The sequence below is a fragment of the Variovorax sp. V35 genome, assembly GCF_041154465.1.
Classification (GTDB): Bacteria; Pseudomonadota; Gammaproteobacteria; order Burkholderiales; family Burkholderiaceae_C; genus Variovorax; species Variovorax boronicumulans.
Window position 1 is genome coordinate 249,057 of record NZ_AP028666.1, and the last position, 57,671, is coordinate 306,727.

The window sequence follows — 57,671 nt, forward strand, 5'->3', positions numbered from 1 at the left end:
CTGCTCATGGACGAGCCCACCGCCGGCATGGCGCCCCAGGAGCGCAACTCGCTCATGGCGCTCACCAAGGACCTCGTCATCCAGCGCGGCATGGCCGTGCTCTTCACCGAGCACAGCATGGACGTGGTGTTCGCGTACGCCGATCGCATGATCGTGCTCGCGCGCGGGCGCCTCATCGCGCAGGGCAAGCCGCTGGAGATCCGCGACCACCCGAAGGTGCAGGAGGTGTACTTCGGCAGCGGCAAGACCTTCGAGAAGATTGCAGAGAAAGCCGCAGCGCTGGGAGTCACCGCATGAGCACGCACGAACCTCTTCTGGAAGCCAAGGCCTTGTGCGCCTGGTATGGCGCCGCGCAGATCCTCTACGACGTCGACCTCGAAGTGCGGCGCGGCGAAGTCGTCGCGCTCATGGGCCGCAACGGCGCGGGCAAGTCGACCACGCTCAAGACGCTGATCGGCATGCTCACCAAGCGCCGCGGCGCCGTGCGCTTCCTGGGCCACGACATTTCGAAGAGCGAGCCGCACCACGCGGCGCGCCTGGGCCTGGGCTTCGTGCCCGAAGACCGACGCGTGTTCACCGACCTCACGGTGATGGAGAACCTCGAGGTCGGCAAGCAACCCGCGCGCCAGTGGGCCGACGGCACGGCCGCGCCGCTGTGGACGCCCGAGCGCCTGTTCCAGCTGTTCCCCAACCTCGGCGAAATGCCCAACCGCCCCGGTGGCCGCATGAGCGGCGGCGAGCAGCAGATGCTCACCGTGGCGCGCACGCTGATGGGCAACCCGTATCTCGTGCTGCTCGACGAGCCCTCCGAGGGCGTGGCCCCCGTCATCGTCGAGCAGATGGCCAACATGATCCTCGAGCTCAAGGCGCAGGGCGTGAGCATCCTGCTGTCGGAGCAGAACATGCACTTCGCCGAGCTGGTCTCCGATCGCGCCTACGTGCTCGAGAAGGGGCAGATCCGCTATCACGCCACGATGGCCGAGTTGGCCGCGAACGAAGAAGTGCGCAGGGCTTACCTCAGCGTCTGACCGTTTCCTTTCCTCAACCACCGGAGTCCACACCATGCATCGCAGAACCGTCTTGAAGTCCGCCGCTGCCCTGGGGCTCGCCGGCAGCCTCGGCAGTTTCGGCCTCTCCGCTTTCGCGGCCGGCAAGATCAAGCCCGGTGGCAAGGCCGCGCTGATCGTGGTCGACGTGCAGAACTGTTTTCTCGACGGCGGCACGCTCGCGGTGAAGGGCGGCAACGAGGTGATCCCGGTCATCAACGCGCTGGCGCCCGCGTTCCAGAACATCGTCGTCACGCAGGACTGGCACACGGCGGGCCATGCCTCGTTCGCCAGCACCTACAGCGGCAAGAAGCCCTTCGAGACGACCAAGCTCAACTACGGCACGCAGGTGCTGTGGCCCGACCACTGCGTGCAGGGCACCGACGACGCGGCGCTCGGCAAGGAGCTGAAGGTGCCGACCGCGCAGCTCATCATCCGCAAGGGCTTCCACAAGGACATGGACAGCTACTCCGCCTTCGAAGAGGCCGACCACAAGACGGCCACCGGCCTGGCCGGCTACCTCAAGGCGCGCGGCATCAAGACCGTGTTCGTCACCGGCCTGGCCACCGACTTCTGCGTGGCCTGGACCGCGATGGACGCACGCAAGGCCGGCTTCGAGGCCTACGTGATCGAAGACGCCACGCGCGGCATCGATCTCAACGGCTCGCTGGCCGCCGCCTGGAAGCAGATGACGGCCAAGGGCGTCAAGCGCATCCAGTCCGGCGACATCCAGGCCGGCTGACGACCCCGAAGTCCGCGGCGCCGCCGCGGCAACACCCCTCCGACGACAACAACAAAGAGACAGACGACGCATGAAGCTTTCGATTTCAAGGCGCACCCTGGTGGCGGGCGGCGCGGCCCTGGCGCTCGGCCCCGGCCTGCTGCGGCCGGCGCGCGCGGACAACGGCGTGACCGACAGCACCATCCGCATCGGCCAGTCGGCCGTGTTCAGCGGCCCGGCGAAAGACTTCGGCGTCGACTACCGCGCGGGCATCCAGCTGTACTTCGACCGCGTCAACAAGTCGGGCGGCATCCACGGCCGCAAGATCGAACTCGTCACCTACGACGACGCCTACGAGCCCGCGAAGACGGCCGTCAACACCGCCAAGCTGATCGACGAGGACAAGGTCTTCGCGCTCACCGGCTACGTCGCCACGGGCAACCTCGCGGCCGCGATGCCGCTGGCCGAGAAGGCCGGCGTGCCGATGTTCGCGCCGCTGGTGGGCACCACGTCGTTCCGCACCAAGACCAACCGCTACCTGTTCCACGTGCGCGCGGGCTACGACCTGGAGCTGCGCAAGATCATCAGCCACCTCTCGACGCTGGGCATCCAGTCGATCGCCGTGGTCTACCAGGACAGCGCCTTCGGCAAGTCGAACCTCGCCACCTGCGAGCAGCTGGCCGCCGAATACAAGGTGAAGGTGGTGCAGACGCTGCCCATGGCCATCGCCGCCGAAGACGCCAAGCAGGTGATCGGCGGGCTCGCCGAGGGCCGCCCCGGCGCCGTCGTGATGATCATGGCCGGGCGCATGACCGAGGTCTTCATCCGCGACTACCGCGCGAGCGGCGCGGCGGCGCCGCTGTACACGCTGTCGGTCGGCATCACCGACGCGGCGGGTTCGGCCAAGCGGCTGGACGGCAAGCTCGCCGGGCTGGTCACGGCCAGCATCGTGCCGCCGCCCGGCGCGCAGCGCGTGCCCATCGTGGCCGACTACCAGCGCGACCGCGCCGAGTTCGGCCAGAAGATCGACAGCTACACCGCGCTGGAGGGCTACATCGTCGCGCGCGTGATGGCCGAGGGCCTGCGCCGCGCGGGCAAGGCGCTCACGCGCGACAGCTTCATCGCCGGGCTCGAGAGCATCGGCAGCACGCGCTTCGGCGACTTCCCCGTCGACTACAGCGCGAAGAACCACAACGGCTCGACCTTCGTGGACCTGGAGATGTACACCCGTGACGGCCAGTTGCGGCGCTGAGCCGCTGCACCTGCAGGTCAACGGCCGGGCGCACACGCTCGCCGGCGTGCCGCGCGAAGCCACGCTGCTGCACCTGCTGCGCAACGACCTCGGGCTCAACGGGCCCAAATACGGCTGCGGGCTCGGGCAGTGCGGCGCCTGCACGGTGCATGTCGACGGCGTGGCCGCGCGGTCCTGCGTGATTCCCGCGCATGGCGTGGCGGGGCGCAGCATCACCACGCTCGAAGGCCTGGGCATGCGCGGGCGCTGGCACCCGGTGCAGGCTGCCTTCGAAGACGCGCAGGCCGCGCAATGCGGCTACTGCCTCAACGGCATGGTGATGCAGGCCGCGGCGCTGCTCGCGCGTGATCCGCACGCGAGCGAGGCGCGCATCCGCAGCGAGCTCTCGGGCAACCTGTGCCGCTGCGGCACGCACATCGAGATCCTCGACGCCGTGCAGCGCGCCGCCGTGCGCCTGCGTGCAGCCCCGCCGGACGCCCCCGCCGCATGACGCGCCGCGCCGACCTGCCGCAGACCCGCGCGGAGTTCCTTGCCGCCGACGGCGTGCTGCTGGTGGTGCGCGAAGCGCCGCCCCCGCCGCCGCCCGCCAAGGGCCAGCCCGCCTTCATCGCCAGCCACCCCAGTGAAGGCGACGAGGTGCTGCTCGCGCTGTGGGACGACGGCAGCGTCTCGGCGCTCAACGGCCACGTCGACCTGGGCACCGGCATCCAGACCGCGCTGGCGCAGATCGTGGCCGAGGAGCTCGACCTCGGCATGCCCTGCGTGCGCATGATGCTCGGCGACACCGCGCGCGCGCCCAACCAGGGCGCGACCATCGCGAGCGCGTCGATCCAGATCCACGCGCAGCCGCTGCGGCTGGCCGCCGCGCAGGCACGCGCGTGGCTGCTCGCGCGTGCGGCCGAACGGCTGGGCGTGGCCGTCGATGCGCTGCAGGTGCGCAACGGCGTTGTGCGCGTGGCCGAGGCGCCGGAGCGCCACCTCAACTACGCGGACCTCGTGGCGCACCAGCGCACGGTGCTGCGGCTGGACCTCGACGCCACCCCCAAGAACCCGGCCGACTACCGCCTCGTCGGCACGCGCCAGGCGCGCGTCGACATCCCGGCCAAGCTCGCGGGCGACCTCGTGTTCGTGCACGACATGCGCGTGCCCGGCATGCTGCACGGCCGCGTGGTGCGCCCGCCGTATGCGGGCGCGGACCACGGCGAGTTCATCGGCAACACGCTCGAAGCGGTCGACGAGTCGTCGATCGCGCACATCCCCGGCATCCGCGCCGTGGTCGTGGTGCGCGACTTCGTCGGCATCGTCGCCGAGCGCGAAGAGCACGCCGAGCAGGCGATGCGCGAGCTGCGCGTGACCTGGAAGCCCTGGCCCGGCATGCCCGACCTGCGCGACGTGGCACAGGCCCTGCGCGACAACCCCTCGACGCAGCGCCTGCTGGTCGATGAGGGCGATGTCGACGGCGCCATGGCCGCCGCCGCGCAGCCGATGCAGCGCACCTACGTGTGGCCCTACCAGATGCATGCGTCCATCGGCCCGTCGTGCGCGCTGGCCGAGTGGCAACCGGCCGACGGCAGCGGCATGCAGCTGCGCTGCTGGGCCGGCTCGCAGAACCCGCACGTGCTGCGCGCCGATCTCGCCAAGCTCATGGGCGTGGACGACGTGCAGGTCGACGTGGTGCGCATGGAGGCCGCGGGCTGCTACGGCCGCAACGGCGCCGACGACGTGGCGGCCGATGCCGCGCTGCTCGCGCGCGCCGTGGGCGCGCCGGTGCGCGTGCAGCTCTCGCGCGAGCAGGAGCATGCGTGGGAGCCCAAGGGCGCCGCGCAGCTCATGGAGATCGACGGCGGGCTCATGGCCGACGGCCGCGTCGCCGCCTACGACTTCGAGACCTCGTACCCCTCGAACGGTGCGCCCACGCTGGCGCTGCTGCTCACGCGCACGGTCGAGCCCGTGGCGCAGGCCTACGAGATGGGCGACCGCACCGCGCGACCGCCCTACAGCTACGACAACCTGCGCGTGAAGGTCAACGACATGGCGCCGATCGTGCGCGCCTCGTGGCTGCGCGGCGTGTCGGCGCTGCCGAGTTCGTTCGCGCACGAGTCGTACATCGACGAGCTGGCGACCGCCGCCGGCGTCGACCCCGTGCAGTTCCGCCTGCGGCATCTGGACGATCCGCGCGCGGTCGAGCTCGTGCAGGCCACCGCGCAGAAGGCCGGCTGGCGCATGCGCACCGGGCCGCAGGAGAACGCCGACGGCGGGCTGGGCGAAGGCGGCGACATCCTCTTCGGCCAGGGCTTCGCGTACGCGCGCTACATCCACAGCAAGTGGCCGGGCTTCGGCGCGGCATGGGCCGCGTGGGTGGCCGATGTCGAGGTCAACCAGAAGACCGGCGAGGTGCATGTGCGCCGCGTGGTGGTGGGGCACGACGCGGGGCTGCTGGTCAACCCGGCGGGGGTCGAGCACCAGGTGCACGGCAACGTGATCCAGACCACCAGCCGTGCGCTCAAGGAGCAGGTGCAGTTCGCGCCGCAGCAGGGCGCCGCAACGGGCGGCGCGCAATTGCCGGGCGTGTTGCCTTCGGGCGTGGTCACGAGCCGCGAGTGGGGCAGCTACCCGATCCTCAATTTCCGCGACGTGCCGGTGATCGAGGTGATGCACATGCCGCGTCCCGGCGAGCCCTCGCTGGGCGCGGGCGAGTCGTCGTCGGTGCCGGGCACGGCGGCGATCGCGAATGCGATCTTCGATGCGACGGGCGTGCGCTTCCGCTCGCCGCCGTTCACGCCGGAGACGGTGCTGGCGGAATTGAACCGGGGGTCGCTGCCACCGCCGCCGGGGCAGGGCGATGCCACCGGACCCTCTTCGTCACCGGCCCCAAGCGCAGGCGTGAACAACGCCCTGTGGCCGCGCCGCAAGGGCCTGTGGGCCACCGGCGCCGCGCTCTTCATCGGCGGCCTCGGCGTCGTCGCCGGCCTGCTCGGCTGGCGCTCGGCCATCGCGCCGGTGTCGCTCAGCGCGCCGGTCTACAGCGAGTCCACCATCGAGCGCGGCCGCGTGCTCGCCGCACTCGGCGATTGCGCCGTGTGCCACACCGCGCCGGGCGGCGCACCCAATGCCGGTGGCCGCGCGATGGACACGCCCTTCGGCACGCTCTACACCACCAACCTCACGCCCGATGCCGAGACGGGCCTGGGCCGCTGGTCCTTCAGCGCTTTCCAGCGCGCGATGCGCGAAGGCGTCTCGCGCGACGGCCACCACCTGTACCCCGCGTTCCCCTACACCGCCTTCGCGAAGACCAGCGACGACGACCTGCAGGCGCTCTATGCGTACTTCATGGCGATGCCGGCGGTGCGCGCGCCAACGCCCAAGTCCGAACTCAAGTTCCCGTTCAACCTGCGCCCGCTCATGGCCGGCTGGAACGCGCTGTTCCACGACCCCGCGCCGCTTCCGCCCGTGCCCACGCAGAGCGCCGAATGGAACCGCGGTGCCTACCTCGTCAACGGCCTGGGCCATTGCGGCGCCTGCCACACGCCGCGCAACGCGCTCGGCGCGGAGCAGGGCGGCAGCGCGTTCCTCTCGGGCGCGATGGTCGATGGCTGGGAAGCGCCCGCGCTCACGCAGCTGTCGAAGGCCGCCGTGCCGTGGGACACCGACGCGCTGTACCGCTACCTGCGCAACGGCCACTCGCCACGCCACGGCATCGCGGGTGGCCCGATGGCCGAGGTGGTGCGCGAACTCGCGCAGGTGCCCGATGCCGACGTGCGCGCGATGGCCGTCTACCTCGGCGCGTTCAACCCCGCGCCGGTTGCGCAGCCGCAAGCGCTCGCGCAACAGGCCATCGACAACGCCGCGCGCACGCAAGGCCAGCTGCTCGGCCCCGCGCAGCGCATGTTCGACAGCGCCTGCGCCTCGTGCCACCACGACGGCGACGGCCCCACGCTGCTGGGCGTGAACACGCCGCTCGCACTCAACAGCAGCCTCACGAGCACGCGGCCCGACAACCTGCTGCGCACCATCCTCGACGGCGTGCGCGCGCCCGCGCACCGCGACATCGGCTTCATGCCCGCGTTCCGCGAAGCGCTCGACGACCGCCAGATCGCCGACCTCGCCGGCTACATGCGCGCACGCTTCGCGCCGCAGGAAGCGCCGTGGGCGAACCTGCCCGCCGAGGTGGTGCGCGTGCGGGCCACGCCGGGCCACTGACACACGGTGGTTCCCGAGGCGCGGCTACGATGGCGCGCAGACCTTATTCACGGAGACACCCCACCATGCCTTTGGACCTTTCGACCGCTTCCAGCCTGCCCCGCGACGCCGAGCGCGCCACCCTTGTCGGCCGTCTCTGGCAACCCGGCGTGGGCCCGGTGCTGGTGGCCGTGCAAGGCGATGGCCTGCACGATCTGTCGACGCTCGCGCCCACGATGAGCGACCTGCTCGAACGTCAGGGCTCGCCGGCCGAAGCCGTGCGCGCTGCATTGCAAAGTGGCACCGCGCCACGCATCGCCGCGCTCGATGCCGTGCTCGCCAACAGCGACGAAAGCACGCGCGACAACAACCAGGCCTGGCTGCTCGCCCCTTGCGACCTGCAGGTCGTGAAGGCCAGCGGCGTGACCTTCGTCGCGAGCCTGCTCGAACGCGTGATCGAAGAGCAGGCACGCGGCGATGCCTCGCGCGCCGAGGCCACGCGCGCGGCCATCGGCGATGTGCTGGGCGACAACCTCGCCGACATCGTGCCGGGCTCGCCCGAAGCCATGAAGGTGAAGGACGTGCTCATCGCGCAAGGCATGTGGTCGCAGTACCTCGAAGTGGGCATCGGCCCCGACGCCGAGGTCTTCACCAAGGCGCCGGTGCTCGCGGCCGTGGGCACCGGCGCCGACGTGGGCATCCACGCGGACTCGGCCTGGAACAACCCCGAGCCCGAGGTCGTGCTCGCGGTGAACAGCCGCGGCGAGACGCTCGGCGCCGCGCTCGGCAACGACGTCAACCTGCGCGACTTCGAAGGCCGCAGCGCACTGCTGCTGGGCAAGGCCAAGGACAACAACGCCTCGTGCGCCATCGGCCCGTTCATCCGTCTGTTCGATGCGCACTTCGGCATCGCCGATGTGCGTCGCATCACGGTCGCGTTGAACGTGACGGGCCCTGAAGGCTTCACGCTCGAAGGGTCGAGCTCGCTCGCGAAGATCAGCCGCGATCCGCTCGACCTCGTGGCGCAGACACTCAACCGCCACCACGCCTACCCAGACGGTTTCATGTTGTTTCTGGGCACGATGTTCGCGCCGACACAAGACCGTCACGGACCGGGGCAAGGATTCACGCATGTCGTGGGCGACCATGTGCGCATCGCCGCGCCTGAATTGGGTGCGTTGAACAACCGCGTCGTGCATGCAGACCAGGCGCCGCGGTGGTCTTTCGGCCTCGGTGCGTTGATGCGCAACCTCGCGTCGCGTCGGCTGCTGTAGCCCGTACTTCTGCACTTTAAAAGCAGATGTACTCCTTTGGAATTCAGAGGCTGCACTTTGCATTCTGTTGCGGTTGACCATGCCTCTTCTTACCCTCAAGATGACTACCATCGCGAGTGGATAAATCAAGGGAGTCGTGGTTGCTGCCGAATGAGATCGATCTGTTGCAGACGCCCGTCGAGGGCCCGCTTCCCTGTGGTGAAGATCTGGAATACGACGCCGATTTCATGGCGCTCCAACAGGCGGCCACGGGCAAGCGCGAGCAGCAGTTCGGCGACACGATCATTCCCGCCGAGCCGCCCGACTGGGCGCGTGTAGACCGCATCGCACGACAGCTGTGCGTGCGCACGCGCGACCTGCGCGTGCTGGTGCCGCTCACGCTCGCATGGACCGAAAGCCGCGGCCTGCCCGGCTATGTCGACGGGCTGCGCCAGGTCGATGCGGTGCTGCAGACTTTCTGGAACGACGTGCATCCGCGCGTCGTCGATGGCACGAACGAAGACCCGCTGCCGCGCATGAATGCGCTGGCCGCACTGGCCGAAGCCGAAGGGCTCGGACGCAGCGTGCGCGATGCGCGGCTGCTCGAAGACGGTGGCACGGCGATGAGCCTGCGGCAGGTCGAGGCGCTGCTCGATTCGAGCAAGAGCGACCAGGTGGACTACCCCGGCGGCGTGGGGCGCCTGCGCGAGGCCGCACGCCGTGCACACGACAAGGCGGCGGCGCCGGTCGTGGCCCTGCGTGAGGCTCTGGCACTGCTGCAGCGCATCCGCGAGACCTGCGAGCGCGCGCTGGGCCAGAGTTGGGCGCCCGATTTTTCACGGCTCGAACGGTCGCTGCGCACCGTGGGCCAGTTGCTGCCGGAGCAGCCGCACAGCGAAGTGCCGCAGGCGTCGGCAGTGGGCGGTGCAGAAGACACAAGCGGTGCGGCGCACGTGCACGCACCCGCAGCGCACGTTGCAGCGGCCACGCAGGCTGCAGTGCGCCCGCTGCGTATTCAAGAGATTGAAATATCGGCTCGTGAAGATGTGCAAGTGTTGTTGGAAAAAGCATGCGAGTTCCTGGAACGAACGGAACCGAGCCATCCGGCACCCATGCTGATCCGCAGGGCCCAGCGGCTGATGGACCTCAACTTCTTCCAGATCATCGAAGAGCTCGTGCCCGAGGGATTGCAAAAGATAGAAAGCCTTGCCGGCCGCCCGTTGAACGGCGACGCCGCATTGCCCTAGCGGCCGTTGCTGCCGGCGAGCAGGAACAACGCGCCGGCACCGGTCGACCGGTACGACCCATGCATTCAGTTTCAAGAGGACGCTTATGGCAGACAACCGTGTCAGGAACAGTGGTCAGAAGTTCATCGCGCGCAACCGGGCGCCGCGCGTGCAGATCGAATACGACGTCGAGATCTACGGCAGCGAACGCAAGATCCAGCTGCCCTTCGTGATGGGCGTCATCGCCGACCTCGCGGGCAAGCAGACCGACCCCATGCCCGATCTCGCGGAGCGCGAGTTCATGGCGGTGGACATCGACAACTTCGACGAGCGCATGAAGTCCATCAAGCCGCGCGTCGCGTTCCAGGTGCCCAACACGCTCACCGGCGAAGGCCAGATGAACGTGGACATCACCTTCGACAGCATGGACGACTTCTCGCCCGCGCGCATCGCGCGCCAGGTCGACGCGCTGCAGCAGCTGCTCGAGGCGCGCACCGAGCTGTCGAACCTGCTCTCGTACATGGACGGCAAGAACGGCGCCGAGCAACTCATCGCGCAGGCGCTGCAGAACCCGGCGCTGCTCAAGTCGCTGGCGTCCGCGCCCAACCCCGCGGTCGCGCAGGCGGCCGCCGATGCCGCAGCAGCCAAGCAAGCCGACGACAGGACCGCACCATGAGCACCGCATCCCAGCAAGGCGCACGCGCCCGCACCGCCACCGTCGAAGCGCTCGAGCCCAACGAGTTCTCCGACCTCCTGCAGCGCGAGTTCAAGCCCAAGACCGAGCAGGCGCGCGAGGCGGTGGAGAACGCCGTCAAGACGCTGGCCGTGCAGGCGCTCGAGAACACCGTCACCATCTCGAACGACGCCTACCGCAGCGTGCAGGCCATCATCACGGAGATCGACCGCAAGCTGTCGGAGCAGATCAACCAGATCCTGCACCACGAAGACTTCCAGCAGCTCGAAGGTGCGTGGCGCGGCCTGCACTACCTCGTCAACAACACCGAGACCGACGAGCAGCTGAAGATCCGCGTCATGTGCGCATCGAAGCGCGAAGTGGCGCGCTCGCTCAAGCGCCACAAGGGCATCGGCTGGGACCAGAGCCCGATGTTCAAGAAGATCTACGAAGCGGAGTACGGCCAGTTCGGCGGCGAGCCCTTCGGTGCGCTGATCGGCGACTTCCACTTCGACCACAGCCCGCCCGACGTCGAGATGCTCGGTGAGATGGCCAAGATCGCCGCCGCCGCGCACTGCCCCTTCATCGCCGGCGCCTCGCCCACCGTGATGCAGATGGACTCGTGGCAGGAGCTGTCGAACCCGCGCGACCTGACCAAGATCTTCCAGAACACCGAGCACACCGCGTGGCGGTCGCTGCGCGATTCGGAAGACGCGCGCTACATCGGCCTGGCCATGCCGCGCTTCCTGGCGCGCCTGCCCTACGGTGCGCGCACCAACCCGGTCGACGAGTTCGAGTTCGAGGAAGAAACCGATTCGGCGCTGCACACGCGCTACACCTGGGCCAACTCGGCCTATGCGATGGGCGTGAACATCAACCGCTCGTTCAAGCAGTTCGGCTGGTGCACCTCGATCCGCGGCGTGGAGTCGGGCGGCGCGGTCGAGAACCTGCCCACCCACACCTTCCCCACCGACGACGGCGGCGTGGACATGAAGTGCCCGACCGAGATCGCCATCAGCGACCGGCGCGAGGCCGAGCTCGCCAAGAACGGCTTCATGCCGCTGGTGCACCGCAAGAACTCCGACTTCGCGGCCTTCATCGGCGCGCAGTCGCTGCAGCAGCCGGCCGAGTACTACGACGCCGACGCCACGGCCAACGCCAACCTGGCGGCGCGCCTGCCGTACCTGTTCGCGTGCTGCCGCTTCGCGCACTACCTGAAGTGCATCGTGCGCGACAAGATCGGTTCGTTCCGCGAGCGCGAGGACATGGAGCGCTGGCTCAACGACTGGATCATGAACTACGTCGACGGCAGCCCGGGCACCTCGTCGCAGGACACGAAGGCGATGAAGCCGCTGGCGGCGGCCGAGGTCCAGGTGGAAGCCATCGAGGACAACCCCGGCTACTACGCCGCCAAGTTTTTTCTCCGGCCGCACTACCAGCTCGAGGGGCTGACGGTGTCGTTGCGGCTGGTTTCGAAGTTGCCGTCCAACAAGAAGGACAGCAGCTAATTCCACTGTCCCGCTACCGGGCAATTCATCGATAACTTTTGGGGGTCAATCATGGCAGTAGACATGTTCATGCGCGTCGAGGGTGCAAACGGCGAGTCCAAGGACTCCAACCACAAGGACTGGACCGACATCAAGTCGTTTGCATGGGGAGCGACGCAGCCTGGCAACATGGTCAGCGGCGGTGGCGGTGGCGTGGGCAAGGCCAGCTTCAACGACCTGCAGGTGCTCGCGCGCATCGACAAGGCGGCGCCTTCCGTGCTGAAGAACTGCGCGAGCGGCAAGCACCTGAGCAAGGTCGAGGTGGCCGTGTGCAAGGCCGGCGGCTCGCAGATCGAGTACACGCGCGTCACGCTCGAAGAAGTGCTCGTCACCTCGGTGCAATACACGGCCGAGCAGGGCGGCGATGCGGTGCTCGTGCAGTACGCCTTCCAGGCCGCGAAGGTGAAGCAGCAGTACTGGGAACAGACCGACAAGGGCGGCAAGGGCGCCGAGACGGTGCTGGGCTGGAACATCAAGGAAAACAAGGAAGCCTGATTTCCTTGTTGCGCGGCGGGGCCGTGGCCTTCGGGGCCATGCAGCCCCCGCCGGCGGTCCACAGCCGTTTGTCTGTCTCCTGCGGCGGCCCTTCGCGGCGCGCCGCCTTTCACCTTTCAGCCAGTCAACGGGGAAGTTTCATGGGCGATGGGTTTGCAGTGCTGGGCGAGCGCTCCGTGGCCGAGCACACCGAATGGGTACAGCGGCAGATCCGCGCCAGTCCCCAGAATGCCGGCCTGCGCCTTGCCCTGTGCCACTTCCTCGCGCTGCGCGGCGAATGGCAGCGGGCCGAAGACCAGCTCAAGCTCGCCACCAAGCTCGACCCCACGTTCACGCCGGCCAGCGTCACCTGCGCGATGGCACTGCGGGGCGAGCGCGAGCGCTCCGACTTCTGGGCCGGCGGCGGACGCACGCCGGCCATCGTCTCGGGCAATGCCGACTGGGTCGAGCAGCTGCTCGGCGCCGCCGTGTTGCCCGCTGAACGTGCCGACGAGGCTGCGGCACTGCGCGAGGCCGCGCGTGACGCGGCGCCCGCGCTGCAGGGCACGCTGACCACCGTCGACCGCTCCGATGCGCGAGCCGTGCAGGCGCTCGATGGCGAGCCCGCGGCGCACAGCGACTTCGCCTGGCTGTGCGACGGCGACGCGCGCATCGGCGCCGTGCTCGAACTGTTCACGCCCTCGGGCTACGCGTGGCTGCCGCTGCCGGCGGTGCGCCGCATCAAGTTCTCGCGCCCGCAGCACCTGGTCGACCTGCTGTGGGCACCGGCCGAGATCGAGCTGCACGACGGGCGCGGCCTCAACGGCCTCGTGCCCGTGCGCTACCCGGGCGCGCTCGACAGCCTGGACGACGAGACCGCGCTGGGCCGTCGCACCGACTGGCAACCGCTCGCGGGCGACGACCAGTTCGCGGGCATCGGCCAGCGCACGCTGATCAGCGAGGCCGGCGACCACTCGCTGCTCGACCTGCGGCGCATCGAGTTCGAAGCCGCAGCGACGGAAGGCGCGGCCCCATGACCCCCGCCGTCACCACCGACATCGACGGCGACGCCCAGGAAAGCGTCGCGCGCGACCGCCTGCAGCCCGTGCTGCTCGACCGCCTCACCGACAAGGCGCCGCAGAACGGCCAGGAGCGCGCGGGCGCCTTCCTCATGAGCGGCAAGCTGCTGCGCGACTCGGTGCTGCGCGACCTGCAGTGGCTGCTCAACACCACCAACTTCGGCGCCGAGCACCGCATCAACGGCATGCCGCGCGCACGCGGCTCGGTGGTGAACTACGGCGTGCGCGGCTGGGCCGGTGGGCGCATGTCGGAGGTCGACTTCGCCGACGTCGAAGCGGCCATCCGCGCGGCCATCATCGACTTCGAGCCGCGCATCATGAAGGACAGCATCGACGTGCGCTGCGTGACCGATGCGACCGACCTGGAGCACCACAACCTGCTCGCGCTGGAGATCCGCGGCACGCTGTGGTCGGTGCCGTATCCCATCGAGTTCATCCTGCGCTCCGAGCTCGACCTCGAGAGCGGGCACATGGTGCTGCGGCCGACAGGAGGGCTGTGATGGACGCCAAGCTCCTCGACTACTACAACCGCGAACTCACCTACATGCACGAGCTCGGGGCCGAGTTCGCGCAGCGCTACCCCAAGATCGCGGGCCGCCTGGGCATGCGCGGCATCGAGGTCAGCGACCCGTACGTGGAGCGCCTGCTCGAAGGCTTCAGCTTTCTCACGGCGCGCATCCAGCTCAAGATGGACGCGGAGTTTCCGCGCTTCTCGCAGCGCCTGCTCGAGGTGGTGTACCCCAACTTCCTCGCGCCGCTGCCCGCGATGGCCGTGGTGCAGATCGACGGCAACCTCAACGAGGGCTCGCTGAAGGCGGGCTACGAGCTGCCGCGCCACACGCTGTTGCGCGGCCGCATGATCAAGGGCGAGCAGACGGCCTGCGAGTTCCGCACGGGCCATGCCGTCACGCTGTGGCCGATCAAGATTTCCGAGGCCAGCCTCGGCCCGGTGCCGGCCGAGATCGCGCATGCGCTGCCGATGGCGGCGCGCCAGGCCAAGAGCGCGATCACCATCAAGCTCGAGGCCGTGGGCGGCGCGCGCTTTTCGGAGATGCCGCTCGATCGGCTCGAGTTCTTTCTCTCGGGCGCGGAGCTGCACGCGCTGCGCGTGCTCGAACTGGTCGCTCACCACAGCGTGGCCACCGTGTGCCGCGCCGGCCCCGGCAGCACGGCGCGCATCGTGCCGCTGGGCGACGAGGCGATCCGCCACGAGGGCTTCGACCCCGAGCAGTCGCTGCTGCCCTACGACGCGCGCTCGTTCCAGGGCTACCGCCTGCTGCACGAGTACTTCGCCTTTCCCGAGCGCTACCTGTTCTTCAGCGTGAAGCACCTGCGCGCGGCAGCCTCGGCCATCGGCGGCACCACGATGGAGATCGTGATCCTGCTCGACCGCGCCGACGCCGATCTGGAGCGGCTGGTCGACGCCAGGCACTTCTCGCTGTTCTGCACGCCCATCATCAACCTCGTGCCGCGCCGCAGCGACCGCATCCCGGTCGGGCCCGGCCAGCACGAGCACCATGCGGTGATCGACCGCACGCGCCCGCGCGACTTCGAGATCTTCACCGTCGAGCGCGTCACGGGCCACATGGCCAACGGCTCCGAAGAGCGCGAGTTCCGGCCCTTCCTCGGTTCGTTCGCGTCCGACGACGGCGACTTCGGCGCCTACTTCTCGCTGCGCCGCGAGCCGCGCCTGGTGTCCGACCGCGCACGCGCGCAGGGCACGCGCACCAGCTACACCGGCAGCGAGGTGTACGTGTCGCTGGTCGACCAGCACGACGCACCGTTTCCGCACAGCCTGCGCCACATCACCATCGACGCGCTGTGCACCAACCGCGACCTGCCGCTGCTGCTGCCCACCGGACTCGAATCGGACTTCACGTTGCGCGTGTCGGCGCCGGTGCGCGGCGTGCGCATCCTGCGCGGCCCGTCGCGGCCGTATCCGGCGCTGGCCGAAGGCGCGCTCACCTGGCGCCTCATCAGTCACCTGGGCCTGAACTACCTGAGCCTGACCGACGTCGATGCCACGCAGGGCGCCGCGGCGCTGCGCGAGATGCTCGACCTGTACGGCAACCTCGCCGACCCGGCCGTGCGCCGGCAGATCCAGGGCGTGCGCTCGATGGCGCTGGCGCCCGTGTTCCGCCGCCTGCCCGAGCCGGGCCCGATCGTGTTCGGGCGCGGCGTGGAGATCGCGCTGCAGATCGACGAGGTCGCGTTCTCGGGCGCGAGCCCGTACCTGTTCGGTGCCGTGCTGGAGCAGTTCTTCAGCCGGCATGTGTCGCTCAATGCCTTCACCGAGTTCGCGCTGTCCAGCCTGCAGCGCGGCGAAATTGCGCGCTGGACCCCGCGCGTGGGACGCCGCCCCACCGTATGAGCACGACCGGCCTCACCGACGACGCGATGCTGCAGGTGCTGCCGGCAGAGACCGAGACGCGCGAAGAAGCGGCCGTCGATGCGCGCAGCCCCACCCACACCAAGGCGAAGTCCGCGCCGCGCCGCGGCGTGCCCGAGGCCGACCCCGCGCTGTGGGCCCGGCTCGTCGAGCAGCCCTTCGAGCACGACCTGTTCATGCTGCTGCGCCGGCTCGACGCGCAGGGCGGCCATCCGCTGCTGGGCCGCGCGCCGCGCCCGCGCGACGAGCCGCTGCGGCTGGGGCAGGAGCCCTCGATGGCCTTTGCGCCGTCGAACGTGTCGGGCGTCGAGGTCGACGAAGACGGCGCGCCGCGCATCTCGATCTACGGCTTCGGCCTGTTCGGCCCCAACGGCCCGCTGCCGCTGCACCTGACCGAGTACGCACGCGAGCGCAAGCGCCACCATGCCGACAACACGCTCAGTGCGTTCGCCGACCTGTTCCATCACCGGCTGATCCTGCTGTTCTACCGCGCCTGGGCCGACGCGCAGTCGGTCAACAGCCTGGACCGCACCGACGGCCACCGCTTTGTCGACTACGTGGCCAGCCTCATGAACATGGGGCAGCCCGGCCTGAAGGCGCGCGACCGCATCGCCGACCATGCGCGCACCCACATGGCGGGGCACCTGGTGCGCCAGACGCGCAACCCCGAAGGGCTGATTCAGATTCTTCGCCTGTACTTCGACGTGCCCGTGCGCGTGGTCGAGTTCGTGAGCGACTGGGTGCACATCGACGAGCGCCAGGTCAGCCGCATCGGCCTGCTCGGGCGCAACCACCGCCTCGGCAGCGGCGCCACCATCGGCCTGGCGGTGCGCGATGCGCAGGGCAAGTTCCGCCTCGAACTCGGCCCGCTGTCGCAGCAGCAGTTCCGCGAGTTCCTGCCGGGCAGCCCGCGGCTGCAGCAGGTGGTCGACTGGGTGCGCCAGTACGTCGGCATCGAATTCGCCTGGGAGCTGCGGCTGGTGCTCAGCAAGCCCGAGGCACGCGGCATGCGGCTGAGCAGCGATCAGCGCCTGGGCTGGGGCAGCTGGCTCGGCACCCGCCTGTCCGACACCGACGCCGGCGACATGGTGTTCCAGCCCGAGGCGCTCTTTTCCCGCAACGCACCGGCTTCCTCATGACCGACATCCGCCGCGTCTCTCTTTTTTCGAAACTGAACCCGATGCTGTACAAGGCATTGGAGACCGCCACCGCCTTCGCCAAGCTGCGCGGCAATGCCTACGTGGAGCTCGTGCACTGGCTGCACCAGATCCTGCAGCTGCAGGACAGCGACCTGCTGCGCATCATCAAGCGCGCCGGGCTCAACCTCGATGCGGTCGAGCAGGACCTCGTGCGCGCGCTCGACAGGCTGCCGCACGGCGCCACGTCGATCAGCGACATCTCCGAGCACGTCGACCATGCGGTGGAGCGCGCGTGGGTCTATGCCAGCCTGCGCTTCGAAGCCACCTCGATCCGCGGCGCCTACCTGCTCGCGGGCATCGTGAAGACGCCGGGCCTGCGCCAGGTGCTCTCGGGCATCTCGCGCGAGTTCGACAAGCTCGTGCCCGACGTGCTGGTCGCGCAGCTCGCGGCGTGGACCGAAGGCTCGCCGGAAGACGACTACGACGCCGCGTCGGAGGCGGGCGGTGGCGCACCTGTGGCGCAACATCAAGGCGATGCCCCCGCCGCCGGCGGCTCGGCCCTGGCCAAGTACGCGAGCGACCTCACGGCCAAGGCGCGCGCCGGCGAGCTCGACCCCGTGTACGGCCGCGACGACGAGATCCGCCAGATCGTCGACATCCTCATGCGCCGCCGCCAGAACAACCCGCTGCTCACCGGCGAGGCCGGCGTCGGCAAGACGGCCGTGGTCGAAGGCCTGGCCTCGCGCCTGGCCGCCGGCGACGTGCCGCCTTCGCTGAAGGACGTGTCGCTGTGGGTGCTCGACCCCACGCTGCTGCAGGCCGGCGCGGGCGTGAAGGGCGAGTTCGAACAGCGCTTGCGCCAGGTGATCGACGAGGTCGAGAAAAGCCCCAAGCCCATCGTGCTGTTCGTCGACGAAGTGCACACGCTGGTCGGCGCGGGCGGCACCGCCGGCACCGGCGATGCGGCCAACCTGCTCAAGCCCGCGCTCGCGCGCGGCCGGCTGCGCACCATCGGTGCCACGACGTGGTCGGAGTACAAGAAGTACATCGAGAAAGACCCGGCGCTCACGCGGCGCTTCCAGACCATCCAGGTGCACGAGCCCACCGAGCCCAAGGCCGTGGTCATGCTGCGCGGCATCTCGGCCGAACTCGAGAAGCACCACGGCGTGCTCATCCTCGACGCCGCGCTCGAAGCGGCCGTGAGCCTGTCGCACCGCTACATTCCCGCGCGCCAGTTGCCCGACAAGGCCGTGAGCCTGCTCGACACCGCGTGCGCGCGCGTGGCGCTGAGCCAGCATGCGCTGCCTGCGGCGCTCGAAGATCTGAAGCGGCGCATCGAGGTGCTGGGCATCGAGTCGGGCATCGCGGGGCGCGAGGCGGCGATCGGGGTCGGCGAGCACCAGCGCGTGGAAGACATCGCGGCGCAGGTGGCTGCCGCGCAGGCCGAACTCGCGCTGCTGGAGCAGCGGCGCGTGGAAGAGGCCGCGTCGGTCGAGCGCATCGTCGCGCTGCGCAAGCTGCTGTCGCCTGCGGCGGTGCCGGTGCAATCTGAAGCGGAAGATGACCGCGAAGAGAAACCGCCTGCCGAGCCCGAGCGAACACCCGAAGCCATCCGCGCCGAACTCAACGAAGCGCAAGACCAGCTCGTGAAGCTGCAGGGCGAGACACCGCTCATCCTCGCGGCCGTCGATGCGCAGGCCGTCGCCACCGTGGTCGCCGACTGGACCGGCATTCCCATCGGCCGCATGGTGCGCGACGACGCGCAGTCGGTGCTGCGCCTGGGCGAGATTTTGTCGGCCCGCGTGGTCGCGCAGCCCGATGCGCTGGAGACCATCTCGCGGCGCATCCGTACCGCGCGTGCGCGGCTGGACAACCCCAACAAGCCCGTCGGCGTGTTCCTGCTGTGCGGCCCCTCGGGCGTGGGCAAGACCGAGACCGCGCTCGCGCTGTCGGAGGCGCTGTACGGCGGCGAGCAGAACCTCGTCACCATCAACATGAGCGAGTTCCAGGAGTCGCACACCGTCTCCACGCTCAAGGGCGCGCCGCCCGGCTACGTGGGTTATGGCGAAGGCGGCGTGCTCACCGAGGCCGTGCGCCGCCGGCCCTACAGCGTGGTGCTGCTCGACGAGATCGAGAAGGCGCACCCCGACGTGCACGAGATCTTCTTCCAGGTCTTCGACAAGGGCTGGATGGAAGACGGCGAGGGCCGCCACATCGACTTTCGCAACACCGTGATCATCATGACGTCGAACGTCGGCACCGACCTCGTCATGCAGCTGTGCGAAGACCCGACGTTGCGCCCCGACCCCGAGCCGCTGGCCGCCGCGCTGCGTGAGCCGCTGCTGAAGGTGTTCGCGCCCGCGCTGCTCGGTCGCCTGGTGGTCGTGCCCTACTACCCGCTGCAGGCCGATGCGCTGCACCGGATCATTCGCCTGCAGCTGGACCGCATCGCGGCGCGGCTGCAGGCCAACCACGGCATTGCATTGGCTTACAACGACAGCGCCGTCGCGCTTGTCGCACGCCGCTGCACGGCCATAGAGTCGGGTGGCCGGATGATCGACGCGATCCTCACGCACACCATCCTGCCCCGGCTGAGCGAGGAAGTCATCGGCGCCACCGTCAGTGCGCGCAAGCTCGCCGGCGTGCAGCTGGGCGCGGCGGGTGACGACTTCCAGTACGAGTTTTCAGAACGCCCCGCGTAGACACAAGGGAGAGCCGCATGGACAGAGTCGTCAAAGCCCACACCCCGCTTGGAGAGGAACAGCTGCTGTTCCGCTCGATGCACGGCAGCGAAGGGCTGTCGCAGCTGTTCGAGTTCGAGGTCGACCTGCTGAGCCCGAACACCTCGGTCGACATGAAGGGCCTGCTCGGCAAGCCGCTGGCGCTGGAGGTCCAGACGCTGAGCGGCACGCCGCGCTACCTCAACGGCCAGATCACGCGCTTCACCATGATCGGGCGCGAGGGCGGCTCCTCGCGCTACACCGTGTACCGCGCCTCGGTGCGGCCGTGGCTGTGGTACCTCACGCGCACCAGCGACTGCAAGATCTTCCAGAACAAGTCGGTGGTCGAGATTCTTGAAGACGTGCTGGGCGAGTACGGCTTCGCCTTCGAGAAGAAGCTCAGCGCCTCGTACCGCCAGTGGGAGTACTGCGTGCAGTACCAGGAGACCGACTTCGCCTTCGTGAGCCGCCTCATGGAGCACGAGGGCATCTACTACTACTTCAAGCACGACAAGAACCAGCACACGCTGGTGCTGGCCGACGACATGAGCGCGCACGAGACGCTGCCCGGCTACCCGAAGATCGGCTACCTCGCGAGCGACCGCGCCACCGACCCCGGCCGCGAAGTGATCGACCAGTGGGAGGTCACCGAAGAGATCCGCCCCGGCACCTACGTGGTCGACGACTTCGACTTCAAGAAGCCCCGGGCCGACCTGCTCAACACGCGCAGCCAGCCGCGCGGCAACGACCACGGCCGCTACGAGATGTACGAGTGGATGGGCGGCTATAGCGATGCGGGGCAGGGCGAGCACTACGCGCGCATCCGCCTCGAGGAAGCGCAGGCCCAGGCCGAGGTCGACACCGGCCACACCAACGTGCGCGGCATGGCGCCCGGCTACCGCTTCACCATGCAGAACGCACCGCGCAACGAGGACAACCGCGAGTACCTCGTCGTCTCGGTGATGTACAGCCTGCGCGAAGGCGGCTACGCCAGCGGCGGCGTGCCGGGCGAGTACAGCTTTCACTTCGGCGTGCAGCCCACCTCGTTCCCCTTCCGCGCGCGCCGCATCACGCGCGTGCCGAGCACCCAGGGCCCGCAGACCGCCACCGTGGTCGGCCCGCCCGGCGAGGACATCTGGATCGACAAGTACGGCCGCGTGAAGGTGCAGTTCCGCTGGGACCGCTACGGCCAGCGCAACGAAGACAGCTCGTGCTGGGTGCGCGTGTCGAGTGCGTGGGCGGGCTCCAACTTCGGCGCGGTGAACCATCCGCGCGTGGGGCAGGAGGTGATCGTCGATTTCATCGCGGGCTGCCCCGACCGGCCGATCATCATCGGGCGTGTCTATAACGCCGACCAGATGCCGCCGCTGGAATTGCCGGCGAAGGCGACGGTCAGCGGGTTCATCAGCCGCACGATCAAGGGCGATGGCGAGCTGGCCAACCACTTCATCATCGACGACGACCCGGGGTGCGAGTCGATCAAGATCCATGCGCAGAAGGATCTGACGATCGAGGTGGAGAACAACGAGACGCACACGGTGGAGGGCGAGCGCACCACCTTCATCGACGGGGCCGACAAGTACACGGGCGACACTTCGCTGGACGAGACCATCAACGGCCCGCACACCCTGACGGTGAACAAGGGCGGGCCGCAGAAGATCACCGTCAACGGGGGTGACCAGTTCATCAAGGTGGATGGCGGCAACCAGCAGGTCGATGTCATCGGCAACCAGACCATCCACGTGACCGGCAAGCGGCACGACACGGTGGACACGGGCGAAGACCGGTTCATCAAACCCCACCTGAATGAAACGGTCACCGGGACGAAGGACCTCACGGTCACCGAAACGCACACCGAGACCGTGGGCCGCAAGATTCTTAAGACCACCAAAGGTCGGTGGGAGGTGGACGTCGCCATGTTCGCGACCCTGAAGACGGGCGGCTTCTACAAGGCGAACATCAAGGGCAACTACACCGTGGAGACCGAAGGCGGGGACATCACCTTCAGGGCGCCGGGGAAGAACTGGCTGGTCGAAGCCGACAAGATCACCCACAGCTCCAACCAGAACGAGGTGAGGTACAAGAAAGGCGTGAACACGGAGGCTGGCGAATACGTCACGACCCACGCCAAGGACTTGATCAAGTCCTCGTCCGACACCAAGGTGCATTCGAAGGCGCCGGAGATTCGGACGGAAGCGACGACCGTGCTGGACATCACCGCGCCTTTCAACATCTCGTCGACCTATGTCCTCGCCTTCAACTACGCCACGGCGCTGGTGGACATCAAGGTCGCCAAGCTCAACATGTCGGGTGTCAACATCGCGCTCGACGTGCTTGCCTTCGGCGGGGCCGTCTGGCGCAACGAGACCTCCTCGCTGTACACGTACTGGTGATGACGGCCCGCCGGATCACACTGCTGGTGTGCGTCGCGTCGATCGCGGTGCTGCTGCTGGTCGGCCTGATCTTTCCACGCATCGCCGGGACGTCCACGGCGGCGAATCTCACGCTCGGGGCCGTGGTCGGCGGCGGGATCGTGCTGACGATACTGCTGTGCGTGGGCGTGCACTTCTGGGTGTCCCGCAAGCCCGAACCCCATGACACGCGGCCGGCGCGCATCGTCGAAGCCAGCTCGGACAACACGATGGTGCTGAACCAGTACGTCATCCGGCTTGTCGTCGAGTTCGACGGGCCGGGTGGCGAGCGACGCCGCGCACAGGTGGAGCAGGCCGTCGACATGATCGACATGGCGGGCTACGCGCGCGGCCGCGAAGTGCTGCTGCACCGCGGCAGCCGTGGCGGCAAGGAAGTAGCCTGGGTGAGCCAACCCGATCCGCGCATCGACGAAGGAGCCGCCTCTTGAGGACCGTGAAGCCGATCCACCTGAGCATGCTCACGCATCCGTACCGCTGGCAGCGCAGCGACCACCTCGGGGTCGCGGTGATGGCCATGAGCACCCTGGGCGACAACCCGCATCTGGTGCTGGAGCAGGAGCTGTGGAAAAGCACGGCCGAACTCATCGGCCCCGGCGCAGTGCTGGACCTGGGCGTGCCCAAGCTGGTGCCCGAGGTGCTGGTCAGCGGCTACGCCTACACGAGCCACCAGCAGGACAAGACCAGTTGCGCGGTGAAGCTGCAGATCGCCGGGCTGCAGAAAACCCTCACGGTCCACGGCGACCGCTACTGGCTCGACCGCCGGGCCACGGCGCCGCAGCCTTTCGAGAAGATGCCGCTCGATTGGCGGCATGCCTACGGCGGCCCTGGCGTGCCGGAAAACCCGCTGGGCATGGGGACGGTCGAAGAGCTCGTCAACGGCGTGCGCGCCACGCGGCTCGCGCACATCGAGACGCCGGGCCGGCAGCCCACGTCGCCGAAGCAGGCCGTGCCGCCTGCCGGCTTCGGCGCGATCCCGCCCGACTGGCCGCAGCGCGCGTCGCTGATGGGCACGCAGTACGGCCAGGGATGGCTGGAGAACGACTACCCGGGTCTGGCCAAGGACGCCGACTGGCGCCACTTCAATGCGGCACCGGCCGATCAGCGCTGGGAAGGCCTGCAGGAAGTGCCCACCGGCGCGGCCTACGAACTCTGGAACATGCATCCGGACATTCCGGTGCTGCGCGGGCAGCTGCCGCGCTGGCAGGCCCGCTGCTTCGTGCAGCACACGCCCAGCGGCCCCGCACTGCGCGAGGTGCCGCTGCGCCTGAGCACGGTCTGGTTCTTTCCGCACCTTGAACGGATGGTGCTGATCTGGCACGGCGTGTTCCCGGTCACGCAGGACGACGCGGCCGACGTGCCGCTGGGCATGGCGGCGCTGGAGCGCATGGACGACACGCCGCGCACCCTGGCGCACTACGAGTCGGTGCTCAAGCTGCGCTCGGAACCCGAACGCGGCGGCCTGCACGCGATGCGCGACAAGGACCTGGCGCCCCCGGAGGTGCTGAGCGACTGGGCCGATACCTTTCCGGCATCGGTCAACGAACCGCTCGTGCGCAACCTGCGCGCGGGACAGCAGCGCGATCACGAGCGGCGGCGCGAAGAGCTGCGCGCACGCGGCCTGGACCCGGAAGTACACCTGCCCGCGCTGGCCCCGCCGGAACCTCCGCCGCACGTCGATGACCTGGTCGAGCACCTGGAGCGGATGGAGGCGCAGGGCCGCGACGCCAAGGCAAAGATGGAGGCGTTCGCCAGGCAGGCGGACGCCTCCGGTGTGTTCGCCCTCGATGCGCTGGGCGCAGGGCCGTCCCTGGCTGAGGAAGATGACGGCGACGGGAAGGACGATGCGCTGGTGCTGCCCGTGCCGCCGCCTTCCGACACCGCGTCGGCGTTGCGGCAGCAGGCCGGTCTTTATTCGGCCCACCTGTCGAGTCCCCGGCCACCGGCGCCCTCGTTCCGTTCCGCCAAGTGGCGCCGGCGGCTCGAAGCCGTGGACCCGGCGCAGCGCGACTTCTCGCGGCTCAACCTCACCGGCGTCGACCTGTCCGGCATGGACCTGCGCGGCGCACGCTTCGTGGAGGCCGTGCTGCAGGACACGAACCTGCGCGGCGCGCAGCTCGACGACTGCGATTTCTCGCAGGCCGTGCTGGTGCGGGCCGACCTGAGCCAGGCCTCGATGGCGCGCGCGAAGCTCGTCAAGACAAACCTGGGCAGTGCCCGCTGCGAGCAGACCGTCTTCGACGGGGCCGAGCTGCGGGAAGCCAGTTGCGACAAGACGCGCTTCGACGGTTGCCGCATGGTGGGCATGCGCTTCGAGCTGACGCAACTGGGCGAAGCGACGCTGCAGCGCTGCGATCTCAGTCGCTCGCACTGGCAGCAGATGGTCGTGCTGCGCCTGAAGCTGGAAGACCTGCGCTTCGACGGTGCGAGCTTCGACCAGGTGACCTGGGTCGAATGCCGCCTGCAGAACGTGTCTTTCGTGGGCGCGCGCCTGGAGCGCTGCGGCTTCGTCACCGCCGACTGTTCGAACGGTGTCGATTTCTCGAACGCGCACCTCGAAGGCAGCGGCTTCGCGCACGGCTGCACGCTGGCGCAGGCCCGTTTCAACTCGGCCCTTCTCAAGGAGTGCGGCCTGCGGACCACGCCGATGCGGCAGGCCGACCTGAGCGATGCGCGCATCGACAACAGCGACCTGTCGGAATGCGACCTGAGCCATGCGCGGCTGGACCGCATGGTGGGTGGCGACAGCCTGTTCATCCGCACCAATTTTTCCGGTGCGTCGCTGCGCGAGGCCAACCTGATCGACGCGAACCTTGTCAAGGCCGACCTGCGCGGCGCCGACCTGACGCGCGCCAACCTGTTCCGCGCCGACGTGTCCCAGGTGCTGTTCGACCCCGCGACGCGCATGGATGGCACCTACACCAAGCATGCCAAGGTATGGCCGGCGCGTCGACCCGAGGCGCCGACCGCATGACCCGCGATGAACTGCTCGACCACATTCGCCATGGCGTCCAGGTCCGCACCGCCGACTGCCGGGGGTGGGACATGAGCGGGCTGGACCTGTCCGGCGCGATGCTCGACCACGTCGACTTCAGCGGTGCCCGCTTCACCGGTGCCAACCTGGAGGGCAGCGTGCTGACGCACTGCCGCCTGGACGGCGGGGACCTGTCGCGCAGCACGCTCGACAACGCGCAGTTCTTCAGCTGCCGGCTGCCGCAGGCGACGCTGGACGGTGCGCGGTGCGAAGGCACCCGTTTCTCGGAATCGACGCTGCCGCAGACGAGTTTCCTGGAAGCCCATGTCGATAACGCGCTGTTCTTTCGCTGCGAGCTGACGCAAAGCCGCCTGCGGTCGGACCATTTCAAGCAGGTTTCCTTCACGGAGTGCCGCCTGGAGGGGATCGACTTCTCGGGCTCCACGCTGCACTCGGTCACCTTCCATCGCCAGGACCTGACCACGGCGGTGTTCGCGGGCGCGAGCTTCGACACCACGCTGTTCATCGAGTGCGACCTGACGAAGCAGCGCTTTCCCGCGCAACGGTTCTTGCGCTGCGTGTTCACCGACAGCCGGATGGACCACGTCGATTTCGGCAACGCCGCCCTGGTGCAGTGCATCTTCAAGGGCGCCTCGCTGCGCCAGGCCAACTTCGCGCAGGCGGATGCGCCCAACGCGCTGTTTCCGGCCGCGGACCTGCGCGGCGCCACCCTGCAGCGCGGACGCTTCGATCGCGCCATCTGGGTGGAAGCCCTGCTCGAAGGCGCGGACCTCAGCGAGGCCCACATCCACGAGAGCGTGTTCCATCGGGCGCGCTGCAAGGGCGCCAGCTTCCGGGGGGCCAGCCTGCACGACGCCGATTTTTCCTACGCCGAGCTCGTCGATGCCGACCTGCGCGACGCGCAGTTCCTGCGAACGCGCGTGCATCGCACGGTGGAGGACGGTGCGCGGTTTTCGAGGCGCAAGGGCCTCATCGAGAGCGATCCCGAGCTGCACAAGGCGCAGACGTGGTCCAAGGTTCAGTGACGGCGAATGCAGCAATGCGCCGCATCGCAGGTCTTCCCGCAGATCAGACAAGGAGATTCACCATGACAGTCGTTCCACTGCGCACACCGGTCGAAGTGTCCGGGCCGGTCCAGCACCTGGGCCAGCTGGTGTCCGTCGATGCCGACGGGCTGTTCGAGGTGCACACCGAAGACGGCGCCACCTGGCACTGCCGCCGCGCCGCCAGCTGCCTGCTGCAGCCGCAGCCGGGCGACACCGTGCTGCTGTCGGGGCCGGACTCCCGGCGCGTCTACCTCCTGGCCGTCATCGAGCAGGCTGACGCGTCGGTGAGCCGCATCGAGGCGCCCGGCGATCTGCGCCTGGCGGCGCCCGCGGGGGCGATCTCGATCGAAAGCGCCGCGGACCTGCGCCTTCACAGCGCGGCGACGCTGCAGATGCAGGGCGCGCAATGGGCGCTCGACGCGCAACAGGCGCAGTGCGACGTGCGCGAGATGCGCTACACCGGGCAGGCGCTCGATGCCACGGTCGGCCGGCTGCGCCTGGTCGGCCAGGTGTTCGAGTCGGTGGCCGAGCGCGTGATGCAGATCGCGCGCAACGCACTGCGCTTCGTCGACGGCGTCGAGCAGGTGCGCGTCGGCCACCTCGACCTGCGCGCGCAGGAGACCGCCATCGTCCACGGCAAGCACGTGGTGATCACCGGCAAGGAACTGATGAAGGTCGACGCCGGGCAGATCCACATGGGCTGAAACAGACGCATCCCACCCCACAACAAACCCAAGGAGAAAACACGATGTTGGCGACACACCAATGGATGGGCGGCGCACTGGCGTTCCCGGACGTCTGCAAGATGCCGTTCCCGTTCCCGTTCTTCAACCTCGGCCTGCGGCCGATGACTATTCCGGCGTGCTGGCACATCCTGCTGTACGGCGGTCCGATGCACAACCTCTTCGCCAAGACGCCCATCACGCTGCTCGACCAGCCGGGGGTGCTGGGCGGCATCATCTCGCAGGTGTTCATGCAGGTGCAGCGGCACATCACAGGCTCGTTCACCTTGCTGCTGCGCGGCGGGCCGGCCACGCGGCTGACCAGCCTGGCGATTCAGAACCGCATGAACATCATCGGCTTCGAGTGCATCCCCGGCCTGCACTTCAAGTTCTTCAACTTCAAGTTCTGAAGCGCTTCGGTCGCGGCCTGGCGAGGGATCAGGCCGCCGGCCCCGCCAGCGTCACCTGCTGCGGCGACCCCACCCACACCGCCAGCGCCGAGTAGTTGTCGCGCGACTTGTCGGCCTTGGCCTCGGCCGCGCGGCGCAGCAGCGCGAGCCACTCTTCCGCGCTGTCGGCCAGCTGCAGCGATCGTTCCATCACCTGCTGCGAGATCAGCTGCCAGAGCCCGTCGGTGCACAGAAGGAACGCATCGCCATCGGCCAGCCGCTGCGGCGTCGACACCGACGTCTCCGCCGTCGCACGCGCACCGAGCGCGCGGTACAGCAGGTTGCTCTTCACCAGGCGCTCGCCACCATTTGCGCCCTGGCCCGCGGCGGCTTCGCCCGAGCGTTCGGACAGGCTGTGGTCTTCGGTGCGCTGCATCAGCGCGCCGCGGCGGAACCAGTAGAGGCGGCTGTCGCCGACGTGGGCCCAGCAGGCCTCGCCGGTGGCGCGGTCGACGAACAGCGAGACGATGGTCGCGCTCATGCGGCTCTGGTCGGCCAGCTCGCGCTGCTTGGCGAGCACGGCGTCGTTGGCTTCCTTCACCGCGTGGCGAATGTCGTCGGCCGCGACGGACGGGTGGTCGACGAAGGTGTTGAGCGCAGTGTCGACCACGATGCGCGAGGCCAGCTCGCCGCCCGCGTGGCCGCCGACGCCGTCGCTCACGACGAAGCAGGCGTTGCGTTCGTCCAGGTGATAACCGATGGCATCCTGGTTGCCGCTGCGTTCGCCCACGCACGAGAACTGCGAGGTCGAGATGGGCACCGCGAAGGCGTGGGTGGCTTCAAGCACGGCGCGCCTCCTTCAAGCGTTCCATCTCGCGGTCGTAGGCCTGCTGGAAGGCGCGGCCGAAGACGGCCTGGAAGTCGTCCTCGACGGCGGCGGTGGTGTGGGCGTGCAGCTGCTTCAGCTGGCGCCACAGCCGCGCCTCGCGACCACCGGGCAGCAGCTTCTCGCCGAGCCCGCCGTCGTGCGGCGTGGCCTTGTCGAGGCCGCCCGGATCGAAGCGATGCAAGAGCGTGAGCAGTGCGGCGCGCATGCCGGCGACCATGCCGAGCTGGTGCGACTGCAGGTCGCCCAGCGCATCGTGCACGGCGGCCTCGGGCGTGAGAAAGCCGGGCATGCGTGCGCCGAACATCTGCATCAGCACGGCGCGGCCGTTGGGCAAGATCTTGAAGGGGTTGTTCTCTTCGTCCACGATCATGGTGATCTCGGCGCGCACCTCGCGCTTGAGCATCGCGCGCGACGACAGCAGCTCGATGGTGCCGTCGGTGAAGGCGCGCATCAGCCGGCCGAGATGGCGCATCGCCTCGGCATCGAGCGGCTGCTGGCCCGCGATCTCGGGCACGCCGGCGCCTTCGAGGAACGCCTTGAACAGGTCGTCGCCGGAAGAGGGGGCGCGTGGCGAGGTCGGCGCTGGTGCAGGAACTGCAGCGACGGGCAAGGCAGGCGGCGCTTCTTCAGGAACCGCCGGTGCAACGGGAATCTCCGGCGCTGCGACAACAACGGGCTCCTCCTCAACAGGCGCAATCTCTTCCACAGGCTCCGGCATGGCGACCGAGGGCGCAACCGCCACCGGCTGCGGCGGATTGAACTGCGAGGTCATCTCGCGCGCATGGTTCGCGAGGCTGTGGCCCGACGACGCGGCCGGCGGCCGTGCGATCAGGTCCATGGCCGGGTGCACGTCGTCGAGCGGGTTGTCCTGCGTCAGCGCCGTGGGGCGCGGGTCGGACAGCGGCGAGGGCGCATCGCGGTCTTCGGCGAAGAAGGAGAGCGGGTCCATGCTGCGCTTGAGCGCGAGGTCCGACAGGCCCTGCGTCGCCTGCGGGTCCAGCCCAGCGAGCGGATCGACGGGGTTGCGCTGCGCCTGCGAGGGCAGGGCGAAGGGCTCTTGCGCCAGCGGGTCGGGCATCGGCGCCGCGGCATCTTCGGCACGGCGCGGCGCGTTCGCGAGGATGGCGTCCCAGTCGGCGGCCGACGGCATCTGCGCGGAGACCTGCGTGGTCGTGGAAGGCGCTGCAGAAGTGGCAGAGAACGGCGGTGGCGGTGGTGCAGGCAAGGGCGCAGGGGCCGGTGCATTCACTGGCGTGGGCGCGAAGGTCGGCATCGCGACCGTCTTCTCGGGCGGTGCATCGCCAAGAGGTAGCGCGCCTTCGCCGAACAGGTCCGCAAAGACATCGGAGGCCGGCGCTGCAGTGGGCAGCAATGCGCTGATCGACGGGGCCGATGCGAGGCTCGATGCCACAGGCGGAGCAGACGCGAGTTGCGACAGCGACGGCTCGGTGATCGGTGCGGCCGGCGGCTCCGTGAGCGGCTCGGTGATGGGCGCCTCGGCGATCGCAGGCGGTGGGGCCTGGCTTGCACTCGCGGCTTCGAGCACGTAGCTGCCGATGGTCACGCGGTCACCCAGCGCGACGCGCGATTCTTCTTCGTGGCGCAGCGTGCGTCCGTTCACGCTGATGGGCAGCACCGCGCTCATGTTGCGCACCACGGCGGCGCCGTCGTCGTCGAAGCGCACGGTGGCCTGCAGGCGCGAGATCTGCCGGTGTTCGTCGGGCAGCACGAGGTGGTTGTCGGGGCTGCGGCCGATGGTGCCGCCCGGGGCGGCGAGCAGCGCCGAGGGCCCCGAGGCCACGGGCATGCCGCCGTGTTCAATCACTGTCCAGCGCATGGCATCTCCATGTTCGTCGCGGTGGGCGCGAGCGTGCCCGGGCGCGGCCGTGGCCGGCCGCGTGTCATCCGCGCTTCATCTTCTTCGCGGCCTCGAACGCGGGGCCCCACACGGGGTGGGTGCGTTCCGCGACATTCAGGTCGAAGCTCGGGAACACATCGAGGAGCTTGCGGAATTGCGTGCGGCATTCCGCGATCTGGTTGTTCACGCAGTAGCTGAAGGCTTCGAGCTTCAACGCGGCCAGTCGCGTCGCGGGCTCGGCCCCGTCGAACACCGACACGCCGCCGCTCTTCAAGGTGGAGATGGCCTTGGCGTAGTCGCCCGCATCGTAGGCCTGCTGCGCGCGTTCGAGCGTGGTGCGTGCCACTTGCTGGCTCAGGCGTTCGGGTTGCTGTGAGGCATCCGGGGTGCTCTGGCAGCCGCTCAACAGCGCAAGCATGAAGGCAAAAGACAGAACAGGCAGGCAAGACTTCAATCTTTTCTCCTACTTCGCGAGAGGCAATGCGTGAGAGAGGGCGTGCTGTTGCATCACGATGCAACAGCACGCAATGCACACCGTGCGCGTGCATGGTTTCGATAATATAGATCGCGAAGCTTTCAGGGAGATCTCATGCATCGACGGACCTTGATTCAAGGCGCATTGGCCACATCGCCGTTGCTCGCAGGCCTCGCTGGTTGCGCATCGACCGCGAAGTCGATGCCCACGCCGTATGCCATCACCGTGCGCATCGACGACGGCGTGAATCCCGACGGTCGCGGCCAGGCCGCACCGATTCTCGTGAAGGTCTTCGAACTGAAATCTTCCGGCAACTTTGAAACGGCAGACTACTTCGCGCTGCAGGACCGCGACCGCGAGACGCTCATGACCGAGCTCGTGAACGCGGACCAGGCCATCTTGCGCAGCGGCGAGGAACGCGTGTTCAAGCGCGAGGCCGGCCTTGACTCGCGCGCCATCGGCGTGATCGCCGGCTATCGCAAGCTGGAAGCGGCGCGGTGGCGCATCGTGTTGCCGTTGAAGGAGCCGAAACAAACGAATCTTTACAAGGTGTGGCAGTTTTCTCCGAGCGAGCAGAGCTTGCGCATCGCGGTGCGCAAGAGCGGCCTCGAACTGCTACCAAGTCGTTAAGTTTCAGCGCGCGCTAATACGAAAGTGCGGCGCATTCGCCTCTGAAAAGGCATGCAAAACGCAAGAGGCGCCGTGTAGCATCAGGCGCGAAAGAAGATCGAGCGGGGAGCCGCTGTACAGCGCATTTCCCGCCTCCGTGTGAGCACTCCAGGAGGTTCTTTGGTGACAGTTCGCAACGCGGGCGCAGCCGGTCAGGGCGCCCAATCTCAGGCATTGGCGAATCGCGTGGTGTGGTCCGAAGGCATGTACCTGCGGCCCCAGCACTTCCAGCAGATGGAGCGCTATGTCGAGCAGTACGTCACTCGCCGCACCGCGGGCATGCAGGGTGCCTACTGGGGATGGCTGCACCTGGACATCGACCGCGATGCCTTTGCGCTCGGGCGCGTGTCGCTGCTCGGCGGCGCGGGCGTGCTGCCCGACGGCACGCCGTTCTCGTTCGGCCTCGAAGACGCACCGATGCCCTTCGACGTGCCCACCGACCTCACCGACGAACTCATCGTGCTCGCACTGCCGCTGCGCAGGCCCGGCAGCGAAGAGGTGATCTTCTCGGAAGACGAAGGCTCGGCCGCGCGCTTCGGCGTGGTCGAGCGCGAAGTGGCCGACGGCAACGCGGTGGCGCTCGGCCCCGCGGTGCTGCAGCTGGCGAAGCCGCGCCTGCGGCTGGCGCGCGCCTCGTCGCTCACGGCCGAGTGGCAGGCCATCGGCGCGGTGCGCGTGATCGAGCGACGCACCGACCACAAGCTGGTGGTCGATGCCAACTACATCCCGCCGGTGCTCGATGCCTCGGCGCATCCCATGTTGCGCAGCATGACGGCCGAGCTGCACGGCCTGCTCACGCAACGCTCCGAGGCGTTGGCCTCGCGGCTGTCGCAACCGGGGCGCGGCGGCGTGAGCGAGGTCTCCGACTTCCTTCTGCTGGAGCTGGTCAACCGCTACCTCGCGCTCACCTGGCATGCGCAGCAGGCGGTGCAGGTGCACCCCGAGACGCTGTTCGTCGACTGGCTCAAGCTGGCCTGCGACCTGGCCACGCACACCTCGCCCACGCGCCGTCCGGTGGTGTGGCCGGTGTACGACCACGACAACCTCAACGAGAGCATCCGCCCGTTGATGGAAGAGCTGCGGCGTTCGCTGTCGGCGGTGCTCGAGCAGAGCGCCATCGCCATCGAACTCGAAGAGCGCAGCCACGGCGTGCGCGTGGGCCGCATGCCCGACCCGGTGCTGGTGCGCAACGCGGCCTTCGTGCTCGCGGTGCATGCCGACCTGCCGGCCGATGCGGTGCAGCAGCGCTTTCCGACGCAGGTCAAGATCGGCTCGGTCGAGCGCATCCGCGACCTCGTGCAGCTGCAGCTGCCCGGCGTGGTCGTGCGCTCGCTGCCGGTGGCGCCGCGCCAGATCCCGTACCACGCGGGCTACCACTACTTCGAACTCGACAAGGGCGGCGACATGTGGCGCCAGCTCGAGAAATCGGGCGGCGTCGCCATGCACCTGGCCGGCGACTTTCCGGGGCTCGCCATGGAGTTCTGGGCCATCCGTCCGTGAGGGACCCTATGAACGGTGCCAATGACATGGCCGTCGGCCCGGGTGGCTTCGTGCCGCCCAATCCGGGCGGCGGCGCGAACGTGCACAGCGGCCCGGGGCCGCAACCCCAGCAGCAACCCCAGCCCGATGCCTTCACCGCATGGCACGACGCGCGGCGCCCGCATGCGGGCGACACGGCGCTGGCGGGCAACAACCCCCTGGTGGCAGCGGCCAATCCGCTGCTCGACCTGATCCCGCAGATCCGCGCCACCGGCCACCACCCGTCGCCCGCGCAACTGCGCGAACACCTGGTCGACGAGGTGCGGCGTTTCGAGACGCGCGCGCAGCAGGCCGGCATCGCACCCGAAGTGATCATCGGCGCGCGCTACTGCCTGTGCACCGCGGTCGACGAGGCCGCGGCGCTCACGCCGTGGGGCGGCAGCATCTGGTCGTCGCAGAGCCTGCTCGTGATGTTCCACAACGAGACCTGGGGCGGCGAGAAGTTCTTCCAGCTGCTGTCGCGGCTGGTGCAGAACCCGCAGCAGCATCTGCACCTCATCGAGCTCATCTACTTCTGCCTGGCGATGGGCTTCGAGGGGCGCTTTCGCGTCATCGACAACGGCCGCTCGCAACTCGAGACGCTCAAGCAGCGGCTGCTGCAGATCATCCGGCAGGCGCGCGGCGAAATCGCGGCGCCGCTGTCGCCGCACTGGCAGGACGCGAGCGCGCCCGTGCGCCGCACGCGCCACTGGCTGCCGGTGTGGGCCGTGGGCGCGGTGGCGGCGGTGCTGCTGGTGCTGGTGTTCGCGGTGCTCACCTTCAACCTCGCGGGCCATTCCGACGGTGCCTTCTCGGCCGTGAACGCGGTGCGCCTGCCGCAGACGCAGCGCGCGGTGGCGGCGCCCGCGGCGCAGCCGCGCCTGCAGCGCTTTCTCGAACCCGAGATCCGCGACGGCCTGCTCACGGTGCGCGACGAGGCCGACCGCAGCGTGGTGGTGCTGCGCGGCGACGGCCTGTTCGCCTCGGGCTCCGACCGCGTGCTCGACCGCTACGCGCCGGTGCTCGCGCGCGTGGCCGACGCGCTCAACGCGGTGGAAGGCAACGTGCTGGTCAGCGGCTTCAGCGACGACCAGCCGATCCGCAGCGTGCGCTTCCCGTCCAACTGGCAGCTCTCGCAGGCGCGCGCCGATGCGGTGAAGGCCATGATCGCCACGCGCCTGAGCCGGCCCGAGCGGCTGCGTGCCGAAGGCCGCGGCGACGCCGATCCGCTGGTGCCCAACGACTCGGCGGCCAACCGCGCGCGCAACCGGCGTGTCGAGGTGACGCTGCTGGTGGCGCCGGTGGCGGGCGTGCCGGTGCCGGGGGCTGCGCCGCAACCCCGGCAGCAACAACCACAAGGAGGAACCCGCTGATGCTGCGCGCGCTCTTCCGTTTTCTCGTCAGCCGCGACCTCTGGGTCTTCTTCGGGCTGGTCGCGCTCGCGTTCCTGATCTGGGTCATCGGCCCGGTGATCGCCGTGGGCCGCTACCGCCCGCTCGAAGGCGAGTTCGTGCGCATCGTGGTCATCGCGCTGATGTTCGGCGTGTGGCTGGTGCGCGTGGCCTACCGCAAGTGGCGCGAGCGGCGCCTGAACGCGCAGCTGCTGCACCAGCTGCGCACGCCGTCGCCCAAGGCGAAGGAGGCCAAGCCCGAGGAGGCGCCCGAGATCAAGGAGCTGCACAGCGGCTTCGCCGACGCCACCGCGGTGCTGAAGAACATGCGCTTCGGCCCGGGCCCCGGCGGCAAGGCGGCCGGGCGCTTCGCGCTGTTCGACCGGCAGTACCTCTACCAGCTGCCCTGGTACATCTTCATCGGCGCGCCGGGCTCGGGCAAGACCACGGCGCTGGTCAACTCCGACCTCGACTTTCCGCTCGCCGACCAGCTCGGCAAGGCGGCGGTGCGCGGCATCGGCGGCACGCGCAACTGCGACTGGTGGTTCACCAACGAGGCCGTGCTCATCGACACGGCCGGGCGCTACACCACGCACGAGAGCCACCGCGAGACCGACGAGGGCGAGTGGAAGGGCTTCATCGAGCTGCTCAAGAAGTTCCGGCCGCGCCAACCGATCAACGGCGCGATCCTCACCATCAGCATCGCCGACCTGCCGCTGGCCGACGACGCGCAGCGCGCGCGCCATGCGATGGCGCTGCGCAAGCGGCTGCTCGAGCTGCGCAACGACCTGGGCATCAACTTCCCGGTGTACGTGCTGGTCACCAAGACCGACCTGCTGGCCGGCTTCAACGAGTACTTCGGCTCGCTGGGCCGTGCCGAGCGCCAGCAGGTGTGGGGCTTCACCTTCCCCATCGAGGGCAACCCCGCCGACCCGGCCAAGGCCGACCTGCGCGAGCGCTTCCACCAGGAATACAAGCTGCTGCACCAGCGCCTGGACGAGCGCCTGCCCGAGCTGATGGCCACCGAGCCCGACCCGATGCGGCGCGCTCAGGCCTACCTGCTGCCGCAGCAGTTCGCGAGCTTCGAGGACATCCTGGGCACCTTCCTGGCCGACGTGTTCAACCCGTCGAAGTTCGAGGTGGCGCCGCTGCTGCGCGGCGTGTACTTCACCAGCGGCACGCAGGAGGGCACGGCCTTCGACCGTGTGATGGGCGCCATCAAGCGCTACCTGCAGGTGAACGCGCCGCCCGCGCCGCCGCCGGGCCCGGGCAAGAGCTACTTCCTCAAAGAGCTGCTGCAGCAGGTGATCTTCCGCGACGCGGGCGTGGCCGGCACCAACCTGCGCTGGTACCGCCGCCGCCGCGCCATCGACCTGGCGGGCTACGCGCTGGTCGGCGTGCTCGCGGTGGTGCTGCTGGGCGCGTGGGCCAACAGCTGGCGCCACAACAAGGCCTACGTGGCCGAGGTGGACGGCAACGCCAAGGCCTTCAACAAGGCGGCCGCGCGCGGCGAGCTGCCGACGGTGGTCGATTCGAGCGGCGACATCGCGAGCTCGCTGCTCATCCTCGACCGGCTGCGAGACCTGCCCAAATCGGCCGAGTTCGACATCGGCGATCCGCCCGTGGGCTACCGCTTCGGCCTCTACCAGGGCGAGAAGCTGCAGGCCGCGACCGACGGCGTGTACCAGCGCGCATTGGAAACCGTGCTGCTGCCGCAGGCCGCGCAACGCGTCGAGCAGTCGCTGCGCGAGGCCGCGAAGGCCGATGCCGAATACAGCTACGAGGCGCTCAAGGCCTACCTCATGCTGTACGACCCCGAGCGCTATGACGCCGACTTTCTGCAGGCCTGGCTGCTGACCGACGTCGACCGCAAGATCGGCGCCTCGCTCACGCGCGAGCAGCGCACGAACCTCGAAGCGCATTTGAAGACGCTGTTCGCCGACCGCGTCGTGAGCTCGCCCTTCACCAAGGACGACAAGCTCATCGCGCAGACGCGCGAGCGCCTGGCCGGCGTGCCGCTGGCGCAGCGCTCGTACGCGCGGCTGCGCCGCATCCTGCTGCAGACCAGCGCGCCCAATGCCTTCACCATCGCCGAGGCGGGTGGTGCGGAGTCGGCGCTGGTGGTGCGGCGCGCCAGCGGCAAGCCGCTGACCGACGGCATTCCCACGCTGTTCACCTACCGCGGCTACTGGGACATCTTCGACAAGCGCATGGCCGAGACCACGCTGGCGCTGGAGCAGGAAGACCGCTGGGTGCTGCAGATCCGCGCGCCGGGCATCGCCGACATCACCTCGCGCGAGCTGCTGCTGCGCGAGGTGCGGCGCCTGTACCTCAGCGACTACATCCGCACCTGGGACGAGTACCTGGCCGACATCCGGCTGGCCGAGAGCAAGTCGCTGCTGCAGAGCATCCAGATGACGCGCGTGCTGTCGACCGGCGAGTCGCCGATGTCGCGCCTCATCCGCGGCGCGGCGCGCGAGACCGACCTGCTGCGCAACCACGACGAGGCCACGCGCAGCCTGCTCGACCAGGCGCAGAACCGCGTGACCAGCACGCGCGAGCGCATCGAGCAGCTCATCGGCCAGCCCGACGGCAGCCAGCGCCGCAACACCGCGCCCGACCGGCCCGAGTCGCTGGTCGACAACCACTTCGCGCCGCTGCGCCGCATGGTGACCGCGCCCAAGGCCGGCGGCCAGACGCCGCTGGACCAGACGGCCGCGCTCATCAACGAGCTGTACACCTTCCTCACCGCCACCGACACCGCGCTGCGCAGCGGCAACATCCCGCCGCCGGGCGATGCCGTGACCAAGCTGCAGGCCGAAGCGGGGCGCCTGCCGGTGCCGTTCCAGGGCATGCTGAACGACCTGTCGGCCACCGCGTCGTCGAAGGCCGCGGCGGTGACGCGGCAGAACATCGGCCAGAACGCGGCCGCGACCATCGGGCAGTTCTGCAGCCAGGCGATCGCGGGGCGCTACCCGTTCGCGCGTGGCTCCAACCGCGACGTGGCGGCCGGCGACTTCGCGCAGCTGTTCGCACCCGGCGGGATGATGGACGACTTCTTCCAGAAGAACCTCGCCTCGCAGGTCGACACCTCGGTCAACCCTTGGACCTTCAAGCGCGGCGTGGACGGCAGCGCGTCGGGGCGCTCGGCGTACCTCGATGCGTTCCAGAAGGCGCAGGCGATCCGCGACGTGTTCTTCACGGGCATGGCGGGCGGGCGCACGCCCTCGTTCACGCTCGACATCCGGCCCGAGGACATGGACGCCACGCTCACGCAGTTCACGCTGGACATCGACGGCCAGACGGTGCGCTACGCCCACGGCCCGCAGGCGCCCAGCAGCATCAAGTGGCCCGGTCCGCGCAACAGCAACCAGGTGCGGCTGCAGGTCACGGTGGCCAACGGCACGCCGGCCGGCGGCATCGTGACCGAGGGGCCGTGGGCGCTGCACCGGCTGTTCGACAAGGCCTCGATCTCGTCGGGGCGCACGCCCGAGTCGTTCAACGCGACCTTCGACCTGCAAGGCAAGAAGGTGGTGCTCGCGGTGACGGCCAACAGCGTCTACAACCCGCTGCGGTTGTCGCAGATGAACAGCTTCTCCTGCCCCGGGAAATCCTAGGATGACGCCTCCCCCGCACGCCTGGTCGCCGCTTGACGAGCAGATCGGCTGGTACGGCAAGCTGCCGTCGGCCGGCGACTTTCTCTACCGCCGCATGCCGCGCGAACTGCAGGCCTGGTGGGACCGCTGGATGCAGAACGGCCTGGGCAGCTTCAAGCGCTGGCCCGACGCCATGACGCGCCACTACGCGGTGGCCCCGGTCTGGAACTTCGCCATCCCCGCGACGCACGGCGTGAACGCGGTGCAGCTGGGCTGCATCGCGCCCAGCTGCGACCGCGTGGGCCGCTACTACCCGGCCTGCGTGGCGCTGCAGGTGGACGCGGCGCGCTACCACCCCGCGCTGCTCGAGGGCTCGGCCGCGTGGTACTGGCAGTGCGGCAGCGCGCTGCTGCAGGCCATCCGCCACGGCGTGGCGCCCGACCTCTTCGACGGCCAGGTGCTGGCGGCGGGCCGCACGGGCTTTCGCACCGCCAGCGGCGGCTCGGACGACATCCTCTCGATCCTCGGCGCGGCCGCCGGCCCGGCCAACGGTGCGCGCGGCGCGAGCGCGCAGCAGCGCCTGGGCTGGCCCGAGCTGCCGCTGTGCTTCGACCCCTTCGGCGGCACCAGCTACTGGTGGACCAACCAGGCCGACGGCTCGCCGCTGCGCACCGCGGCGCACGGCGGCGGGCTCAACACGCCGCTGTTTTCCCAGTTGTTTTCGCAAGGCCACGTGCCGTGGGCATGACGTGCCCGACCCACCCGCAGGAAGAAGAGACACCCCATGACGACGCCCGCCAGCCCTAGCGCGACGCCCGACCCGCAGGAGGAGCGCCCCCATCCCCTCGGCACGGGCCACCGGCTCGACGAGTTCGAGCTGCTCGAAGTCATCGGCGAGGGCGGCTTCGGCATCGTCTACCGCGCCTACGACCACTCGCTGCAGCGCGAGGTGGCGGTCAAGGAATACATGCCCTCGATGCTCGCGCGCCGCGTGGGCGACAACAGCGTGCACGTGCGCTCCGAGCGCCTCACCGCCACCTTCGCGGCGGGCCTGCGCAGCTTCATCAACGAGGCGCGCACGCTGGCGCAGTTCAGCCATCCGGCGCTGGTGCGGGTGCATCGCTTCTGGGAGGCCAACTCCACCGCCTACATGGCGATCCAGCTGTACAAGGGCCGCACGCTGCGCCAGCTGGCCGAGAGCGAGCCGGGCACGCTGACCGAGCCCTGGCTGCTGGGCATGCTGGGGCCGCTGCTGGGCGCGCTCGACACGCTGCACCACAGCCAGTGCTTCCACCGCGACATCGCGCCCGACAACATCTTCATCCAGCAGCAGGACGACCGCCCGGTGCTGCTGGACTTCGGCGCCGCGCGCAAGTCGATCGCCGACCTGGTCGACGAGGTCGCGGTGATGGTGAAGTCGGGCTACTCGCCGATCGAGCAGTACGCCGACGACAACACGCTGCTGCAGGGCGCGTGGACCGACCTCTATGCGCTGGGCGCCGTGCTGTACCGCGCGGTGACCGGCCACCCGCCGCCCTCGGCCGTGGTGCGCAGCGTGCAGGACGCCTACGTGCCGCTGTCGTCGCTGGGCCGCGACGACCTGAGCCCGGCCTTCTGCGCCGCGGTGGACCACACGCTGGCCGTGCACAGCAAGGACCGCACGCAGACGGTGGCGGCGTTCGCGGCGGAGCTGGGGCTGGTGAAGCTGGGCGATCTGTACGTGGTGGACCGGGCGGCGCCGCCGGCGGTGGTTGCTGCTGCTGTTGTCGTGCCCGTCGCGGCGCCCGTGCCGCAGGAGCCGCCTGCACCGGAGCCGGTGGAGGAAGCGCCACCGCCCGCGCCCGAGGTGCAGCCCGTGCCTGTGGAAGCGGCGACCGCGCGCGTGCAGGCACCGCCGCCGCCTGCGCCGCCATCGCCTGTCGCACGACCGAAGAAGGCATCGAAGCGCCCGCCGTGGTTCCTCGTCGGTGCGTTGGTGCTGGCGCTGTTCGCGGTCGGCGGCTGGATCGGCTGGCGGCTGACGGCCAAGGCACCGTCCGATCCGATGATTGCGGCCGCGCCGCCGCCCGGCACGCCGATGTCCGATCCGGGCGCGCCCCCGGCCGCGATGCCGCCGGCCGGCGCGACCTCCGAGGCGCCGCCGGCGTCCGCGCCCGCCGCATTGGCCAGCGCCCCGCTGAGCCCGCTCGACAACGTGCCCATCGCCGCCGCGCCCACGCCGCCTGCTGCGCCGCCGGCCGAGCCCGAGGCACAGTCCGCGCCGCCTGCACCGCCGGCGCAACCCGAAGCGCCGCCGCCCCCCGACCCCGCCGTGGTCGCCGAGGTGGAAGACTGGAACCTGGCCCAGGCCGAGAACACCCGCGAAGGCTACGAGGCCTACCTGCGGCGCCACCGCCGCGGCCTGCATGCGCGCGAGGCGCGCAACGCCATCGCCCAGCTCAACCGGCAGTCACCGCCTCCGCCGGCCGCGGGCAGCACGAACCCCGTGCCGACCGTGATCGCGGGCGCACCGCCGGCCCCGCCACCGCCGCCGGCCGCGGCGCCCGGCATGGGCCGCGTGCAGTTCAACATCCGGCCCTGGGGCCAGGTCTTCGTCGACGGCGCTGACCGCGGCGTGAGCCCGCCGCTCAAGTCGCTGCCGCTGCGCCCCGGCATCTACACCATCGAAGTACGCAACGGCGACCTCACGGCCTACCGCCAGCGCGTGACGGTGCAGGACAGCAAGTCCGCACCGGTGGTGAGCCACGAGTTCAAGTAAGAGGGCGGCGCGTCAGGGCGTGCCGGTGCGCAATGCGCGGCGGTACTGCACCGCCTCCGCCACATGCGCGGCCTGCACCGCGTCCTGCCCCGCGAGGTCGGCGATGGTGCGCGCCACCTTCAGCGCGCGGTGCGTGCTGCGCGCCGACCAGCCCAGCCGCGCGGCCGCCTGCTGCAGCAGCTGGCGGGCGGGGCCGTCGAGCATGGCGTGCGTGTCGATCGCGCGGCCCTGCAGCGCCTGGTTCGCGTGGCCCTGGCGTTGCAGCGCGCGGTCGCGTGCGCCCACCACGCGCGCGCGGATGCTGTCGGTCGATTCGCCTGCCGGCGCGTCGAGCAGCTGCGGCGCCGACACGGCCGCCACCTCGATGTGCAGGTCGATGCGGTCCAGCAGCGGGCCGCTGAGCTTGCCCTGGTAGCGCGCGATGCGCTCGGGCGTGCAGCGGCAGGGCTTGAGCGTGGAGCCGAGGTAGCCGCAGGGGCAGGGGTTCATCGCGGCGATGAGCTGGAAGCGGGCCGGAAACTCCGCGCGCCGGGCGGCGCGGGTGATCGTGATGGTGCCGGTCTCCAGCGGCTCGCGCAGGGCTTCGAGTGCGGCGCGCGTGAACTCGGGGAACTCGTCGAGAAACAGCACGCCGTGGTGCGCGCGCGAGATCTCGCCCGGCCGGGGCGGCGAGCCGCCGCCCACCAGCGCCACCGCGCTCGCCGTGTGGTGCGGCGTGGCCGTCGGGCGGCTCATCCAGCGCTCGGGCGCCAGCCGGCCGTCGAGGCTGGCGATGGCCGCGCTTTCCAGTGCCTCGTCCACGTTCATCGGCGGCAGCAGGCCGGCGAAGCGGTGCGCCAGCATCGACTTGCCCGAGCCCGGCTCGCCCACCATGAGCAGGCTGTGGCCGCCGGCCGCGGCGATCTCGAGGGCGCGCTTGGCGCCGGTGTGGCCCTTGACGTCGGCCAGGTCGGCATAGCGCGGGGCGCCGTCGCCGGGCGCGGCGCGCACGTGGGTCCAGCCGTCGTCGCTCGCGTCGACCGGCCCGCCGCCGCTGGCGACGAACTGGCGCACCACGTCGAGCAGGTGCCGGGCGCCGTACACCTGCGCACCGGGCACCAGCGCGGCCTCTTGCGCGCTGTCCAGGGGCAGCACCAGCCGCACGGCCGTGCCTTGCGTGTAGGTGGCCACGGCCATCGCCAGCGCGCCGCGCACGGGGCGCAGTTCGCCCGACAGCGACAGCTCACCGGCGAACTCGTGGCCGGCGAGGCGGGCGTTCTCGATCTGCCCGCTGGCCGCGAGGATGCCCAGCGCGATGGGCAGGTCGAAGCGGCCCGAGTCCTTCGGCAGGTCGGCGGGCGCCAGATTGACCACGATCTTCTTGTTGGTCGGAAATTCGAGCCCGGCGTTCTGGATCGCCGAGCGCACGCGTTCGCGCGCCTCCTTGACCTCGGTCTCGGCCAGCCCGACCAGCGTGAAGCTCGGCAGGCCGTTCGCCAGATGCACCTCGACCGTGACGGCGGCGGCCTCCAGGCCGAGCAAGGCGCGGCTTTGCACCAAAGACAGACTCATTTTTCTCCCTCTCCCCAAGTTGGTGCGCCTGCGACGTGCAAGCCCAGGACCGTGCAGCGTGCAAGCGTGTGCAACTGCCGGAAACAGGGCTTGTAACGATTTGGCGCTCATCGCCGGACACCTGCGCCCTCTGACCGGGGCGGTATTCGTGCAGTTTGGCACGCTCCCTGCTTTGAGGGTGCTCAGGTCCAACAACACACTTGCGAGGAGTTCCCTGATGACGCACCGTACCGCCGCCCAGGCGTTGATCGTTCTGGCCACTGCACTGACCGCCTCGGGCGCCGCCATGGCCCAGGCCGCCGACGCCGCCGCACCGGCGCCCGCGCCCCTGCTCACGGGCAATGTCTCGCTGACCACGAACTACAAGTTCCGCGGCCAGGACCAGGACATGATCGGCAAGAACGACTACGCCAAGACCAAGGGCTTCAAGCCCGCCATCCAGGGCGGCTTCGACTACGCCTTCGGCGACAGCGGCTTCTACATCGGCAACTGGAACTCCAGCGTCAACTGGCTCAAGGGCAACAGCATCGAGAGCGACCTGTACGGCGGCTACAAGTTCAAGGCCGGCCCGGTCGACATGGACGTGGGCGCGCTCACCTACATCTACCCGGGCAACTCGGTGGGCAACACCACCGAGCTGTACGTGGGCGCCACCTACGCCAACGACAGCTTCGGCTCGTTCACGGCCAAGTACTCGCACACGGTGTCCAAGGACTACTTCGGTTACGCCGGCGCCAAGACGGGCTCGGGCCTGAAGGGCCGCAACACCGGCTACCTGAACCTGGCCTACAGCAAGGAGATCGTGCCCAAGGTCACGCTCAAGGCCGCCGTCGGCTTCACCAACATGTCCAGCGACATCCGCAGCCTGGGCTACAAGAGCTACGTGGACTACAACATCGGCGCCACCTACGACTTCGGCAGCGGCCTGACGCTCACCGGCTCGGTGCAGGGCGCCAACAAGAAGTCCAACTACCAGGTCGTGGCCTACCCGGGCATCGAGATCCCCGACTTCGGCACCTTCGGCACCACCTACTACTCGCCCAACAAGGCACGCTTCATCCTCACGCTGACGAAGACGCTGTAATCGACACAACAACCAGGCGCGGCCCACGTTGCCGCGCCGCCTTTCATCCATCCAGAAGGAGCAACTCATCATGAAGCTGGTCACAGCCATCATCAAACCGTTCAAGCTCGACGAGGTGCGCGAAGCGCTCTCGGCCATCGGCGTGCAGGGCATCACCGTCACGGAAGTGAAGGGCTTCGGTCGCCAGAAGGGCCACACCGAGCTGTACCGCGGCGCCGAGTACGTGGTCGACTTCCTGCCCAAGGTGAAGATCGAGGCGGCCATCTCCGACGAGCTGGTCGACCGCGTGATCGAGGCGGTGGAAGGCGCCGCGCGCACCGGGAAGATCGGCGACGGCAAGATCTTTGTCTACAACCTCGAGCAGGTCGTGCGCATCCGCACCGGCGAAACGGGCCGCGAAGCCCTCTGATCGAGTCCTGGCCCGAAAGAACAACGACTATGAAAAAACTTCTTGTCTCTCTTGCGCTCGGTTTGAGCGTCTTCGTCGCCGGTACTTCGGCGCTGGCCCAGGCACCCGCCGCCACCCCTGAGGCACCGGCTGCATCGGCACCTGCTGCACCTGCCGCGGCTGCGCCCGCGCCTGCAGCGGCTGCGGCACCCGCTGCTGCCGAAGCTGCACCCGCCGCACCGGCCGCCGCCCCCGCGCCCAAGGTCGACTCCGGCGACACCGCCTGGATGCTCACCTCGACCCTGCTCGTGATCCTGATGACCATTCCCGGCCTGGCGCTGTTCTACGGCGGCCTGGGCCGTTCCAAGAACATGCTGTCGGTGCTGATGCAGGTCTTCGTGATCTTCTCGCTCATCAGCCTGCTGTGGGCCATCTACGGCTACAGCCTGGCCTTCACGGGCGACGGCAACTTCTTCGGAAGCTTCGACAAGATCTTCATGAAGGGCATCACGCAGGAGACCTTCGGCGCGCTGACCACGATCCCCGAATACGTGTTCTTCGCCTTCCAGGGCACCTTCGCGGCCATCACCGTGGCGCTGATCGTCGGCGCTTTTGCAGAACGCGCCAAGTTCTCGGCCGTGCTGCTGTTCTCGGTGATCTGGTTCACCTTCAGCTACGTGCCCATGGCCCACATCGTGTGGGGCGGCGGCCTGCTGGGCAAGGACGGCGCGCTCGACTTCGCCGGCGGCACCGTGGTGCACATCAACGCCGGTATCGCCGGCCTGGTCGGTGCCTACATGGTCGGCAAGCGCGTGGGCTACGGCAAGGAAGCCTTCACGCCGCACTCGCTCACGCTCACCATGGTCGGCGCTTCGCTGCTGTGGGTCGGCTGGTTCGGCTTCAACGCCGGCTCGGCAGGTGCGGCCAACGCCGCCGCCGGCCTGGCCTTCGTGAACACGGTGCTCGCCACCGCCGCCGCGGCCCTGTCGTGGATCCTGGGTGAGAGCCTGCACAAGGGCAAGGCCTCGATGCTGGGCGCCGCATCCGGTGCCGTGGCCGGCCTCGTGGCCGTCACGCCCGCCGCCGGTTTCGTCGGCCCGATGGGCTCGATCGTGATGGGCCTGCTGGCCGGCCTGATCTGCCTGTGGGGCGTGGGCGGCCTCAAGCGCATGCTCGGCGCGGACGACGCGTTCGACGTGTTCGGCGTGCACGGCGTGGGCGGCATCCTGGGTGCCATCCTGACCGGCGTGTTCGCTGCCAAGGGCCTGGGTGGCACCGGCGGCCTGACGCCCGACACCTTCTCGATGGGCGCGCAGGTCTGGATCCAGGTCAAGAGCGTGCTGTTCACCATCGTGTGGTCCGGCGTGGTCGCCTTCATCGCCTACAAGATCGCCGACCTGACCCTCGGCCTGCGTGTGTCGGAAGAAGAAGAGCGCGAAGGCCTCGACATCTCCTCGCACGGCGAAACGGCCTACAACCGCTGAGTCGCACACAGACAGCGGGTGGCCCGGCACGGCGCCGGCCCCCGCTCCTCCAAGACCACCACCACCCTTTTCGATACAAAGAAGAACAACCACTCCCGGTTTTTTCAGGCGAGTCTCCTTTGGATGTTCAGCCCGCGAGCGCTTCGGCGTCAGCGGGCTTTTTTTTGCCCGCGGCCCGCGTGGCCGGGGGCACAATCGCCCCACCATGTGGACCTCCATCGAAGACAGCCTCTGCGAACTGGGTGAATCGCCGTTCTGGCATCCGCACGAACGCGCGCTCTACTGGCTCGACATCCCGGGCCGCGCCGTGCTGCGCACGCGCGGCGAGATCGGTTCGCCCACGGCCACGGTCGAGCGATGGGCCTTGCCCACCGAGCCCGGCTGCATGGCGCCGGCACGCACGGGCGGCCTCGTGATCGCGCTGCGCGACGGCATCTACCGGGCCCGCGAATGGGGCGGCAGCCTCGTCGCGATGGCGCGCGCGGAGCACGACGTGCGCACCATGCGCTTCAACGACGGCAAGTGCGACGCGCTCGGCCGCTTCTGGGCCGGCTCGCTCAACGAGGCCAAGGACCGCGCCAACGCCGCGCTCTACTGCTTCGACGCACGCCCCGGAGACGTCTCGCCCACCATCACCTCGATGCTGGAGCACGTCACCACCGCCAACGGCCTGGCGTTCTCGCCCGACAACCGCACCCTGTACTGGGCCGACACCGCCGCGCACGTGGTGCGCGCCTGGGACTGGGACGCCGAGGCCAACACGCTCTCGCATGCGCGCGTGTTCCAGCAGTTCGACCCCAAGCCCGCGGGCTGGGTACCCAGCACGCCCACGCACTACGACGGCCGTCCCGACGGCGCCACCGTCGACGCCGCCGGCCACTACTGGGTCGCGATGTTCGAAGGCGCGCAGCTGCTGCGCTTTGCGCCCACGGGCGAGCGCGTGGCCGCCATCGCGGTGCCGGTGCAGTGCCCCACCATGCCCTGCTTCGGCGGCGACGATTTGCGCACGCTGTTCGTCACCAGCGGGCGCAAGGGCCGCCCGGCCGACGAGCTGGTGCAGCGCCCGGCCTCGGGCACCGTGCTCTCGATGCGCGTCGACACGCCGGGCCTGCCGGTGAATTTCTTCGAAGACTGAGTCGGGCCGCTGCCGAGGATGGCCCTGCACCACATCCCCCCGATCCAATGCCTGCTGACCTTCGAGGCCGTTGCGCGCCTGCGGCATGCGGGCCGCGCGGCCGACGAGCTGTGCGTGACGGCCAGCGCCGTGAGCCACCGCATCCGCCAGCTCGAGGCGCACGTGGGCTTCAAGCTCTTCGGTCGCAGCGACTTCAGCCTCACGGCCGACGGCGCGGCCTACCTGGCGAACGTGCGCGTCGGCCTGGCCGCGCTGCAGCAGGCCACGCCCGGCAGCCGTGACGCGGCGCTGCGCGCACCGCGCCTGAGCGTGGCCGTCACGCCCACCTTCAGCCGCCAGTTTTTGATGCCGCGGCTGGAGCTCTTTCGCAACATCTACCCCGACATCGAGCTGGCGCTGCATGTGTCGATCCCGCTGCTCGACGTTACGGCCGAGCAGACCGACCTGCAGGTGCGCTACGGCATCGGCGCGTACGCCGACTGCGAGCACCGCCTGCTCATCGCCGAGGACGTGGTGCCCGCCTGCAGCCCGAGCTACCTGAACGAGTTCGGGCCCTTCGACGGCTTTCGCACCGCGGCCGAGATCGCCAGCGCGCGGCTGATCCGCAGCCCGCTCGAGCCCTGGGGCACCTGGTTCGCGAGCTGCGGCATCGACCAGCCCGAGCCGCACCTGGGCGCGCAGTTCAACGACCTGGGCCTGGTCTACGACGCGGCGGCCAGCGGCTTCGGCGTGGCGCTGGTGCGACAGAAGCTGGGCGCCGCCTGGTTCGAATCGGGCCGGCTGGTGGCGCTGTCGGAACGGCCCGTGCCCTCGCCGCACCGCCACTACATCTGCTGGCAGCCGGGCACGCTGGAGCGCTGGGAATGCGCGGCCTTCGTCGACTGGATCGTTCAGACGCTGCACTGACCGACAGGTCTGCCCGACAAATTTTTATCAAGGTCCGGGCAAAAAACCTTCAATCCGGACGGCGCGCATCTCCCTAGAGTGCGGGGCACAACAACAGCCTCCCCGGAGACAACGCATGACCTGGCAGCAGATCTACGACCCGTTCGGCAACATGATCATTTCCACCGCGCTCGCCGCGATCCCGGTGGTGGTGATGCTTGCGTGCCTCGGCTTCTTCCACATCAAGGCCCACATCGCCGCCGGCCTGGGCCTGCTGGCGGCGCTGGCCGTCGCCGTGTTCGCCTACGGCATGCCGGCCGAGATGGCCGGGCGCGCCGCGCTCTTCGGCGGCTTCACGGGCCTGCTGCCGATCGGCTGGATCGTGCTGAACATCATCTTCCTGCAGCAGCTGGCCGAACAGAACGGCAGCTTCAAGGTGCTGCAGGACTCGCTCTCGGGCATCACCGAAGACCGCCGCATCCAGCTGTTGCTGATCGCCTTCTGCTTCGGCGCGTTCTTCGAGGGCGCGGCGGGCTTCGGCACGCCGGTGGCGGTCACGGCCGGCATCCTGATCGGCCTGGGCTTCTCGCCGCTGGCCGCCTCGGGCCTCTCGCTGATCGCCAACACGGCGCCGGTGGCCTTCGGCGCGCTCGGCACGCCGGTGATCACCCTGGCCAAGGTGCACGGCTACGACCTGATGGAAGTCACCGCGATGATCGGGCGCCAGCTGCCGTTCTTCTCGCTGCTGGTGCCGTTCTGGCTGGTCTGGGCCTTCGCCGGACGCAAGGCGATGATGGAAGTGTGGCCGGCCATCCTGGTCACGGGGGTGTCGTTCGCGGTGCCGCAGTACCTGGTGTCGAACTTCATCGGCCCCGAGCTGGTCGACATCATCGCGGCCATCGTGTCGATGGCCAGCCTGGTGCTGTTCCTGCGCGTGTGGCAGCCGAAGAACGTGTGGCGCTCGCCCTCGCTGCGCGGCAAGGACGTGAGCGCGCACGAGGCCAAGCCGCCGGCCGCCATCGTCGTGCACAGCCGCGAAGCGCTGGTGCGCGCGTGGATGCCCTGGGTGATCCTCTCGGTGTTCGTCTTCATCTGGGGCCTGCCGGCGGTGAAGACCGCGCTCAATGGCGTCTTCGCGCCCTCGTTCCCGATGGGCGGGCTGCACAACCTGATCGAGAAGATGCCGCCGGTGGTCACCGCGCCCACCAAGGAAGGCGCGGTGTACGTGCTGAACCTGCTGTCGGCCACGGGCACCGGCATCCTCTTGTCGGCGATCGTGAGCGCGCTGTTCATGAAGTACAACCCGGTCGAGATCGTGCGCACCTTTTTTCGCACGCTCTGGATGGTGCGCTACTCGCTCATGACCATCGTGCTGATGCTCGCGCTGGGCACGCTCACGCGCTACTCGGGCACCGACACCACGCTGGGCCTGGCCTTTGCCAACACCGGCGTGTTCTATCCCTTCTTCGGCACGCTCATGGGCTGGATCGGCGTGGCCATGACGGGCTCCGACACCGCGTCGAACGTGCTGTTCGGCGGCATGCAGAAGGTCGCGGCCGAGCAGTTGGGCCTGGCGCCCAACCTCATGGGCGCGGCCAACAGCTCGGGCGGCGTGATGGGTAAGATGATCGACGCCCAGTCGATCGTGGTGGCCTCCACCGCCACGCGGTGGTTCAATCACGAAGGCGACATCCTGCGCTACGTGTTCTTCCACTCGATCGCGCTGGCCTCGCTGGTCGGCCTGTACGTGACGCTGCAGGCCTATGTGTGGCCATTCACCCTGATGGTCGTCCGCTGAAAGTTGTTCCCGCCATGAATGCTCCCGTCACGACCGACCAGCACACGCAGCTGTCGAAGGCGGAGCGCCAGGCGCAGGTGGTGCGGGCGCTGCAGGCGCACCTGCCCGCGCATGCGCTCATCTGGCACGCCGAAGACACCACGCCCTACGAATGCGACGGCCTCACGGCCTACCGCCAGCGCCCGCTGGTGGTGGCCCTGCCCGAGACCGAGGCGCAGGTGGCCGCCGTGCTGCGCGCCTGCCATGCGCTGGCCGTGCCGGTGGTGGCGCGCGGCGCCGGCACCGGGCTCTCGGGCGGCGCCATGCCGCACGCGCTGGGCGTGACGCTGTCGCTGGCCAAGTTCAACCGCATCCTCAAGGTCGACCCCGTGAGCCGCACGGCCGTCGTGCAGTGCGGCGTGCGCAACCTCGCCATCAGCGAAGCCGCCGCGCCCTTCAACCTCTACTACGCGCCCGACCCGTCGAGCCAGATCGCCTGCACCATCGGCGGCAACGTGGCCGAGAACTCGGGCGGCGTGCACTGCCTGAAGTACGGCCTCACGCTGCACAACGTGCTGCGCGTGCGCGGCTTCACGGCCGAGGGCGAACCCATCGAGTTCGGCGGCGAGGCGCTCGATGCGCCGGGGCTCGACCTGCTCGCATTGGCCATCGGCAGCGAAGGCATGCTGGCCGTGACCACCGAGGTCACGGTCAAGCTCGTGCCCAAGCCGCAGCTGGCGCGCTGCATCATGGCCAGCTTCGACGACGTGCGCAAAGCCGGCGACGCGGTCGCGGCGGTGATCGCGGCGGGCATCATCCCGGCCGGCCTGGAGATGATGGACAAGCCCATGACCGCCGCCGTCGAAGACTTCGTGCACGCCGGCTACGACCTCGACGCCGCCGCCATCCTGCTGTGCGAGTCGGACGGCACGCCCGAAGAGGTCGAAGAAGAAATCGGCCGCATGACCGACGTGCTGCGCGGTTGCGGCGCCACCGCCATCGCCGTGAGCACCAGCGAAGACGAGCGCATGAAATTCTGGAGCGGCCGCAAGAACGCCTTTCCGGCGTCGGGCCGCATCAGCCCCGACTACATGTGCCTGGACTCGACCATCCCGCGCAAGCGGCTCGCCGACATCCTGCTGGCGATCCAGGAGATGGAGAAAAAATACAACCTGCGCTGCTGCAACGTGTTCCACGCGGGCGACGGCAACCTGCATCCGCTGGTGCTGTTCGACGCCAACGACCCCGACGAGCTGCACCGCTGCGAGCTGTTCGGCGCCGACATCCTCGAGACCAGCGTCGCCATGGGCGGCACCGTCTCGGGCGAGCACGGCGTGGGCGTGGAAAAGCTCAACAGCATGTGCGTGCAGTTCACCGCGGCCGAGAACGAGCAGATGTTCGGCATCAAGCGCGCCTTCGACCCCGCCGGGCTGCTCAACCCCGGCAAGGTGATTCCCACGCTGCAGCGCTGCGCCGAGTACGGCAAGGAAGTGGTGCGCGGCGGCCGGCTGGCGCATCCCGACCTGCCGAGATTCTGAGAGCTTCATGAACACGGATACCGCCCTCCAGCAGGTCGTCGAGCGCGTGCGCGCCGCCGCGGCCGATGCCACGCCACTGCGCCTGCGCGGCGGCGGCACCAAGGATTTCTACGGCCAGCCGCCGCGCGGCGAGCTGCTCGACCTGCGCGCGCTCAGCGGCATCACGAGCTACGAGCCAAGTGAACTGGTCGTCACCGTGCGTACCGGCACGCCGCTGGCCGAGCTCGAGGCCGCACTCGCTGAACAAGGCCAGTGCCTGCCGTTCGAGCCGCCGTGCTTCGATGCCGGCGGCACGGTGGGCGGCATGGTCGCCGCCGGCCTCAGCGGCCCATCGCGCGCCAGCGTGGGCGCGGTGCGCGACTACGTGCTCGGCGCCACGCTCATCAACGGCCGCGCCGAGGTGCTGAGCTTCGGCGGCCAGGTGATGAAGAACGTCGCCGGCTACGACGTCTCGCGCGTGCTGGCCGGCTCGCTCGGCACGCTGGGCGTGATCGCCGAAGTGAGCCTCAAGGTGCTGCCCGTGGCGCCCGCCGAGGCCACGCTCGCCTTCGCCTGCAGCCAGGCCGATGCGCTGCGCCTGCTCAACGAATGGGGCGGACGCCCGCTGCCGCTGAACGCGAGCAGCTGGTTCGAACATGTGCCCGGCGCGGGCGTGCTGCGCCTGCGGCTGCGCGGCGCCGTGGCGGCCGTCGAAGCCGCTTGTGCGCAGCTCGGCGGCGAACGCCAGGACCCGGTGCGCGCGGCCGCCGGCTGGGCCGCGCTGCGCGACCAGCGCATGCCGTGGTTCGCACTCGACGAAGCCGGGTCGCTGGCGCTGTGGCGGCTGTCGGTGCCGCAGACCGCGCCGGTGATCGCCATCGAGGGCTGCGCCGCGCCGCTGGTCGAATGGCACGGCGGGCAGCGCTGGTACCTCGCGCCGCCCGCGCAGGCGGCGCGCCTGCGCGAGGCCGCGCACGCAGCGGGTGGCCATGCCACGCTGTTCCGCGTGCCCGCGGCGCAAGCGGCCGACTGCAACGTGCCGCGCTTCGACGCACTGAGCGCGCCGGTGGCGCGCATCCATCGCGCACTGATGCAGGAGTTCGATCCGCACGGGGTCTTCGACCGCGGCCGGCTCTTCGCAGGCGACCAATAAGAAAAGAAACGACACCCCCGCGATGCAAACCGAACTAGCCCCCGAATTCCGCGACACCGATGCGGGCCGCGAAGCCGAAGCCATCCTGCGCAAGTGCGTGCACTGCGGCTTCTGCACCGCCACCTGCCCGACCTACCAGCTGCTCGGCGACGAGCTCGACGGGCCGCGCGGGCGCATCTACCTCATCAAGCAGGTGCTCGAAGGCCATGCGCCCACGCGCAGCACGCAGCTGCACCTCGACCGCTGCCTCACCTGCCGCAACTGCGAGAGCACTTGCCCGAGCGGCGTGCAGTACGGGAACCTGGTCGACATCGGCCGCAAGATCGTCGACGAGAAAGTGCCGCGCCCCGCGATGGAGTCGGCCACGCGCTGGCTGCTGAAGGAAGCGCTGCCGTCGCCGCTGTTCGGCCCTGCGATGGCGCTGGGCCAGTCGGTGCGCGGCCTGCTGCCCGAAGGACTGAAGGCCAAGGTGCCCGCCAAGCAGGACGCCGGCCGCTGGCCCACCGCCACGCACGCGCGCAAGGTGCTGATGCTCGCAGGCTGCGTGCAGCCGTCGATGGCGCCGAACATCAACAGCGCCACCGCGCGCGTGCTCGACGCGGCTGGCATCCAGGCCGTGATCGCGCCCAAGGCGGGCTGCTGCGGCGCGGTGAAGTTCCACCTCAACGACCAGGACGGCGGCAAGGCGCAGATGCGCGCCAACATCGACGCATGGTGGCCTTTCGTCGAAAGCAACGAGGTCGAGGCCATCGTGATGAACGCCTCGGGCTGCGGCGTCACCGTGCGCGAGTACGGCCACCTGCTGCAGCACGACGCGGCCTATGCCGCCAAGGCCGCGCGCATCAGCGCGCTCACGCGCGACCTGAGCGAGCTGCTGCCCGACCTCGTGCCCGCGCTGCAGGGCCGCGTGCGCGCGCCCGAGGGCGTGGTCGCCTACCACCCGCCCTGCACGCTGCAGCACGGCCAGAAGCTGCGCGGCGGTGTCGAGACGCACCTGCGCGCGCTGGGCTTCGACGTGCGCGTGGCCATGAACGAATCGCACCTGTGCTGCGGCTCGGCCGGCACGTATTCGGTGCTGCAGCCCGAGCTGGCCTACCCGCTGCGCGACCGCAAGCTCGGCCACCTGAAGCAGCTGCAGCCCACGACCATCGCGTCGGCCAACATCGGCTGCATCACGCACCTGCAAAGCGGCAGCGGCGACACGCCCGTGCGGCACTGGGTCGAGCTGCTCGACGCGGCGCTGCAGGCGCCCGCAGGGTAGGGCGCGCGCGCACGGCAGGGTACGTTGCCGTCCGACGTGCGCACCGCGCGTCGGGGCGCATCATGGCGGGCCGAAGACGCTGCAAGGAGTTCGTGCCATGTCTTTCGTTTCTGCTTTTCCGCTGCGCCGCGCATTGCTGGCCGCTGCCTGCATCGCAGGCACCGTCGCCGCGCAGGCGCAGCAGCCGCCCTCGGCCCTGCCGCCCTGGCAGGGCATCGGCACCACGCGCTATGTGTGCGGCGGCATCGGCTCCGACGAGTCGAACGCCATGCGCGCCGCCATGAAGAACCACCCGCTGTCGCTGCTGTTCGCGCGCGCCGACGGCGCCTACCTGGCCAACCTGAACGTCGCGATCAAGGGCGGCGACGCGAACTCGTCCGCCGCCATGGCCTTCACCGCCACCGGCCCGGTGTGCCTCATCGACGTGCCGGCGGGGCGCTATGTGATCGACGTGAGCACGTCGACGGGCGAGACCAGGAGCCAGACCGTGACGGTCGGCGGTGGGCCGAAGAGCGCCGACTTCCGCTTCTGAATTCAGCTGGCGGCCAGCGCCGCCTCGATGTCGCGCGTGAGCGAGGCCGGCGTGTCCAGCGGCGCGTAGCGCTTGAGCACCGCGCCGTCGCGCCCGACCAGGAACTTGGTGAAGTTCCACTTGATGGCCGTGCTGCCCAGCAGGCCCGGCTTTTCCTTGGTGAGCCACTGGTACAGCGGCAGCGCGTTGCTGCCGTTGACGTCGATCTTCTCCATCATCGGGAAGCTCACGCCGTAGTTGGTCATGCAGAAGGCGCCGATTTCCTCGTTGGTGCCCGGGTCCTGCCCGCCGAACTGGTTGGAGGGAAAGCCCAGCACCGCGAGGCCCTGGCCGGCGTACTTTTCGTGCAGCGCTTCCAGGCCTTCGAACTGCGGCGTGAAGCCGCAATTGCTCGCCGTGTTGACGATCAGCAGCACCTTGCCGCGGAAGGTCGAGAGCTTCACCGGCTTGCCGTCGATGCGGGTGGCCTGGAAGTCGTAGACGCTGGTCATGGAGAGAGCTCCTCAGGTGGACGCGGAAACGCCATCATCGCGCGCGGGCGGGGTTCGCGCAAACGCCGACCACACCGCGCCCAGCACGATCAGCGCGCCGCCGACGAGGATGCGCGAGTTCATGGTGGACGCGCCCAGTGCCACCGACGAGACACTGGCGAACAGCACTTCCGACAGCATGATCACCGAGGTCGCGCTGGCCGCCAGCTTCGGCGCGCCGTATTGCAGGCACACGTTGGCGACGATGAAGCCCGTGCCCAGCAGCGCGGCCCAGCCCAGCCAGCCGGGCGAAGCGAGCAGCGGCGAATCGATGCCGCCGAACGCGGTGCCGCTCACCGCGCCGACGCCCGCCACCACCGTGCAGCCCCAGAACATGGCCAGCGCGCGCGACTCGCCCGGGGCATGCCGCAGGTGGCGCAGCACGATGTTGGTCACGGCAAAGCCGAAGCCCGCCGCCACCCCCAGCCAGTCGGGCAGGCTCGAGGGCACCGGCCAGTCGGTGCCCGGCGCCTTCAGCACCACCACCACGCCGGTGAGCGCCAGCGCCACGCGCATCAGCGCGCCGCCCGTGGGCCGCTCGCCCAGCAGCAACCAGGCCAGCAGCACGCTCCACAGCGGCATCAGGTAGAACAGCAGCACCACGCGCACCACGTCGCCCTGCGTCACGGCCCAGTTGAAACCCACGTTGGTGAAGCCCGCCGCCAGGCCCAGCGCCACCAGCATCGGGAACGCGGCGAAGGCTTTCCAGGCGTGGCGGCGCACGAGGCCCATCGCCGTGGCGATGACGAGGTAGATCAGGCAGGTGGTCCACAGCGGATGCAGGCCGTGGCTGGCGATCTGGCGGAAGGGAATCCAGGACACGCCCCACACGAAGGCGTTGAACATCAGGGCAAGTGCGGGCATGGGGGCGTTGGAGTGGGGGCGCTCGGCGCGCCGGCCATTGCACCAACGCGGTCGCGCGAAATCAGTGGTGCTTGTCGCTGCGGGCGATCGCGAGGAGGTGCTCGACCTCTTCAGGATACTTCTTGAGGTTGTTCTCGTGCCAGCGCTTGATGATCCACATGCAGCCCGCCACCACGAGGCCGAAGGCGCTGATCGCACCGTAGGCCGACAGGCCCAGGCCCGTGCACACGCTGTAGAAGCCGCCCAGCAGAAGGATGCAGGCCTGCTCGTTGAAGTTCTGCACGGCGATGGAGCGGCCCGCGCCCATCAGGTTGTGGCCGCGGTGCTGCAGCAGCGCGTTCATCGGCACCACCAGGAAGCCGCCCAGGCCGCCCAGGATGATCAGGAACGGCACCGCCAGCCAGACGTTGCCGATGAAGTTCATGCAGATCACCATCAGGCCCATCGCGATGCCCATGGGGATCACGCGCGTGGCCATGTCCAGCCGCATGTACATCGAGGCCACGATGGCGCCCACCGCGGTGCCGATGGTGACCACGCCGGTCAGCGCCGAGGCCTGGGTGGTGTTGTATTCGAGCGCTACGGCGGCCCAGGCCAGCACGATGTACTTGAGGTTGCCGCCCGCGCCCCAGAACAGCGTGGTGGTCGCCAGCGAGATCTGGCCCAGCCGGTCGCGCCACAGGCGGGCGTTGCAATGCCAGAAGTCGGGCAGCAGGCCGGCCAGGTTGCGCACCATGCTCTGCTCGGGGTTGGAGCGCAGCGGGCGCATCTCGACGCCGGTGTGCGGGATGCGGGTGTTGAACCAGGCCGCGAGCACGTAGACGAAGATCAGCACCGCAATGGCGGCTTCGGCCGGCGAGTCGATGCCGGTGTCGATGAACGGCAGGTCGATCAGCAGCAGCTGGCTGGACACTGCATGGCCCACCAGCATGCCGCCGAGCACGATGCCCAGCAGGATCGAGGCGATGGTCAGCCCTTCGATCCAGCCGTTGGCCTTGACCAGCTGCGACGACGGCAGCAGCTCGGTGAGGATGCCGTACTTGGCCGGCGAGTAGGCCGCCGCGCCCAGGCCCACGATGGAATACGACAGCAGCGGGTGCGAGCCGAACAGCATCATCAGGCAGCCCACGACCTTGATCGCGTTGCTGATGAACATCACCTTGCCCTTGGGCAGCGCGTCGGCAAAGGCGCCCACCAGCGGGGCCAGCACCACATAGAAGACCGCGAAGATCGGCACCAGGGCGGCCCGCTGCCATTCGGGGGCGCCCGAACTTCGCATGAGATCGACGGCAACGACGAAAAGCGCTTGGTCGGCCAGCGACGAAAAGAACTGGGCCGACATGATCGTGTAAAAACCGCGCTTCATCGATGGGCTGGCTGGCCAGAGGGTCTGCTGGCGGTAGTGAAAAAGTGTCGCGTCAGGCGCGAATGGGCGGTTATAGCATGGGGGTACGACGCGAATTCAGGCATCCCCACGGGATTCGACCCCATTCCCGAAGATGCTAAAACGTGGTCTGAAACCACCCCAACACCCGCCATGCCGCGCCCCATTCTCGCCACCGTCCACACCGCCGCCCTGCGCCACAACCTCGACCGCGCCCGCCGCTCGGCCGTCGACGCCCGTGTCTGGGCCGTGGTCAAGGCCAACGCCTACGGGCACGGCATCGAGCGTGTCTTCGAGGGCCTGCGCGGCGCCGACGGCTTCGCGCTGCTCGATCTGGCCGAGGCCGAGCGCGTGCGCGCGCTGGGCTGGCGCGGCCCGGTGCTGCTGCTCGAAGGCGTGTTCGACGCGCGCGACCTGGAGCTGTGCTCGCGCCTGGACCTGTGGCATTCGGTGCACTGCGACGAGCAGATCGACATGCTCGCGGCCCACAAGACCCTGAAGCCGCAGCGCGTGTTCCTGAAGATGAACTCCGGCATGAACCGCCTGGGCTTCTCGCCCGAGCGCTTCGGCTCGGCCTGGACGCGCCTGAACGCGCTCCCGCAGGTCGACGAGATCTCGCTCATGACGCACTTCAGCGACGCCGACGGCCCGCGCGGCATCGAGCACCAGCTCGAGGTGTTCGAGCGCGCCACGCGCGACCTGCCCGGCGAGCGCTCCATTGCCAACAGCGCCGCCACGCTGCGCCATGCGCCGCGCACGCGCGGCGACTGGGTGCGCCCCGGCATCGTGCTGTACGGCAGCGCCCCCGATTTTCCCGAACACGACGCGGCGCACTGGCAGCTGCAGCCGACCATGACGCTGTCGACCCGGCTCATCTCGGTACAGACGCTGAAGGCCGGCGACACCATCGGCTACGGCTCGCGCTTCGCGGCCGAGGGCCCGCTCACCATCGGCATCGCGGCGGTCGGCTATGCCGACGGCTACCCGCGCCACTGCGACACCGGCACCCCGGTGCTGGTGAACGGCGTGCGCACCCGCATGGTGGGCCGCGTGAGCATGGACATGATCACCGTCGACCTCACGCCCGTGCCCGACGCCGCCTTCGGCGCCGAGGTCACGCTGTGGGGCCGCTCGGCCCTGACCGGCGCGGTGCTGCCGATCGACGAGGTGGCCCAGGCCGCCGGCACCGTCGGCTACGAACTCATGTGCGCGGTCGCGCCGCGGGTGCCCTTCGCACCTGCCGACGAATGACGTGAAGGTTCTTTCCAACTGGCGCTCCGTGCGCCTGTGGGAAACGCAGGTCGAACGCGACCTGCACCGCGATCACAGCCTGCGCACGCACGGCCTGCTGATCGGCACTTTCACGCTGCTCCTGATGTGGGGCGTGTCGGCGCTGCAGATGCACCTGCTGCACGTCGAGTCGCTGGCCGTGCGCTACCTCGTCACGCTGGGCGTGGGCTACGTCGGGTACCTGTGCGTGCTGCGCTGGTGGGCGCAACGGCTGGTGGAGCGGCGCACCGAGTTCGAGCCGCCCGATGAGGACCTGGATATTCGCTCCGACGGCTCGGACGATCACGGGGGCGCGACCGACGCCACCGACGGCGGCAGTGGGCTCTCCGATGTCGCCAGCGGCGCGCTCGACGCCGCGGGCAGCGCCGACGAAGGCGCGATCATCGTCGTGCCGGTGCTCGCC

47 protein-coding genes (2 of these 47 cut by a window edge) are annotated in these 57,671 nt (G+C 69.4%); 40 read left to right on the forward strand and 7 right to left on the reverse strand.

Annotated features, from left to right (window positions below):
• The 22 genes from ACAM42_RS01185 to ACAM42_RS01290 form a co-directional block, all read left to right on the forward strand.
• Nucleotides 1-297: the end of an ABC transporter ATP-binding protein gene (locus ACAM42_RS01185; protein ID WP_095949850.1), read on the forward strand. 495 nt of this gene lie to the left of the window's left edge; 297 of the gene's 792 nt are visible here — the last part of the coding sequence; the start codon falls outside the window, past its left edge; it ends in the stop codon at nt 295-297.
• On the forward strand, nt 294-1,028 hold the full coding sequence (locus ACAM42_RS01190; protein WP_139703387.1) for an ABC transporter ATP-binding protein: 735 nt from the start codon (nt 294-296) through the stop codon (nt 1,026-1,028). The genes ACAM42_RS01185 and ACAM42_RS01190 overlap by 4 nt, the downstream gene beginning before the upstream one ends.
• Before the next feature lie 34 nt (nt 1,029-1,062).
• On the forward strand, nt 1,063-1,788 hold the full coding sequence (gene pncA, locus ACAM42_RS01195) for a bifunctional nicotinamidase/pyrazinamidase (RefSeq protein ID WP_139703389.1): 726 nt from the start codon (nt 1,063-1,065) through the stop codon (nt 1,786-1,788).
• Nucleotides 1,789-1,858: 70 nt separating this feature from the next.
• On the forward strand, nt 1,859-3,019 hold the full coding sequence (locus ACAM42_RS01200) for an ABC transporter substrate-binding protein (protein WP_174254408.1): 1,161 nt from the start codon (nt 1,859-1,861) through the stop codon (nt 3,017-3,019).
• Nucleotides 2,997-3,509 carry a (2Fe-2S)-binding protein gene (locus tag ACAM42_RS01205; protein ID WP_369630867.1) on the forward strand — a complete coding sequence of 171 codons (513 nt, stop codon included), beginning with the start codon at nt 2,997-2,999 and terminating at the stop codon, nt 3,507-3,509. The genes ACAM42_RS01200 and ACAM42_RS01205 overlap by 23 nt, the downstream gene beginning before the upstream one ends.
• Nucleotides 3,506-7,219 carry a molybdopterin cofactor-binding domain-containing protein gene (locus ACAM42_RS01210; RefSeq protein ID WP_369630868.1) on the forward strand — a complete coding sequence of 1,238 codons (3,714 nt, stop codon included), beginning with the start codon at nt 3,506-3,508 and terminating at the stop codon, nt 7,217-7,219. The genes ACAM42_RS01205 and ACAM42_RS01210 overlap by 4 nt, the downstream gene beginning before the upstream one ends.
• A gap of 65 nt (nt 7,220-7,284) precedes the next feature.
• Nucleotides 7,285-8,472, forward strand: a complete 1,188-nt coding sequence (locus ACAM42_RS01215) for a fumarylacetoacetate hydrolase family protein (protein ID WP_369630869.1) — start codon at nt 7,285-7,287, stop codon at nt 8,470-8,472.
• 116 nt (nt 8,473-8,588) lie between these two features.
• The gene (tssA, locus tag ACAM42_RS01220) at nt 8,589-9,698 is read left to right on the forward strand and encodes a type VI secretion system protein TssA (RefSeq protein ID WP_369630870.1); all 1,110 of its coding nucleotides are present in this window, start codon (nt 8,589-8,591) and stop codon (nt 9,696-9,698) included.
• An 85-nt stretch (nt 9,699-9,783) separates the two neighbouring features.
• Nucleotides 9,784-10,353 (forward strand): type VI secretion system contractile sheath small subunit, encoded by a 570-nt coding sequence (tssB, locus tag ACAM42_RS01225; protein ID WP_062473966.1) that lies wholly within the window; start codon nt 9,784-9,786, stop codon nt 10,351-10,353.
• Complete coding sequence (tssC, locus tag ACAM42_RS01230; protein WP_056583649.1) at nt 10,350-11,858, forward strand: type VI secretion system contractile sheath large subunit; 1,509 nt, start codon at nt 10,350-10,352, stop codon at nt 11,856-11,858. Before tssB ends, tssC begins: the two co-directional genes overlap by 4 nt.
• A gap of 51 nt (nt 11,859-11,909) precedes the next feature.
• Complete coding sequence (locus ACAM42_RS01235; RefSeq protein WP_062473964.1) at nt 11,910-12,392, forward strand: type VI secretion system tube protein Hcp; 483 nt, start codon at nt 11,910-11,912, stop codon at nt 12,390-12,392.
• A 140-nt stretch (nt 12,393-12,532) separates the two neighbouring features.
• Nucleotides 12,533-13,408, forward strand: a complete 876-nt coding sequence (locus ACAM42_RS01240; RefSeq protein WP_369630871.1) for a type VI secretion system accessory protein TagJ — start codon at nt 12,533-12,535, stop codon at nt 13,406-13,408.
• Nucleotides 13,405-13,950 carry a type VI secretion system baseplate subunit TssE gene (gene tssE / locus ACAM42_RS01245; RefSeq protein WP_095949841.1) on the forward strand — a complete coding sequence of 182 codons (546 nt, stop codon included), beginning with the start codon at nt 13,405-13,407 and terminating at the stop codon, nt 13,948-13,950. Before ACAM42_RS01240 ends, tssE begins: the two co-directional genes overlap by 4 nt.
• A complete protein-coding gene (gene tssF, locus ACAM42_RS01250) occupies nt 13,950-15,821 on the forward strand; it encodes a type VI secretion system baseplate subunit TssF (RefSeq protein WP_369630872.1) in 1,872 nt (623 codons plus the stop codon). Before tssE ends, tssF begins: the two co-directional genes overlap by 1 nt.
• A complete protein-coding gene (tssG, locus tag ACAM42_RS01255; protein WP_369630873.1) occupies nt 15,818-16,978 on the forward strand; it encodes a type VI secretion system baseplate subunit TssG in 1,161 nt (386 codons plus the stop codon). Before tssF ends, tssG begins: the two co-directional genes overlap by 4 nt.
• Nucleotides 16,975-19,680: a type VI secretion system ATPase TssH gene (tssH, locus tag ACAM42_RS01260; protein ID WP_369630874.1), complete on the forward strand. Its 2,706-nt coding sequence runs from the start codon at nt 16,975-16,977 to the stop codon at nt 19,678-19,680. The genes tssG and tssH overlap by 4 nt, the downstream gene beginning before the upstream one ends.
• Nucleotides 19,681-19,697: 17 nt before the next feature.
• Nucleotides 19,698-22,091, forward strand: a complete 2,394-nt coding sequence (locus ACAM42_RS01265) for a type VI secretion system Vgr family protein (protein ID WP_369630875.1) — start codon at nt 19,698-19,700, stop codon at nt 22,089-22,091.
• Nucleotides 22,091-22,558: a hypothetical protein gene (locus ACAM42_RS01270; RefSeq protein ID WP_369630876.1), complete on the forward strand. Its 468-nt coding sequence runs from the start codon at nt 22,091-22,093 to the stop codon at nt 22,556-22,558. The genes ACAM42_RS01265 and ACAM42_RS01270 overlap by 1 nt, the downstream gene beginning before the upstream one ends.
• Before the next feature lie 5 nt (nt 22,559-22,563).
• Nucleotides 22,564-25,101 carry a DUF2169 domain-containing protein gene (locus tag ACAM42_RS01275; RefSeq protein WP_369632702.1) on the forward strand — a complete coding sequence of 846 codons (2,538 nt, stop codon included), beginning with the start codon at nt 22,564-22,566 and terminating at the stop codon, nt 25,099-25,101.
• Nucleotides 25,098-26,147, forward strand: a complete 1,050-nt coding sequence (locus ACAM42_RS01280; protein ID WP_369630877.1) for a pentapeptide repeat-containing protein — start codon at nt 25,098-25,100, stop codon at nt 26,145-26,147. The genes ACAM42_RS01275 and ACAM42_RS01280 overlap by 4 nt, the downstream gene beginning before the upstream one ends.
• Nucleotides 26,148-26,209: 62 nt before the next feature.
• Nucleotides 26,210-26,872 (forward strand): DUF3540 domain-containing protein, encoded by a 663-nt coding sequence (locus ACAM42_RS01285; RefSeq protein ID WP_095743172.1) that lies wholly within the window; start codon nt 26,210-26,212, stop codon nt 26,870-26,872.
• Nucleotides 26,873-26,916: 44 nt separating this feature from the next.
• Nucleotides 26,917-27,300, forward strand: a complete 384-nt coding sequence (locus ACAM42_RS01290) for a DUF4150 domain-containing protein (RefSeq protein ID WP_354345219.1) — start codon at nt 26,917-26,919, stop codon at nt 27,298-27,300.
• Between the two features lie 28 nt (nt 27,301-27,328).
• On the opposite strand, the gene ACAM42_RS01295 is transcribed toward ACAM42_RS01290, so the two are convergent.
• The 3 genes from ACAM42_RS01295 to ACAM42_RS01305 form a co-directional block, all read right to left on the reverse strand.
• Nucleotides 27,329-28,126 (reverse strand): PP2C family serine/threonine-protein phosphatase, encoded by a 798-nt coding sequence (locus tag ACAM42_RS01295; RefSeq protein WP_369630878.1) that lies wholly within the window; start codon nt 28,124-28,126, stop codon nt 27,329-27,331.
• Nucleotides 28,119-30,005, reverse strand: coding sequence for a type VI secretion system-associated FHA domain protein TagH (gene tagH / locus ACAM42_RS01300; protein WP_369630879.1), 1,887 nt, complete (start codon nt 30,003-30,005; stop codon nt 28,119-28,121). Before tagH ends, ACAM42_RS01295 begins: the two co-directional genes overlap by 8 nt.
• A 64-nt stretch (nt 30,006-30,069) precedes the next feature.
• On the reverse strand, nt 30,070-30,444 hold the full coding sequence (locus tag ACAM42_RS01305; RefSeq protein ID WP_223301458.1) for a TssQ family T6SS-associated lipoprotein: 375 nt from the start codon (nt 30,442-30,444) through the stop codon (nt 30,070-30,072).
• Between the two features lie 171 nt (nt 30,445-30,615).
• Here ACAM42_RS01305 and tssJ point away from each other — a divergent pair, with 171 nt between their 5' ends.
• From tssJ to ACAM42_RS01335, 6 genes are all read left to right on the forward strand, one after another.
• Complete coding sequence (tssJ, locus tag ACAM42_RS01310) at nt 30,616-31,131, forward strand: type VI secretion system lipoprotein TssJ (RefSeq protein WP_369630880.1); 516 nt, start codon at nt 30,616-30,618, stop codon at nt 31,129-31,131.
• Between the two features lie 243 nt (nt 31,132-31,374).
• Nucleotides 31,375-32,670, forward strand: a complete 1,296-nt coding sequence (tssK, locus tag ACAM42_RS01315; protein WP_235926916.1) for a type VI secretion system baseplate subunit TssK — start codon at nt 31,375-31,377, stop codon at nt 32,668-32,670.
• A gap of 8 nt (nt 32,671-32,678) precedes the next feature.
• Entirely contained in the window at nt 32,679-34,061 is a 1,383-nt protein-coding gene (locus tag ACAM42_RS01320; RefSeq protein WP_369630881.1) for a DotU family type VI secretion system protein, read from the forward strand.
• On the forward strand, nt 34,061-37,696 hold the full coding sequence (tssM, locus tag ACAM42_RS01325; RefSeq protein WP_159273468.1) for a type VI secretion system membrane subunit TssM: 3,636 nt from the start codon (nt 34,061-34,063) through the stop codon (nt 37,694-37,696). The genes ACAM42_RS01320 and tssM overlap by 1 nt, the downstream gene beginning before the upstream one ends.
• A gap of 1 nt (nt 37,697) precedes the next feature.
• On the forward strand, nt 37,698-38,423 hold the full coding sequence (gene tagF / locus ACAM42_RS01330) for a type VI secretion system-associated protein TagF (protein ID WP_062473933.1): 726 nt from the start codon (nt 37,698-37,700) through the stop codon (nt 38,421-38,423).
• A gap of 36 nt (nt 38,424-38,459) precedes the next feature.
• Nucleotides 38,460-40,433 (forward strand): serine/threonine-protein kinase, encoded by a 1,974-nt coding sequence (locus tag ACAM42_RS01335; RefSeq protein ID WP_369630882.1) that lies wholly within the window; start codon nt 38,460-38,462, stop codon nt 40,431-40,433.
• A gap of 12 nt (nt 40,434-40,445) precedes the next feature.
• On the opposite strand, the gene ACAM42_RS01340 is transcribed toward ACAM42_RS01335, so the two are convergent.
• A complete protein-coding gene (locus ACAM42_RS01340; RefSeq protein ID WP_369630883.1) occupies nt 40,446-41,984 on the reverse strand; it encodes a YifB family Mg chelatase-like AAA ATPase in 1,539 nt (512 codons plus the stop codon).
• A 217-nt stretch (nt 41,985-42,201) separates the two neighbouring features.
• On the opposite strand from ACAM42_RS01340, the gene ACAM42_RS01345 reads away from it, so the two are divergent.
• From ACAM42_RS01345 to ACAM42_RS01390, 10 genes are all read left to right on the forward strand, one after another.
• Nucleotides 42,202-43,068: a TorF family putative porin gene (locus ACAM42_RS01345; protein WP_062482029.1), complete on the forward strand. Its 867-nt coding sequence runs from the start codon at nt 42,202-42,204 to the stop codon at nt 43,066-43,068.
• A 70-nt stretch (nt 43,069-43,138) separates the two neighbouring features.
• On the forward strand, nt 43,139-43,477 hold the full coding sequence (glnK, locus tag ACAM42_RS01350) for a P-II family nitrogen regulator (protein ID WP_056583732.1): 339 nt from the start codon (nt 43,139-43,141) through the stop codon (nt 43,475-43,477).
• 29 nt (nt 43,478-43,506) lie between these two features.
• Nucleotides 43,507-44,940: an ammonium transporter gene (locus tag ACAM42_RS01355; RefSeq protein WP_369630884.1), complete on the forward strand. Its 1,434-nt coding sequence runs from the start codon at nt 43,507-43,509 to the stop codon at nt 44,938-44,940.
• Nucleotides 44,941-45,145: 205 nt separating this feature from the next.
• Complete coding sequence (locus tag ACAM42_RS01360; RefSeq protein WP_369630885.1) at nt 45,146-46,075, forward strand: SMP-30/gluconolactonase/LRE family protein; 930 nt, start codon at nt 45,146-45,148, stop codon at nt 46,073-46,075.
• Nucleotides 46,076-46,093: 18 nt separating this feature from the next.
• Complete coding sequence (locus ACAM42_RS01365) at nt 46,094-46,981, forward strand: LysR substrate-binding domain-containing protein (protein ID WP_062482020.1); 888 nt, start codon at nt 46,094-46,096, stop codon at nt 46,979-46,981.
• Nucleotides 46,982-47,096: 115 nt separating this feature from the next.
• Entirely contained in the window at nt 47,097-48,758 is a 1,662-nt protein-coding gene (locus ACAM42_RS01370) for an L-lactate permease (RefSeq protein ID WP_307696522.1), read from the forward strand.
• 14 nt (nt 48,759-48,772) lie between these two features.
• Nucleotides 48,773-50,275 (forward strand): FAD-linked oxidase C-terminal domain-containing protein, encoded by a 1,503-nt coding sequence (locus ACAM42_RS01375; RefSeq protein ID WP_369630886.1) that lies wholly within the window; start codon nt 48,773-48,775, stop codon nt 50,273-50,275.
• 7 nt (nt 50,276-50,282) lie between these two features.
• Nucleotides 50,283-51,407, forward strand: coding sequence for a glycolate oxidase subunit GlcE (gene glcE / locus ACAM42_RS01380; protein ID WP_369630887.1), 1,125 nt, complete (start codon nt 50,283-50,285; stop codon nt 51,405-51,407).
• A gap of 22 nt (nt 51,408-51,429) precedes the next feature.
• A complete protein-coding gene (glcF, locus tag ACAM42_RS01385) occupies nt 51,430-52,668 on the forward strand; it encodes a glycolate oxidase subunit GlcF (protein WP_369630888.1) in 1,239 nt (412 codons plus the stop codon).
• 97 nt (nt 52,669-52,765) lie between these two features.
• Nucleotides 52,766-53,200 carry a carboxypeptidase regulatory-like domain-containing protein gene (locus ACAM42_RS01390; protein ID WP_369630889.1) on the forward strand — a complete coding sequence of 145 codons (435 nt, stop codon included), beginning with the start codon at nt 52,766-52,768 and terminating at the stop codon, nt 53,198-53,200.
• Nucleotides 53,201-53,202: 2 nt separating this feature from the next.
• On the opposite strand, the gene ACAM42_RS01395 is transcribed toward ACAM42_RS01390, so the two are convergent.
• From ACAM42_RS01395 to lplT, 3 genes are all read right to left on the reverse strand, one after another.
• A complete protein-coding gene (locus tag ACAM42_RS01395; protein WP_369630890.1) occupies nt 53,203-53,691 on the reverse strand; it encodes a glutathione peroxidase in 489 nt (162 codons plus the stop codon).
• A gap of 12 nt (nt 53,692-53,703) precedes the next feature.
• Nucleotides 53,704-54,594: a DMT family transporter gene (locus ACAM42_RS01400; RefSeq protein ID WP_062476897.1), complete on the reverse strand. Its 891-nt coding sequence runs from the start codon at nt 54,592-54,594 to the stop codon at nt 53,704-53,706.
• Between the two features lie 61 nt (nt 54,595-54,655).
• On the reverse strand, nt 54,656-55,960 hold the full coding sequence (gene lplT, locus ACAM42_RS01405; protein WP_062476894.1) for a lysophospholipid transporter LplT: 1,305 nt from the start codon (nt 55,958-55,960) through the stop codon (nt 54,656-54,658).
• Nucleotides 55,961-56,131: 171 nt separating this feature from the next.
• Here lplT and alr point away from each other — a divergent pair, with 171 nt between their 5' ends.
• Both alr and ACAM42_RS01415 read left to right on the forward strand, forming a co-directional pair.
• Nucleotides 56,132-57,229 carry an alanine racemase gene (alr, locus tag ACAM42_RS01410; protein ID WP_070063521.1) on the forward strand — a complete coding sequence of 366 codons (1,098 nt, stop codon included), beginning with the start codon at nt 56,132-56,134 and terminating at the stop codon, nt 57,227-57,229.
• Nucleotide 57,230: 1 nt separating this feature from the next.
• Nucleotides 57,231-57,671 carry the 5' portion of a hypothetical protein gene (locus ACAM42_RS01415; RefSeq protein ID WP_159278889.1) on the forward strand. It continues 300 nt past the right edge of the window, so only the first 441 of its 741 coding nucleotides appear in the window; it begins with the start codon at nt 57,231-57,233; its stop codon lies off the right edge, out of view.

Coding starts and splice junctions, on each gene's coding strand:
- ACAM42_RS01190 (WP_139703387.1), top strand. CDS start 294: ATGAGCACGCACGAACCTCTTCTGGAAGCCAAGGCCTTGTGCGCCTGG.
- pncA (WP_139703389.1), top strand. CDS start 1,063: ATGCATCGCAGAACCGTCTTGAAGTCCGCCGCTGCCCTGGGGCTCGCC.
- ACAM42_RS01200 (WP_174254408.1), top strand. CDS start 1,859: ATGAAGCTTTCGATTTCAAGGCGCACCCTGGTGGCGGGCGGCGCGGCC.
- ACAM42_RS01210 (WP_369630868.1), top strand. CDS start 3,506: ATGACGCGCCGCGCCGACCTGCCGCAGACCCGCGCGGAGTTCCTTGCC.
- ACAM42_RS01215 (WP_369630869.1), top strand. CDS start 7,285: ATGCCTTTGGACCTTTCGACCGCTTCCAGCCTGCCCCGCGACGCCGAG.
- tssB (WP_062473966.1), top strand. CDS start 9,784: ATGGCAGACAACCGTGTCAGGAACAGTGGTCAGAAGTTCATCGCGCGC.
- tssC (WP_056583649.1), top strand. CDS start 10,350: ATGAGCACCGCATCCCAGCAAGGCGCACGCGCCCGCACCGCCACCGTC.
- ACAM42_RS01235 (WP_062473964.1), top strand. CDS start 11,910: ATGGCAGTAGACATGTTCATGCGCGTCGAGGGTGCAAACGGCGAGTCC.
- ACAM42_RS01240 (WP_369630871.1), top strand. CDS start 12,533: ATGGGCGATGGGTTTGCAGTGCTGGGCGAGCGCTCCGTGGCCGAGCAC.
- tssE (WP_095949841.1), top strand. CDS start 13,405: ATGACCCCCGCCGTCACCACCGACATCGACGGCGACGCCCAGGAAAGC.
- tssF (WP_369630872.1), top strand. CDS start 13,950: ATGGACGCCAAGCTCCTCGACTACTACAACCGCGAACTCACCTACATG.
- tssG (WP_369630873.1), top strand. CDS start 15,818: ATGAGCACGACCGGCCTCACCGACGACGCGATGCTGCAGGTGCTGCCG.
- tssH (WP_369630874.1), top strand. CDS start 16,975: ATGACCGACATCCGCCGCGTCTCTCTTTTTTCGAAACTGAACCCGATG.
- ACAM42_RS01265 (WP_369630875.1), top strand. CDS start 19,698: ATGGACAGAGTCGTCAAAGCCCACACCCCGCTTGGAGAGGAACAGCTG.
- ACAM42_RS01270 (WP_369630876.1), top strand. CDS start 22,091: ATGACGGCCCGCCGGATCACACTGCTGGTGTGCGTCGCGTCGATCGCG.
- ACAM42_RS01280 (WP_369630877.1), top strand. CDS start 25,098: ATGACCCGCGATGAACTGCTCGACCACATTCGCCATGGCGTCCAGGTC.
- ACAM42_RS01285 (WP_095743172.1), top strand. CDS start 26,210: ATGACAGTCGTTCCACTGCGCACACCGGTCGAAGTGTCCGGGCCGGTC.
- ACAM42_RS01290 (WP_354345219.1), top strand. CDS start 26,917: ATGTTGGCGACACACCAATGGATGGGCGGCGCACTGGCGTTCCCGGAC.
- tagH (WP_369630879.1), bottom strand. CDS start 30,005: ATGCGCTGGACAGTGATTGAACACGGCGGCATGCCCGTGGCCTCGGGG.
- ACAM42_RS01305 (WP_223301458.1), bottom strand. CDS start 30,444: ATGCTTGCGCTGTTGAGCGGCTGCCAGAGCACCCCGGATGCCTCACAG.
- tssJ (WP_369630880.1), top strand. CDS start 30,616: ATGCATCGACGGACCTTGATTCAAGGCGCATTGGCCACATCGCCGTTG.
- tssK (WP_235926916.1), top strand. CDS start 31,375: ATGTACCTGCGGCCCCAGCACTTCCAGCAGATGGAGCGCTATGTCGAG.
- ACAM42_RS01320 (WP_369630881.1), top strand. CDS start 32,679: ATGAACGGTGCCAATGACATGGCCGTCGGCCCGGGTGGCTTCGTGCCG.
- tssM (WP_159273468.1), top strand. CDS start 34,061: ATGCTGCGCGCGCTCTTCCGTTTTCTCGTCAGCCGCGACCTCTGGGTC.
- tagF (WP_062473933.1), top strand. CDS start 37,698: ATGACGCCTCCCCCGCACGCCTGGTCGCCGCTTGACGAGCAGATCGGC.
- ACAM42_RS01335 (WP_369630882.1), top strand. CDS start 38,460: ATGACGACGCCCGCCAGCCCTAGCGCGACGCCCGACCCGCAGGAGGAG.
- ACAM42_RS01340 (WP_369630883.1), bottom strand. CDS start 41,984: ATGAGTCTGTCTTTGGTGCAAAGCCGCGCCTTGCTCGGCCTGGAGGCC.
- ACAM42_RS01345 (WP_062482029.1), top strand. CDS start 42,202: ATGACGCACCGTACCGCCGCCCAGGCGTTGATCGTTCTGGCCACTGCA.
- glnK (WP_056583732.1), top strand. CDS start 43,139: ATGAAGCTGGTCACAGCCATCATCAAACCGTTCAAGCTCGACGAGGTG.
- ACAM42_RS01355 (WP_369630884.1), top strand. CDS start 43,507: ATGAAAAAACTTCTTGTCTCTCTTGCGCTCGGTTTGAGCGTCTTCGTC.
- ACAM42_RS01360 (WP_369630885.1), top strand. CDS start 45,146: ATGTGGACCTCCATCGAAGACAGCCTCTGCGAACTGGGTGAATCGCCG.
- ACAM42_RS01365 (WP_062482020.1), top strand. CDS start 46,094: ATGGCCCTGCACCACATCCCCCCGATCCAATGCCTGCTGACCTTCGAG.
- ACAM42_RS01370 (WP_307696522.1), top strand. CDS start 47,097: ATGACCTGGCAGCAGATCTACGACCCGTTCGGCAACATGATCATTTCC.
- ACAM42_RS01375 (WP_369630886.1), top strand. CDS start 48,773: ATGAATGCTCCCGTCACGACCGACCAGCACACGCAGCTGTCGAAGGCG.
- glcE (WP_369630887.1), top strand. CDS start 50,283: ATGAACACGGATACCGCCCTCCAGCAGGTCGTCGAGCGCGTGCGCGCC.
- glcF (WP_369630888.1), top strand. CDS start 51,430: ATGCAAACCGAACTAGCCCCCGAATTCCGCGACACCGATGCGGGCCGC.
- ACAM42_RS01390 (WP_369630889.1), top strand. CDS start 52,766: ATGTCTTTCGTTTCTGCTTTTCCGCTGCGCCGCGCATTGCTGGCCGCT.
- ACAM42_RS01395 (WP_369630890.1), bottom strand. CDS start 53,691: ATGACCAGCGTCTACGACTTCCAGGCCACCCGCATCGACGGCAAGCCG.
- ACAM42_RS01400 (WP_062476897.1), bottom strand. CDS start 54,594: ATGCCCGCACTTGCCCTGATGTTCAACGCCTTCGTGTGGGGCGTGTCC.
- lplT (WP_062476894.1), bottom strand. CDS start 55,960: ATGAAGCGCGGTTTTTACACGATCATGTCGGCCCAGTTCTTTTCGTCG.
- alr (WP_070063521.1), top strand. CDS start 56,132: ATGCCGCGCCCCATTCTCGCCACCGTCCACACCGCCGCCCTGCGCCAC.